Annotated in this window: 59 protein-coding genes (2 of these 59 cut by a window edge); 38 read left to right on the top strand and 21 right to left on the bottom strand. The window is 68.9% G+C overall.

All coding sequences use genetic code 11. The features are described from left to right. Positions 1–1729, bottom strand: partial view of a M3 family oligoendopeptidase gene (locus EJ913_RS00740; protein ID WP_126993878.1) — the 5' portion only. It extends 74 nt beyond the left edge of the window; 1729 of the gene's 1803 nt are visible here — the first part of the coding sequence; it begins with the start codon at positions 1727–1729; its stop codon lies off the left edge, out of view. A gap of 72 nt (positions 1730–1801) precedes the next feature. After that, positions 1802–2158 carry a hypothetical protein gene (locus EJ913_RS00735; protein ID WP_126993876.1) on the bottom strand — a complete coding sequence of 119 codons (357 nt, stop codon included), beginning with the start codon at positions 2156–2158 and terminating at the stop codon, positions 1802–1804. Between the two features lie 134 nt (positions 2159–2292). On the opposite strand from EJ913_RS00735, the gene EJ913_RS00730 reads away from it, so the two are divergent. The 5 genes from EJ913_RS00730 (at position 2293) to EJ913_RS00710 (ending at position 7363) form a co-directional block, all read left to right on the top strand. Further along, positions 2293–2730 (top strand): DUF3574 domain-containing protein, encoded by a 438-nt coding sequence (locus tag EJ913_RS00730; RefSeq protein WP_126993874.1) that lies wholly within the window; start codon positions 2293–2295, stop codon positions 2728–2730. Between the two features lie 159 nt (positions 2731–2889). Next, the gene (locus EJ913_RS00725) at positions 2890–4815 is read left to right on the top strand and encodes a propionyl-CoA synthetase (protein ID WP_126993872.1); all 1926 of its coding nucleotides are present in this window, start codon (positions 2890–2892) and stop codon (positions 4813–4815) included. Positions 4816–5020: 205 nt separating this feature from the next. Further along, a complete protein-coding gene (locus tag EJ913_RS00720) occupies positions 5021–5680 on the top strand; it encodes a metal-dependent hydrolase (RefSeq protein ID WP_244939199.1) in 660 nt (219 codons plus the stop codon). 220 nt (positions 5681–5900) lie between these two features. Further along, entirely contained in the window at positions 5901–6413 is a 513-nt protein-coding gene (locus EJ913_RS00715; RefSeq protein WP_126993868.1) for a sigma-70 family RNA polymerase sigma factor, read from the top strand. Further along, on the top strand, positions 6413–7363 hold the full coding sequence (locus EJ913_RS00710) for an anti-sigma factor family protein (RefSeq protein ID WP_126993866.1): 951 nt from the start codon (positions 6413–6415) through the stop codon (positions 7361–7363). Before EJ913_RS00715 ends, EJ913_RS00710 begins: the two co-directional genes overlap by 1 nt. 51 nt (positions 7364–7414) lie before the next feature. Here EJ913_RS00710 and EJ913_RS00705 read toward each other — a convergent pair whose 3' ends face one another. Beyond that, complete coding sequence (locus tag EJ913_RS00705) at positions 7415–7867, bottom strand: pilus assembly protein TadG-related protein (protein ID WP_126993864.1); 453 nt, start codon at positions 7865–7867, stop codon at positions 7415–7417. A 350-nt stretch (positions 7868–8217) separates the two neighbouring features. Between EJ913_RS00705 and EJ913_RS31450 the strand changes: the two genes are divergently transcribed. From EJ913_RS31450 to EJ913_RS00695, 3 genes are all read left to right on the top strand, one after another. After that, positions 8218–8379: a hypothetical protein gene (locus tag EJ913_RS31450; RefSeq protein ID WP_185909636.1), complete on the top strand. Its 162-nt coding sequence runs from the start codon at positions 8218–8220 to the stop codon at positions 8377–8379. Between the two features lie 101 nt (positions 8380–8480). Continuing rightward, positions 8481–9782: an exonuclease domain-containing protein gene (locus EJ913_RS00700; RefSeq protein WP_126993862.1), complete on the top strand. Its 1302-nt coding sequence runs from the start codon at positions 8481–8483 to the stop codon at positions 9780–9782. 98 nt (positions 9783–9880) lie between these two features. Then, positions 9881–10546, top strand: a complete 666-nt coding sequence (locus EJ913_RS00695; RefSeq protein ID WP_126993860.1) for a DedA family protein — start codon at positions 9881–9883, stop codon at positions 10544–10546. A 6-nt stretch (positions 10547–10552) separates the two neighbouring features. Here EJ913_RS00695 and EJ913_RS00690 read toward each other — a convergent pair whose 3' ends face one another. Continuing rightward, complete coding sequence (locus EJ913_RS00690) at positions 10553–11191, bottom strand: LysE family translocator (protein WP_238519434.1); 639 nt, start codon at positions 11189–11191, stop codon at positions 10553–10555. A gap of 223 nt (positions 11192–11414) precedes the next feature. Here EJ913_RS00690 and EJ913_RS00685 point away from each other — a divergent pair, with 223 nt between their 5' ends. Together EJ913_RS00685 and EJ913_RS00680 are read left to right on the top strand one after the other, a co-directional pair. Then, positions 11415–12413, top strand: a complete 999-nt coding sequence (locus EJ913_RS00685) for a BMP family lipoprotein (RefSeq protein ID WP_126993856.1) — start codon at positions 11415–11417, stop codon at positions 12411–12413. A gap of 13 nt (positions 12414–12426) precedes the next feature. Beyond that, complete coding sequence (locus EJ913_RS00680) at positions 12427–13995, top strand: ABC transporter ATP-binding protein (protein WP_425321101.1); 1569 nt, start codon at positions 12427–12429, stop codon at positions 13993–13995. A 240-nt stretch (positions 13996–14235) separates the two neighbouring features. Here the strand turns inward: EJ913_RS00680 and EJ913_RS00675 are convergent, their stop codons facing one another. Beyond that, positions 14236–14664 carry a VOC family protein gene (locus tag EJ913_RS00675; RefSeq protein ID WP_126993854.1) on the bottom strand — a complete coding sequence of 143 codons (429 nt, stop codon included), beginning with the start codon at positions 14662–14664 and terminating at the stop codon, positions 14236–14238. 124 nt (positions 14665–14788) lie between these two features. Between EJ913_RS00675 and gcvA the strand changes: the two genes are divergently transcribed. Then, on the top strand, positions 14789–15673 hold the full coding sequence (gcvA, locus tag EJ913_RS00670) for a transcriptional regulator GcvA (protein ID WP_126993852.1): 885 nt from the start codon (positions 14789–14791) through the stop codon (positions 15671–15673). A 91-nt stretch (positions 15674–15764) separates the two neighbouring features. On the opposite strand, the gene rpmG is transcribed toward gcvA, so the two are convergent. The 5 genes from rpmG to dprA form a co-directional block, all read right to left on the bottom strand. After that, positions 15765–15932: a 50S ribosomal protein L33 gene (gene rpmG / locus EJ913_RS00665; RefSeq protein WP_085556071.1), complete on the bottom strand. Its 168-nt coding sequence runs from the start codon at positions 15930–15932 to the stop codon at positions 15765–15767. A gap of 147 nt (positions 15933–16079) precedes the next feature. Further along, positions 16080–17693, bottom strand: a complete 1614-nt coding sequence (locus EJ913_RS00660; RefSeq protein ID WP_126993850.1) for a S41 family peptidase — start codon at positions 17691–17693, stop codon at positions 16080–16082. 265 nt (positions 17694–17958) lie between these two features. Continuing rightward, positions 17959–20109 (bottom strand): ribonuclease R, encoded by a 2151-nt coding sequence (rnr, locus tag EJ913_RS00655; RefSeq protein WP_126993848.1) that lies wholly within the window; start codon positions 20107–20109, stop codon positions 17959–17961. 159 nt (positions 20110–20268) lie between these two features. Then, on the bottom strand, positions 20269–23091 hold the full coding sequence (topA, locus tag EJ913_RS00650; protein WP_126993846.1) for a type I DNA topoisomerase: 2823 nt from the start codon (positions 23089–23091) through the stop codon (positions 20269–20271). Between the two features lie 46 nt (positions 23092–23137). After that, a complete protein-coding gene (dprA, locus tag EJ913_RS00645) occupies positions 23138–24259 on the bottom strand; it encodes a DNA-processing protein DprA (RefSeq protein WP_126993844.1) in 1122 nt (373 codons plus the stop codon). 204 nt (positions 24260–24463) lie between these two features. On the opposite strand from dprA, the gene EJ913_RS00640 reads away from it, so the two are divergent. After that, positions 24464–25348, top strand: coding sequence for a dienelactone hydrolase family protein (locus tag EJ913_RS00640; RefSeq protein ID WP_244939198.1), 885 nt, complete (start codon positions 24464–24466; stop codon positions 25346–25348). Positions 25349–25395: 47 nt separating this feature from the next. Here EJ913_RS00640 and EJ913_RS00635 read toward each other — a convergent pair whose 3' ends face one another. Continuing rightward, the gene (locus tag EJ913_RS00635) at positions 25396–26211 is read right to left on the bottom strand and encodes an oxepin-CoA hydrolase, alternative type (RefSeq protein WP_126993842.1); all 816 of its coding nucleotides are present in this window, start codon (positions 26209–26211) and stop codon (positions 25396–25398) included. Positions 26212–26420: 209 nt separating this feature from the next. On the opposite strand from EJ913_RS00635, the gene EJ913_RS00630 reads away from it, so the two are divergent. Together EJ913_RS00630 and EJ913_RS00625 are read left to right on the top strand one after the other, a co-directional pair. Beyond that, positions 26421–27062, top strand: coding sequence for a rhomboid family intramembrane serine protease (locus EJ913_RS00630; RefSeq protein ID WP_126993840.1), 642 nt, complete (start codon positions 26421–26423; stop codon positions 27060–27062). Positions 27063–27141: 79 nt separating this feature from the next. Next, positions 27142–28029, top strand: a complete 888-nt coding sequence (locus tag EJ913_RS00625) for an S-methyl-5'-thioadenosine phosphorylase (protein WP_126993838.1) — start codon at positions 27142–27144, stop codon at positions 28027–28029. Between the two features lie 19 nt (positions 28030–28048). On the opposite strand, the gene EJ913_RS00620 is transcribed toward EJ913_RS00625, so the two are convergent. The 5 genes from EJ913_RS00620 to EJ913_RS00600 form a co-directional block, all read right to left on the bottom strand. Then, positions 28049–28495: a GNAT family N-acetyltransferase gene (locus tag EJ913_RS00620; RefSeq protein ID WP_126993836.1), complete on the bottom strand. Its 447-nt coding sequence runs from the start codon at positions 28493–28495 to the stop codon at positions 28049–28051. Between the two features lie 28 nt (positions 28496–28523). After that, positions 28524–29024, bottom strand: coding sequence for a DUF488 domain-containing protein (locus EJ913_RS00615; RefSeq protein WP_126993834.1), 501 nt, complete (start codon positions 29022–29024; stop codon positions 28524–28526). Next, positions 29024–29434, bottom strand: a complete 411-nt coding sequence (locus tag EJ913_RS00610) for a hypothetical protein (RefSeq protein WP_126993832.1) — start codon at positions 29432–29434, stop codon at positions 29024–29026. The genes EJ913_RS00615 and EJ913_RS00610 overlap by 1 nt, the downstream gene beginning before the upstream one ends. A gap of 45 nt (positions 29435–29479) precedes the next feature. Beyond that, the gene (locus tag EJ913_RS00605; RefSeq protein ID WP_244939197.1) at positions 29480–29797 is read right to left on the bottom strand and encodes a hypothetical protein; all 318 of its coding nucleotides are present in this window, start codon (positions 29795–29797) and stop codon (positions 29480–29482) included. Positions 29798–30015: 218 nt separating this feature from the next. Beyond that, positions 30016–30528 (bottom strand): YciE/YciF ferroxidase family protein, encoded by a 513-nt coding sequence (locus EJ913_RS00600; RefSeq protein WP_126993828.1) that lies wholly within the window; start codon positions 30526–30528, stop codon positions 30016–30018. Between the two features lie 176 nt (positions 30529–30704). Here EJ913_RS00600 and EJ913_RS00595 point away from each other — a divergent pair, with 176 nt between their 5' ends. Together EJ913_RS00595 and EJ913_RS00590 are read left to right on the top strand one after the other, a co-directional pair. After that, on the top strand, positions 30705–30902 hold the full coding sequence (locus EJ913_RS00595; protein ID WP_126993826.1) for a DUF6898 family protein: 198 nt from the start codon (positions 30705–30707) through the stop codon (positions 30900–30902). A gap of 289 nt (positions 30903–31191) precedes the next feature. Further along, positions 31192–31572, top strand: a complete 381-nt coding sequence (locus EJ913_RS00590) for a hypothetical protein (protein WP_126993824.1) — start codon at positions 31192–31194, stop codon at positions 31570–31572. A gap of 167 nt (positions 31573–31739) precedes the next feature. On the opposite strand, the gene EJ913_RS00585 is transcribed toward EJ913_RS00590, so the two are convergent. Next, entirely contained in the window at positions 31740–32183 is a 444-nt protein-coding gene (locus EJ913_RS00585) for a Ros/MucR family transcriptional regulator (protein WP_126993822.1), read from the bottom strand. Between the two features lie 564 nt (positions 32184–32747). On the opposite strand from EJ913_RS00585, the gene rpiB reads away from it, so the two are divergent. From rpiB to EJ913_RS00530, 11 genes are all read left to right on the top strand, one after another. After that, on the top strand, positions 32748–33185 hold the full coding sequence (gene rpiB, locus EJ913_RS00580; RefSeq protein WP_126993820.1) for a ribose 5-phosphate isomerase B: 438 nt from the start codon (positions 32748–32750) through the stop codon (positions 33183–33185). Between the two features lie 102 nt (positions 33186–33287). After that, positions 33288–34589 (top strand): serine hydroxymethyltransferase, encoded by a 1302-nt coding sequence (glyA, locus tag EJ913_RS00575; protein ID WP_126993818.1) that lies wholly within the window; start codon positions 33288–33290, stop codon positions 34587–34589. A 30-nt stretch (positions 34590–34619) separates the two neighbouring features. Continuing rightward, on the top strand, positions 34620–35084 hold the full coding sequence (gene nrdR, locus EJ913_RS00570) for a transcriptional regulator NrdR (protein ID WP_126993815.1): 465 nt from the start codon (positions 34620–34622) through the stop codon (positions 35082–35084). A gap of 160 nt (positions 35085–35244) precedes the next feature. Beyond that, positions 35245–36351, top strand: coding sequence for a bifunctional diaminohydroxyphosphoribosylaminopyrimidine deaminase/5-amino-6-(5-phosphoribosylamino)uracil reductase RibD (gene ribD / locus EJ913_RS00565; protein ID WP_244939196.1), 1107 nt, complete (start codon positions 35245–35247; stop codon positions 36349–36351). A gap of 92 nt (positions 36352–36443) precedes the next feature. Further along, complete coding sequence (locus EJ913_RS00560; RefSeq protein WP_126993812.1) at positions 36444–37031, top strand: riboflavin synthase; 588 nt, start codon at positions 36444–36446, stop codon at positions 37029–37031. Continuing rightward, on the top strand, positions 37028–38167 hold the full coding sequence (gene ribB / locus EJ913_RS00555) for a 3,4-dihydroxy-2-butanone-4-phosphate synthase (RefSeq protein ID WP_126993810.1): 1140 nt from the start codon (positions 37028–37030) through the stop codon (positions 38165–38167). Before EJ913_RS00560 ends, ribB begins: the two co-directional genes overlap by 4 nt. Before the next feature lie 19 nt (positions 38168–38186). After that, positions 38187–38651 carry a 6,7-dimethyl-8-ribityllumazine synthase gene (locus EJ913_RS00550; RefSeq protein WP_126993808.1) on the top strand — a complete coding sequence of 155 codons (465 nt, stop codon included), beginning with the start codon at positions 38187–38189 and terminating at the stop codon, positions 38649–38651. A 39-nt stretch (positions 38652–38690) separates the two neighbouring features. Then, complete coding sequence (gene nusB / locus EJ913_RS00545) at positions 38691–39242, top strand: transcription antitermination factor NusB (RefSeq protein ID WP_126993806.1); 552 nt, start codon at positions 38691–38693, stop codon at positions 39240–39242. Between the two features lie 309 nt (positions 39243–39551). After that, positions 39552–40547, top strand: coding sequence for a thiamine-phosphate kinase (thiL, locus tag EJ913_RS00540; RefSeq protein ID WP_126993804.1), 996 nt, complete (start codon positions 39552–39554; stop codon positions 40545–40547). Positions 40548–40583: 36 nt separating this feature from the next. Continuing rightward, complete coding sequence (locus EJ913_RS00535) at positions 40584–41048, top strand: hypothetical protein (RefSeq protein WP_126993802.1); 465 nt, start codon at positions 40584–40586, stop codon at positions 41046–41048. A gap of 218 nt (positions 41049–41266) precedes the next feature. Beyond that, a complete protein-coding gene (locus EJ913_RS00530) occupies positions 41267–43369 on the top strand; it encodes a sodium-translocating pyrophosphatase (protein ID WP_126993800.1) in 2103 nt (700 codons plus the stop codon). Positions 43370–43450: 81 nt separating this feature from the next. On the opposite strand, the gene EJ913_RS00525 is transcribed toward EJ913_RS00530, so the two are convergent. Further along, entirely contained in the window at positions 43451–43936 is a 486-nt protein-coding gene (locus tag EJ913_RS00525; protein WP_126993798.1) for an outer membrane protein assembly factor BamE, read from the bottom strand. 142 nt (positions 43937–44078) lie between these two features. Here EJ913_RS00525 and EJ913_RS00520 point away from each other — a divergent pair, with 142 nt between their 5' ends. The 7 genes from EJ913_RS00520 to EJ913_RS00490 all read left to right on the top strand — a co-directional run bounded on the left by EJ913_RS00520 (position 44079) and on the right by EJ913_RS00490 (position 48770). Beyond that, entirely contained in the window at positions 44079–44660 is a 582-nt protein-coding gene (locus EJ913_RS00520; RefSeq protein WP_126993796.1) for a ubiquinol-cytochrome C chaperone family protein, read from the top strand. A 107-nt stretch (positions 44661–44767) separates the two neighbouring features. Next, complete coding sequence (locus EJ913_RS00515) at positions 44768–45352, top strand: YceD family protein (protein WP_126993794.1); 585 nt, start codon at positions 44768–44770, stop codon at positions 45350–45352. A 141-nt stretch (positions 45353–45493) separates the two neighbouring features. After that, entirely contained in the window at positions 45494–45682 is a 189-nt protein-coding gene (gene rpmF / locus EJ913_RS00510; protein WP_126993792.1) for a 50S ribosomal protein L32, read from the top strand. A gap of 55 nt (positions 45683–45737) precedes the next feature. Then, positions 45738–46790, top strand: a complete 1053-nt coding sequence (plsX, locus tag EJ913_RS00505) for a phosphate acyltransferase PlsX (RefSeq protein ID WP_126993790.1) — start codon at positions 45738–45740, stop codon at positions 46788–46790. Between the two features lie 3 nt (positions 46791–46793). After that, positions 46794–47765: a beta-ketoacyl-ACP synthase III gene (locus EJ913_RS00500; RefSeq protein ID WP_126993788.1), complete on the top strand. Its 972-nt coding sequence runs from the start codon at positions 46794–46796 to the stop codon at positions 47763–47765. A gap of 152 nt (positions 47766–47917) precedes the next feature. Further along, the gene (locus EJ913_RS00495) at positions 47918–48271 is read left to right on the top strand and encodes an integration host factor subunit alpha (protein ID WP_126993786.1); all 354 of its coding nucleotides are present in this window, start codon (positions 47918–47920) and stop codon (positions 48269–48271) included. A 46-nt stretch (positions 48272–48317) separates the two neighbouring features. After that, a complete protein-coding gene (locus EJ913_RS00490; protein ID WP_126993784.1) occupies positions 48318–48770 on the top strand; it encodes a MerR family transcriptional regulator in 453 nt (150 codons plus the stop codon). A gap of 54 nt (positions 48771–48824) precedes the next feature. On the opposite strand, the gene EJ913_RS00485 is transcribed toward EJ913_RS00490, so the two are convergent. The 3 genes from EJ913_RS00485 to EJ913_RS00475 form a co-directional block, all read right to left on the bottom strand. Continuing rightward, the gene (locus EJ913_RS00485; protein WP_126993781.1) at positions 48825–49040 is read right to left on the bottom strand and encodes a hypothetical protein; all 216 of its coding nucleotides are present in this window, start codon (positions 49038–49040) and stop codon (positions 48825–48827) included. A gap of 162 nt (positions 49041–49202) precedes the next feature. Further along, complete coding sequence (locus EJ913_RS31445; RefSeq protein WP_185909635.1) at positions 49203–50309, bottom strand: hypothetical protein; 1107 nt, start codon at positions 50307–50309, stop codon at positions 49203–49205. A gap of 10 nt (positions 50310–50319) precedes the next feature. Beyond that, positions 50320–50742, bottom strand: a complete 423-nt coding sequence (locus EJ913_RS00475; protein WP_185909634.1) for an ATP-binding protein — start codon at positions 50740–50742, stop codon at positions 50320–50322. A gap of 283 nt (positions 50743–51025) precedes the next feature. On the opposite strand from EJ913_RS00475, the gene EJ913_RS00470 reads away from it, so the two are divergent. The 4 genes from EJ913_RS00470 to EJ913_RS00455 form a co-directional block, all read left to right on the top strand. Next, entirely contained in the window at positions 51026–51817 is a 792-nt protein-coding gene (locus EJ913_RS00470; RefSeq protein ID WP_126993775.1) for a tetratricopeptide repeat protein, read from the top strand. Between the two features lie 94 nt (positions 51818–51911). Continuing rightward, positions 51912–52250, top strand: a complete 339-nt coding sequence (locus tag EJ913_RS00465) for an STAS domain-containing protein (RefSeq protein WP_126993773.1) — start codon at positions 51912–51914, stop codon at positions 52248–52250. Positions 52251–52278: 28 nt separating this feature from the next. Continuing rightward, on the top strand, positions 52279–52674 hold the full coding sequence (locus tag EJ913_RS00460) for a response regulator (protein WP_126993771.1): 396 nt from the start codon (positions 52279–52281) through the stop codon (positions 52672–52674). A gap of 248 nt (positions 52675–52922) precedes the next feature. Then, positions 52923–53929, top strand: the 5' portion of a protein-coding gene (locus tag EJ913_RS00455) for a BON domain-containing protein (RefSeq protein WP_126993769.1). The gene runs 178 nt beyond the window's last position; the window shows 1007 of its 1185 coding nt (coding positions 1–1007); its start codon is at positions 52923–52925; the stop codon falls past the right edge of the window.

Below are 53929 nucleotides of genomic sequence, written 5' to 3'. Positions count from 1 at the left end.
CGTCCAGCCCGAAGGGCGCCAGCAGGTCCTGGTGCTTGAGCGTGCCGCCCGCCGACAGCATCGCCAGATACTTCTCGGCGAAGCCCTGCTCGGCGTCCTGGTAGACCGCGTAGAGCGAGTTCACCAGGCAGTCGCCGAACGCGTAGGCGTAGACGTAGAAGGGCGAGTGGATGAAGTGCGGGATGTAGGACCAGTAGTTCTTGTACCCGTCGTCGAAGCGCAGCGCCGGACCCAGGCTCTCCGTCTGCACGGCCATCCAGATTTCGCCGATGCGCTCGGCGGTCAGCTCGCCCTCGCGGCGCTCGGTGTGGACGCGGCGCTCGAAGTCGAAGAAGGCGATCTGGCGGACCACCGTGTTCAGCATGTCCTCGACCTTGCCGGCGAGCATGATGCGGCGGCGCTTGGGATCGGTCTCGGCGGCGAGCAGGGCGCGGAAGGTCAGCATCTCGCCGAAGACCGACGCCGTCTCGGCCAGCGTCAGCGGCGTGTCGGACAGGAAGTGCCCCTGCTTGCCGGCCAGGATCTGGTGGACGCCGTGCCCGAGCTCATGGGCGAGCGTCATCACGTCGCGCGTCTTGCCCTGGTAGTTGACCAGCAGATAGGGGTGGACGCTGGGCACCGTCGGGTGGGCGAAGGCCCCCGGCGCCTTGCCGGGGCGGACCGGCGCGTCGATCCACGGGTTGTCGAAGAAACGCTTGCCGATGCTTGCCAGCTCCGGCGAGAAGCGGCCGTAGGCGCCGAGAACGATGTCGCGCGCCTCGTCCCAGCGGATGCTGCGGTCGGAATCCTCGGGCAGCGGCGCGTTGCGGTTCCAATAGTCCAGGCGCTCCTCGCCGAACCACTTGGCCTTCATCGCGTAGTAGCGGTGCGACAGGTCCGGGTAGGCGCCCTTGACGGCGGAGACCAGCGCGTCGACCACCTCGTCCTCGACCCGGTTGGACAGGTTGCGGGCCGAGGTCGGCGTCGGGTAGTTGCGCCAGTTGTCCTCAATCTCCTTGTCCTTGGCCAGCGTGTTGGTGATCAGCGCGAACAGGCGGGAGTTCTCGCCCATCACGTGGCCGACCACCTCGCCGGCCTCGCGCCGGGCCGCCGGGTCACGGTCGGACAGGCGGTTCAGCGCCTCGGCGCAGGTCATCTCCTTGCCGGCGATGGGGAAGCGCAGGCTGGCGATGGTCTCGTCGAACAGGCGGTTCCAGGCGGCGCGGCCGACGACGTATTTGTCGTGCAGCAACCGTTCGGCCTCGTCGGAGAGCTGGTGGTCGCGGTAGAGCCGGGTGTCGCGTAGCCAGGGCGCGTAGCGCGCCAGCGCGCCCGACTTCGCCAGCTTGGCCGACAGGTCGGACTCCTCCAGCCGGTTGATCTCCAGCGTGAAGAAGATCAGGTTGGCGGAGATGCCGTTCACCCGCTCCTGCGCCGACTGGTAGAACTTGGCGATGGCGGGATCGACCATGTTGCCGTTGTAGACCAGACCGGCGAAGGACATGGCGCGCGACAGCGTCTCGTCGATGTCCTCGTAGGCGCGGATCGCGGCGGCCAGCGCGTCGCCGTCCAGCGTGCCGAGCTTGCCGGCGTAGCGCTCGCGGAACGCCTTGGACTCCGTCTCCATGCGGTCGAGGTCGGCCTTCAGCTCGGGCGAGTCCATGCCGGGATACAGGTCGCTCAGGTCCCAGGCGGGAAGATTGCCCAGATCGGGGCTGTCGTTTGCGGCCGTGGCGGCGCTGCTGGTCATCAAACCCTCCTGACGATTGGTGCGATGGGATATAGGCGCCCCGGAACAGGGGACAAAGAGGTTGCGTCGAGACTACGGCACCCCGGCGTCCTGCGCGCGGCGGATGGCGGCCTCCACGCATTGCAGGTGCAGCTTCTTGCGGGCCAGCAGCCGGGCACGCCGCTCCTCCAGGTCGGTGGTCGGCATCGCCTCGATGGCGCAGCCGCGCCAGCCGTTGGCGTCGAGCGCGCGGGCGACCTCGGCGTAGCCGAAATAGCCCTTGTCGGGCTGCGTCCAGGGCGCGCGGAAATCGGCCTGACGCAGCACGAAGCGGTTCGACTGGCTGCCGCCGCCCAGATTGGTCAGCCGGGCCACGATCAGCCGCTCGCCGTTGCCGTGGACGACGGTCAGAATGGGGCGGATCCCGGTGATGGGCGGATCGGAGGACATGCCCCATGCATAGCCCGCCGCCGTCCGCCTGACCAGACTCCCCTTCCAACCGGAAGAAAGAGGCCCCGCAACGGCTTCGCCGGCAACGGAAAATCGCCTATCATCCGGGTTCCGTTCCCCCGGAGGCGACCGTCATGATCCGTGCGGCCCTGCTGTCCCTCGCCCTGTGCGTTCCGGCGACCGTCTCGGCGCAACTGGCGCCGGCTTCTCCGCCGGTCGCGACCATGGAATGCGGCGCGCTGGCCGGCAGCCCGATGATCGAGGCGACGCTGTTCTTCGGCCGCAACATCGGCGACGCGGTCGGCGTCAGCGAACGGGACTGGTCGCAGTTCCTGGACCAGGAGGTCACGCCGCGCTTTCCCGACGGGCTGACCGTCCACGACGGCTCCGGCCATTGGCGCGACAGCCGGACCGGGCGGCTGGTCCGCGAGCCGAGCAAGATTCTGATCCTGCTGACTCCGCGCGACGGGGACTCGCTGCTGTCGATCCAGGAGATCGTCGACCGTTACAAGGAGCGCTTCCACCAGCAATCGGTCGGCACGGTGATGCGCCCGGCCTGCGTCGGATTCTGAACCGCTTTTGTACGTCACCAGGACGGCTGGGCACACCCCCGACCTTCCGACATTTGCATCGTCTAATGCTCTTGGCGCAGATTGGAGCGGGGGGCGTGCGACGGATCGTTGCGCGCCCGCGAGGAAATGCAGACAAAATATAATACAAAGGGACGCCCGATGAGCCCGAACACAGCCGAACTCTTCAACCAGATGCACGCCCGCTCCCTGTCGGATCCCGAGGGATTCTGGGGTGACGCCGCCAAGGACATCGCCTGGTCCAAGCCGTGGGACAAGGTGCTCGACGACAGCGCGCCGCCCTTCTACCGCTGGTTCCCCGGCGCCGAGCTGAACACCTGCCACAACGCGGTCGACCGCCACGTCGAGGACGGGCGCGGCGACCAGGCGGCGATCATCTACGACAGCCCGGTGACGCAGACCGTCCAGACCATCACCTACGCCGAGCTTCAGGACCAAGTCGCGCGCTTCGCCGGCGCGCTGCGCGCCCAGGGCGTGGAGAAGGGCGACCGCGTCCTGCTCTACATGCCGATGATCCCGCAATCGGTCGTCGCCATGTTGGCCTGCGCGCGTCTGGGCGCGGTGCATTCGGTGGTGTTCGGCGGCTTCGCCCCCAACGAGCTGGCGACCCGCATCGACGATTCCACGCCCAAGGCGATCGTCGCGGCGTCCTGCGGCATCGAGACCAACCGCATCATCAAATACAAGCCGATGCTCGACGCCGCCATCGAGCTGGCCGCGCACAAGCCCTCCACCGTCATCGTCCACCAGCGCCCGCAGGAGACCGCGACGCTGGTCGAGGGCCGCGACGTGGACTGGGCCGAGGCGGTGGCGAGGGCCGAGCCGGCGGACTGCGTGCCCGTCAAGGCGACCGACCCGCTCTACATCCTCTACACCTCGGGCACGACCGGCCAGCCCAAGGGCGTGGTGCGCGACAACGGCGGCCACGCGGTGGCGCTGCGCTGGACCATGAGGAACATCTACAACGTCCAGCCCGGCGAGGTGTATTGGGCGGCCTCGGACGTGGGCTGGGTGGTCGGCCATTCCTACATCGTCTACGCGCCGCTGCTGACCGGCGCCACGACGGTGGTGTTCGAGGGCAAGCCGGTCGGCACCCCCGATCCCGGCACCTTCTGGCGGGTGATCGAACAGCACAAGGTCGGCACGCTGTTCACCGCCCCCACCGCCTTCCGCGCTATCAAGCGCGAGGATCCGGACGCGACCTACCTCAAGAAATACGACCTGTCGCAGTTCCGCGCCCTGTTCCTGGCCGGCGAGCGGTCGGACCCCGACACGCTGCACTGGGCCGAGGACAACCTGAAGGTTCCGGTCATCGACCATTGGTGGCAGACCGAGACCGGTTGGGCGATCTCCGGCAACCCGCTGGGCGTCCACCTGTTCCCGATCAAGTACGGCTCGGCGACGCGGCCGATGCCGGGCTGGGACGTGCGGGTGCTGAACGCCGAGTTGCAGGAGGTGCCGCGCGGCGACATCGGCGCCATCTGCGTCAAGCTGCCGCTGCCGCCGGGCACGCTGCCGACGCTGTGGAACGCCGACGAGCGCTTCAAGAAATCCTACCTCGCCGACTACCCCGGCTATTACCAGACCGGCGACGCCGGCTTCATCGACGACGACGGCTACGTCTACGTGATGGCGCGGACCGACGACATCATCAACGTCGCCGGCCACCGCCTGTCCACCGGCGCGATGGAGGAGGTGCTGGCGAGCCATAAGGACGTGGCGGAGTGTGCTGTGATCGGCGTCGCCGACGCGCTCAAGGGGCAGGTGCCGCTGGGCTTCGTCTGCCTGAAGGCCGGGGTCGACCGTCCGCACGCCGATATCGTCAAGGAGGTGGTCCAACTGGTGCGCGACCGCATCGGCCCGGTCGCCGACTTCAAGCGCGCCCTGGTGGTGGAACGCCTGCCCAAGACCCGCTCGGGCAAGATCCTGCGCGGCACCATGCAGAAGATCGCCGACAGCCAGGACTACAAGATGCCGGCGACCATCGACGATCCGGGCATTCTGCCGGAGATCGCCGAGGCGTTGCAGACGCTCGGCTACGCCTCGGCCGGCGGCGAGGCGGCGTAGGGCCACGATTCGTTCCCGGACCCCTCTCGCCCATTGCGGGAGAGCGGGGTCCGGACGATTCTTTTCGGTCCGCCACACGCACCGCATGGTTGTTCCGACTCCGTTCCGATGCTAGGATTCCCCTCCGTTTTCCGTGCCACGGCAGACGCGGAGACCGTGGAGAGGGACCGAAGGTGCGGGCAGCGGAGGAGGGCGGCGCGTCGTGATGGCGTCCTCGCACATCATCGTCGGCACCGCGACCTGGACATGGCTGTCGGCCCGGTTCGGATTGCCGGCGCTCGACCCGCTGGCGCTGGGCATGGCGGTGCTGGGATCCCTGGCGCCCGACATCGACCATCCGAAATCGGCGCTGGGCAGCCGGTTGAAGCCGATCTCCGTCCCGATCTCCATCGTCTTCGGCCATCGGGGCATCACCCATTCCCTGCTGGCGGTCGGCGCCTGCGCCTGGGTGCTGCTGGAAAGCGGCGTATACACGCGGTTCACCGCCCCCTTCCTGGTCGGTTACATCATGCATCTGGCGGGCGATCTGCTGTCGCCGGCCGGGCTGCCGCTGCTCTACCCGTTGAAGCGGCGGCGCACCTTCGCGCTGCCGATCATCAAGACCGGCGGCTTTTCCGAACAGCTCGTCGTCGTGCTGCTCTGCGGCTGGCTGATCTCCGGCCTGTTCGGCTGCGACTGGCGCGGCATCGCCGACACCGGGCCGTGGCGTAGCCTCGTCGCCTTCCTGGACGAGACCGAGCGGACGCTCTCGGGCCTGCGCCCGACCCCGGCTGCCGTCTTCCCGCCGGTCAAGCCGGTCCCCAAGCCGCCGCTGAAGCCCGCCTCGCACCGGGTCGCGTCGGTCGCCTGCGGGGGCTGCGGCTGACATCTTTCCGGGCCATCGCCACGGTTTCGCCGGAATTTTGATGCACGCCGACAAAAGTCTGGAATAAAGGAAGCGACACGCGCGTTCGCACCCATATGCATCGGGTCCTTCACCGGCCCGGCCCTGGATTGCGGCGCCGCGTCGTCCCTCCCGACCTCTTCGTCGGCGAGGGTTGCCATGGCGCCAAGCCATGGCGTGACCGAAACGATCGGGTGCGCGGTTGAGCAAATTCGGGGTCGATCTGGAAGTCCACATTGCGTCCTTGCGGCGCTACGCGCGGGCTTTGCTGCGCAACAACCGTGCGGACGCGGAGGATCTGGTGCAGGAGGCGTTGACGCGCGCGGTGGCGCGCTCCGACAGCTTCCAGGCGGGGACAAACCTGCGGGCGTGGCTTTTCACCATCCTGCACAACGTCCACGTCAATCAGGTCCGTTCCAAGGCCGCCCGTCCGGTCGAGGTCGACGTCGACGACGTCGAATCGAAGCTGGTCACGCCGGCCCGGCAGGAGGAGCGCGTCGAACTGCGCGAGATGATGCGCGCGGTGGACGAGTTGCCCGAGGAGCAGCGCAAGGTGCTGCTTCTGGTGGCGCTGGAGGGCCTGAAATACGACGAGGTCGCCGAGATGCTCGGCGTGCCCATCGGGACCGTCATGTCGCGCCTGTCACGGGCGCGCGAGGCGATCAGGACGAAACTGGCGAACGAGGGTGGCGTTGCCCTCCGGCGGGTGAAGTGATGAGCGTGCAACGGGTGAGCGAGGACGAACTCCACGCTTATGTGGACGGGCAGCTGGACGGCAACCGCCGTCTGGCGGTGGAGCGCTGGCTGGCCGACGACGCGGAGGCGGCGCGGCGGGCCGATGACTACCGGGTTCAGACGGCGCTGCTGCACGATCTGTTCGACACCGTGCTGCGCGAGCCGCCGACCGACGCGGAACAGGATCTGACCGACCGGTTGAAGGGCCGGCTGGCCTTCAACGACAACCGCCCGGCGTGGCATGCCCGTCCGGTGGTGCGCTGGGCCGCCGCGGTGATGCTGGTGGTCGCCGGGGCCGGCGGCGGCTGGTTCGGCCGGGGCACCCAGGCGCCCTCGCCGGTCGCCCAGCAGCAACAGCAGCAGCGCCAGACTCTCGCCACCTTCGCGCAGGAGGCGACGCAGGCCCATCGATTCTACACGTCCGACGAACGCTTCCAGGTGGAACTGGGCGCCGACAATCAGGACGAGCTGAACGGCTGGCTGTCCAAGCGCATGGGGCGCGACGTGTTCGGTCCCGACCTGGGGCGGATCGGTTTCCGGCTGATCGGCGGGCGGTCGCTGCCAACCGATCTGGGCGCCGGCGCGCAGTACATGTACATCAACGACGCGGACAAGCGGATCACGCTGTTCGTCGGCGCGCCGCAGTCGGGCAACACGGCCAATTTCAGCTTCACGCAGAACGGCGACGTCTCCACCTTCTACTGGGTGGAAGGGCCGCTGGCCTACGCGCTGGCCGGCCGCCTGTCGAAGGAGGAGTTGCTGGAGATCGCCAAGGCCGTCTACAGCGACGTCAAGGCCGGCCCGCCGCGCCGCGACCCGCCGCAGGACCAGCAGCGCCCGCAGGAGCAGCAACAGCAGCCCCAGCAGCAACAGGATCAACCGGCCGGCGTCCAACCGATCAGCGACACCCAGAAGCCCAAGGACAGTTGAGGCCGAGAGACGGTCGACGGAATAGGAAGGCGGCGGAAACGCCGCCTTTTCTCATTGCGCCTTGCGGGCGTGCTGGACGGCGCGGCGCACGATCGACCGCGCCTCAACCGTCATGTCGGCGTTGCCGAACAGGCGCAGGAACATGGCGTTCAACGAGGCGCGGCCGCTGACCGTCAAGGTCCCGGCCGTCGCGTCCTCGGCGATGGTCAGCGGGGCGGCGTGGGCGCCGAGGAAGCCGTTGGGAAAGGCCTTGTCGAAGAAGCTGCGGATGTGCCCGTCGCGCTGGGTATCGAACATCACGCGCCCGCCGGCCAGCGCCGCCGAATCCACCGCCTGCGACAGCCTTGCCCGCACCGCGTAGCTGCGCAGGGCGTCGAAGGTGCAACCGGCGCCCAGAATCGCCGGTGCGGCCAAGGCCAGCGTCAGAACGAGCGCGAAACGTCGACCCGTCGTCCGCCGGCCCTCCTGCCCCCCATAGGGCAAGGGACGATAGACCAAGGTCATGCCGGCCTCCCAAGCAATCGTCGGTGTGGATGTGATGTCTGAAGATAAGAGGCCTTCTCTTAACATGGGTTTAAGGGCGCGAGAACCTGGATTTTCAACAAAATTTGCACGAAGGTTTGGTTTGTATTTTAAACGTTAACCAGCCTTGCCCAAACGACGCCGCTGTATGCCGCCGTGCCGCTCCGGGTTGGAAAGAGCTTGAAAGATTTGTCTTCGCTCCGCTCCGCTCCGTGTTTGGGATATGAAACAAGTTTGTGGCAAATATTAACGATCCGGGTTGCGTTCAGATGTTGTTCGTCTGGACGGAGGACAGTCGCGCGATGCTCCCCATCCGGCACGCGAGGCTGTCCATGCTCCGTTTCCCTCATCCCTTCCGCAACCGGCTCGATCTGCCGGTCCTCGATCACGCGCTGCTGGTGGCGGCGGTTGCTGTCCTGCTGCTTGGCCTGTCGGGGGATGTGCGCGACGCGTTGGCCGGGCTCGTCATCCGGATGACCGGCCTTTATCTCTGAGCCGGTTTCTCTTTGAGGGTGGACCGTCGGGGCCGCTTCTTTGTTTCAAGCGGGGCGGGTAATCTCAAGGACAGGGTGAAGATGCAGCGGGAGAGGCCCCGATGATGGGCGGCGCGTGGCGGGTGGCGATGGTCGGGCTGGCGGTGGCGGCGGCGGCGCTGGCCTTCCTGGGCGCGGAGATCGCCTGGATGACCGGCAGCAACCAAGCCGCCTACATCCAGGACATGGCGGTGGCCGGGGTTGGGCTGCTGGCGCTGTGGGCCGCCTTCGCGTCGCTCAGCCGGCATTTTCGCGATCTGGGCCGCCTGCGCGACACGCTGTCCGGCCTGCCCGGACGCGCCGCCGCGTTTCCGTCGCGCGGCCGGAACGACGAGGTCGGCCAGTTGGCCCAGGCCGCGACCCGCTCCTCCCGCCCGGACCGGGCGATGCCCGGCCGGTTGGAGAAGAGCGTCTCCGCCATGCTGTCCTTGACCGAGGCGCCGACGATCCTGCTCAACGACCATGGCCGGATCGAGCGGCTGAACCCCGCCGCCGCCCGGCTGCTCGACACCGAGGAGGGGGCCGACATCGGCCAGTCGCTGGTCCGCGCCGACCTGCTGCGCGCCATCGAACGCGCGCGCGGCGGCGACGCCGTGTCGGCGGTGCTGCGCCGCACCGACAACACGGAGGTTTCGGTGCGGATCGCCGATCTCGGCCTGAACGCCGGGGTGGTCCTGGCCTTTTCCGGACGCAACGCGGCCGGTGCGGCGGGGGTGGGCAAGTTCACGCTGTCCCTGCGTCCGGCGCCGCCGGCGGAACCGCTGGGCGACGACGACCCGCTGGCGGTCCTGCCCTTCGTCGCCCTGTGGGTGGCGACCGCCGGGGCGGAGCCGGGGGAGGGGCCGGTCGTCGCGGTCGGCACCATGCGTTTGGCCGGGGCGCGGGTGTTCCGCACCGTGTCGCTGTCGATCCTGATCGACCCCGCCACCCCGGTCGCGCCGGAGGCCGCCGCCCGCCACGGGATCACCACGGAGACCGTCGCTGGCGCGCGTCCCTTCGCCGAGGTCTGGCCGGCAATCCAAGAGGCGCTGCACCATTGCGTCGTGGTCGGCGTCGGGGTGGACCCGGCGCTGGCGGCGCTGGCGCGGGCTTGCGAAAACGCCGATCTGCCACCCCCGGCACTACCCCCCTCGCTCGATCTCGGTGCGCTGGCGGGGGCGCTGGACCCGGCGCTGGCCGGGGCGTCGCTCGAACGGCTGGTGCAGGCGTTCCAATTGTCGCCGGGGAACGGCCCTTTCGCGGCGGCGTTGCATCAGGCGGAGTTGGCGGCGCGGCTGCTGGTGCAGCTCGACCAGCGCGGGATCGCCACCCATGGGCAGGCGCGGGCGCTGTTGGCGGGCGGCACGACGGCCCCGGCGGCCTGAGAAGTCCGTTCCCCATCGGAACAGCCCCCTGGAACCGCCCCGTATCCGGAACGTTCCACCCTCATGGCGACCTTCTTGCCAATGGCGGGCGGTGAACGATGAGCGGTGGTCTGACGGACTGGCTGGTGCAGGTGATGCACCAACTCAATTATGTGGGCATCTTCCTGCTTCTGGTGCTGGCGCGCGTCGTGCCGCCGGTGCCCGCCGAATCGGTGATCCCGCTGGCCGGCATCGGCGCGGCGACTGGCGAGTACAGCCTGCTCGGCATCGCGCTCGCGGGCGGGCTCGGTTCCCTGGTCGGGCAGCTCGTCTGGTTCCTGCCGAGCCGGCTGATGGGCCGCGACCGGCTGGAGGCCTTTTTGAAGACCTACGGACCCTGGCTGACCATCCACCCGAAGAAGGTCCGGCGGAGCACCGACTGGTTCGAGAAACGCGGCGGCCTCGCCGTTCTGTTCTCGCAGCCGGTGCCGGGGGTGCGCACCCTGATCTCGATCCCGGCCGGAGCCTGCCGGATGCCGATCCTGAACTATTGCCTCGCCGCCGGGATCGGGTCGGTGGTGTGGACGCTGGTGCTCGCCTGGACCGGCTACACCCTGTCCTCCTGGCCCTTCGCCCACACCTTGGTTGGCTACTTCACGGTCGGTCTGCTGGTGCTGCTGGTCGGTCTGTATCTGGTCCGGCTGGTCGGCCATCTGCGCCTGCTGCGCAAGGGGCGCAACGGCGCCGCCGCGCCTCAGCCGCTGACCCCGTCGCCGGGCTGCTGAAACGGATCAGCCGCCGGCCGTCGCGACGACGCTTGTCGCCGCCATGCCCAGCGCCCACAGCCCGAAGCCGGCCAGCGCGACGCCGGTGCAATGGTTCAGCATCACCAAACCCCGGTCGGAAATGCGGTGACGCACCGCCGCCACGCCCATGGACAGGGTAAACCACCACAGCGACGCCCCCAGGAACACGCCCAGCACCAGGGTGGAGGCCTCCACCCGGTCCAGCGTGCCGCCCAGCCCGAAGCCGGCGAAGATGGCGATGAAGGCCATGATGGTCGCCGGGTTGGTCAGGGTCAGCGACAGGCCGGTCATGAAGCCGCCGATCCAGCTCTTGCTGTCGGGGGCGGATGCCGCCTCGCGCTCCTCCGCCTCGGGCTGCTGGCGGAAGGTGCGGACGGCGACGACCAGCAGGAAGATGCCGCCGACCAACTGGAAGGCCGTCTCATGCCCGCGCAGGAAGGCGAGCGCCGTGGACACGCCGAAGGCGGCGATGGCGCCGTAGATGGTGTCGGCGATGGCGGCGCCGAACCCGGTGAAGAAGCCCATCAGCGGCCCGTACCGCAGCGTGCGGCGGATGCACAGCAGGCCGATCGGCCCGACGGGCGCGGCGATGGCGAACCCGAGCACGATCCCCTGAACCAGCACCCACAAGCCTTCCACCGAGCGTCGCCCCCATCCCTTGGAATCGGCGCGGCGCCGATTGGCCGCAGCACGCATTGTCGGCCGGGTCTTAAACGCCCCGGCCCCATCCGTCAACCGGGCGGGCGGCGATTCGCTCCGGACCCTGGGGCTCGTTTCCTTGTTGTGTGAAATGATGGGGCGGCTATCCTTTGGATCAAGTCGGAACGAGACCGGGAGTGGATGGCACATGAAGACGCGTTTCCTTGCCGCGTTGCTGGCGGGTTCGGCCCTGGGTCTGTCGCTGGCCGGTGCCGCGCGCCCGGCCCAGGCGCAGGAGTTCGCGCCGGCCGTCGTGTTCGACCAGGGCGGCAAGTTCGACAAGTCCTTCAACGAGGCCGCCTACAACGGCGCCGAGCGCTTCAAGAAGGAGACCGGCACCGCCTACCGCGAGTTCGAGATCACCAACGAGGGCCAGCGCGAGCAGGCGATGCGGACGCTGGTGCGGCGCGGGGCCTCGGTGATCGTCGCGGTCGGCTTCTCGCAGACGGCGGCGGTGGAGAAGGTCGCCAAGGACTCGCCCAACACCAAATTCTGCCTGATCGACGACAAGCTCGACGCGCCCAACGTCCAGTCGGTGACCTTCAAGGAGCATGAAGGCTCCTTCCTGGTCGGCATGGCGGCGGCGCTGGTGTCGAAGACCGGCAAGGTCGGCTTCGTCGGCGGCATGGACATCCCGCTGATCCGCAACTTCCTGACCGGCTACGAGCAGGGGGTGAAGCACGTCGCGGCCTCCAACGAGGTGTTCGCCAACATGACCGGCACCACGCCCGCCGCCTGGAACGACCCGACGCGCGGCGCGGAACTGGCCAAGAGCCAGTTCGGGCGCGGCGCTGACGTCGTCTTCGCGGCGGCGGGGGCGACGGGCCTGGGGGTGCTCCAGGCGGCGGCGGATTCCGGCAAGCTCGGCATCGGCGTCGACAGCAACCAGAACCACGTCCATCCGGGCAAGGTCCTGACCTCGATGGTCAAGCGCGTGGACGTGGTCGTCTACGACTGCATGAAGAGCGCCAAGGACGGAAGCTGGAAGGCCGGACACCGGGTGGTCGGGCTGAAGGAGGAGGGCGTCGGCTACGCGCTCGACGCCAGCAACCGCGCGCTCATCGCGCCGGAGGTTGAGCGGAAGCTGGAGGCCGCGAAGGCGGAGATTATCGCCGGGACCCTGACGGTGAAGCCGTACCAGCCTTAAGGGCGCGGCCGCGATGCCCGACATGGCCCCCATCGGTGCCACCGAACCGTTGCCGCCCGCCCCGGAACCGGCCTTGGAGACGGTGGCGATCGACAAGTGGTTCGGCGCCAACCACGCCAACCGCGCGGTGTCGCTGACGGTCCCCGCCGGCACCATCCATGGCGTGATCGGCGAGAACGGCGCCGGCAAGTCGACGATCATGAGCATCGTCTACGGCTATCTGCGCGCCGACGGCGGCGACATCCGGGTGAACGGCCGGTCGGTCGCCATCCGCAGCCCGCGCGACGCGCTGGCCGCCGGCATCGGCATGGTCCACCAGCACTTCATGCTGGTCGATCCGTTCAGCGTGCTGGAGAACGTGCTGCTCGGGGCGGAGGGCGGCGTCACCCTGTCCGCCGGGCTGGCGAAGGCCCGCGCGGAACTGACCCGGCTGGCGCGCGACTACGGGCTGGAGGTCGATCTCGACGGCCCGGTCGGCGACCTGCCGGTCGGAGCCCAGCAGCGGGTCGAGATCCTGAAGGCGCTCTACCGAGGCGCCGACATCCTGATCCTCGACGAGCCGACCGGGGTGCTGACCCCGCAGGAGGCCGACCACCTGTTCCGCATTCTCCGCGCGCTGCGGGCGCAGGGCAAGACGGTCATCATCATCACCCACAAGCTGCGCGAGATCATGGAGTTGACCGACCATGTGACGGTCATGCGGCGCGGTCAGGTGGTCGCCGAGGTCGCCACCCGCGACACCAGCCGCGAGCAGCTTGCCGAGCTGATGGTCGGCCGCAAGGTGCTGCTGCGGGTGGACAAGACCCCGGCGAGTCCGGGCCCCGAGGTTCTGCGGGTGGAGGGTCTGCGCGTCCGCGATCCGTCCGGGGTCGAGAGGGTCAAGGGCGTCGGCTTTTCGGTGCGGGCGGGCGAGATCGTCGGTATCGCCGGGGTATCGGGCAACGGCCAGTCCGAACTGCTGGAGGCGCTGGCCGGTATGCGCGCCGTGGCCGGTGGCTCGGTGCGCCTGCGCGGGGAGGAACTGGTCGGGCATCCCGACCGCTTCAACGCGCGGGCCTTGCGCCAGCTCGGCGTCGGGCATGTGCCGGAGGACCGGCAGAGGGTCGGGCTGGTCACCGGCTTCTCGGCGGAGGAATGCGCGATCCTGGGCTTTCAGGACGACCCGGCCTGGAACGGGCGCCTGCTGCTCGACCGCGCCGCCGTCGCCGAGCGATGCGCCAAGCAGATGGAGGCTTACGACACCCGGCCGCGCGACGGGCGGCTGAACGCCGCGAACTTCTCCGGCGGCAACCAGCAGAAGATCGTGCTGGCCCGCGAGATCGAGCGCAACCCCGACCTGCTGCTGGTCGGCCAGCCGACGCGCGGCGTCGACATCGGCGCCATCGAGTTCATCCATCGTCGTCTGGTGGCCCTGCGCGACCAGGGCAAGGCGATCCTGCTGGTCTCGGTCGAACTGGACGAGATCCGCGCCCTGTCCGACCGCATCCTCGTGATGTTCGACGGCCATCTGGTCGGCGAGGCCGCCCCCGACGAGGCCGACGAGCAGCGCCTCGGCCTGATGATGGCGGGGGTGGCGGGATAAACTCCCTCTCCCGCCCCGGGAGAGGGCATGGAGCCGAAGGCCGCAGGCCGGATGAGCGCCGAAGGCGATCATTAGGTGGAATGCGGTCGTGAGACTTGCGAACGACCTCGGGGCTCAAGGCGCATGCCGTGGGAAGGGTGAGGGGCTATTGGAACATGGATTATGTACCACGCCCGCTCGCCCCTCACCCTCCCCACTTCGTGGGTCCCCTCCCTCTCCCGGGACGGGAGAGGACTTTCCTCACTTCGCGAACAGCTGCGACAGGTCGGCGAAGGCCTTGAACTCCAGCGCGTTGCCGGCGGGGTCGAGGAAGAACATCGTCGATTGCTCGCCGACCTGACCCTTGAAGCGGGTGTAGGGCTCGATCACGAACTTGACGCCCGCCGCCTTCAGACGCTCGGCCAGGGCATCCCAGTCGGCCGGTTGCAGGACGACGCCGAAATGCGGCACCGGCACGTCGTGGCCGTCCACCGGGTTGTGGTGGGCGCCCGGCGCGCTGTCGTCGCGCGGCTTCAGATGGGCGACGATCTGGTGGCCGAACAGGTCGAAGTCGATCCACTGGTCGCTGCTGCGCCCCTCCGGGCAGCCCAGCACGCTGCCGTAGAAATGGCGGGCGACGGCGAGGTCGTCGACCGGAAAGGCGATGTGGAAGGGCGTCAGAGTGCTCATGCGGGGTCTCTTTCCGGCTGGCGGGTGGCTGTTGCGGGGCCCAGCAGACCGCATCGGCGTAGGCTTGACAAACGAGTTCTTGGACGGCTGTCTATGAGTTGAACTCATAGATCGGCCCAGCCCCATGCCAGACCGCTCCCTGCCGTCGCTCAACGCCGTCCGCAGCTTCGTCGCAGTCGCCCGCCATCTCAGCTTCACCAAGGCGGCGGCCGACCTGTCGGTGACGCAGGGCGCGGTCAGCCGCATGATGCAGACCCTGCACGCCGATCTGGGCGTCGAGCTGTTCCGCCGGGTCGGGCGCGGGATCGAACTGACCCCGACCGGCGAGGCCTTTTACGCCGAGGCGTCGCAGGCGCTCGACCGCATCGCCTCGGCGGCGCGGGCGGCGCGCCAGCAGGACGGCGGCGTGCTGCGGGTCAGTGCCCTGCCGACGCTGGCGCAACGCTGGCTGGTGCCGCGCCTGAAGGGGTTCCAGGCTGAGAACCCGGACATCCTGGTCGACGTCAGCGTCAGCGAGCACAACGTCGATTTCAGCAAGGAGCCGCTGGACGTCGCCATCCGCTTCGGGGTGGCGGGCTGGCCGGGCTCGGTCACCACGCCGCTGATGGCCGAGACCATCGGCGTCTTCTGCGCGCCGGGGCTGCTGGAGCAGGGGCCGCCGCTGCGCCACCCCGCCGACCTGCCGCGCCATCGCCTGCTGCAGCACACGACGCGGCCGGATTCCTGGCGCGGCTATCTCGGCGCCTTCGGCCTGACCCTGCCCGAATCGGCGCTGTCGTTGGGCTTCGAGCATTTCTTCATGATCATCGAGGCGGCGTCGGCCGGGATGGGGGTGGCGCTGCTGCCGATCTTCCTGGTGCAGGACGATCTGGCCTCGGGCCGGCTGGTCCAGCCCTTCGCCGAGACTCTGCGCCAGCGCGGCAGCTACTACATCGCCCACGCGCCGGGCGCGGAGCGGGCGCGGCGCATCCGCCAGTTCAAGGCATGGTTGCTGGCCGAGATCGGCTGAGGCGCTACGGAAACCCGTACCAAGTAGACAGCGCCAAAAACGAAAAGGCCGCCCAAAGGGCGGCCTTTCGTAAAGCGGTCGGTCGGGAGCCTTACTTGATCTTGGCTTCCTTGAACTCGACATGCTTGCGAGCCACCGGGTCGTACTTGCGGAACGACAGCTTCTCGGTGGTCTTCTTCGGGTTCTTCTTCTTCACGTAGAAGAAACCGGTGTCAGCCGTGCTCAGCAGCTTGATGAGGACGGTGTTCTGCTTGGCCATGATCTCGATCCCGACAAAAAATCCGTGCCCGCCATCCCGGCGGGGGCGGCGTGTTAGCGGCGGAAGATACCGTCTGACGCCGCGATGTCAAGAATTAAGGACCGCAACAATCAAGAACAGATCCGCCGCGCTTCCAAGTTCCCGAGTCTAACGTTCCGCCACGGTGTTGACGACGGCAAGAGCCACCGCGCGCTGGTAAAGCCCCGGTTCGGCCAGCAGCCGCGTCGCGACTTTCAGGTCCAGTTCCGGCTCGTGTTCCTTCCACGGGCAGGACTCGCGCAGGGACGCCAGAGCCTGCTCGTCGTCGGCGGCCTTGGCGCGCCAACTGGCGATCTGGGTCGGGCGCAGGCGCCCGTCGCGCAGGTCGCCCAGCAGGGCGTCGGGGTCGGTCTGCCCGGCGCGGCTGGTGCAGACCATCGGTTGGACGCCCTGGCGGTGCAGGGTGTAGCCGGCCGGGGTGTAGATGCGGCTCCAGGTCAGGAACAGCTCGCCGTCGTTGGGCAGGCGGGTCACCGTCTGGACGCTGCCCTTGCCGTAGGACGAGGCGCCGACCACCACCGCGCGGCCCGAATCCTGGAGCGCCGCCGCCACCACCTCGGCCGAGGAGGCGGAGCGTCCGTCGACCAGCACGACCAGCGGCAGGCCGTCGGCGATGTCGTCGGGCGCCGCCTCGAAACGCTGGCGGCTGTCGGGGTGGCGGCCCTCGGTGGCGATGATACGGCCGCGCTTGATGAACAGGTCGGCGACCGACACCGCCTGGTCGAGCAGCCCGCCGGGGTTGCCGCGCAGGTCGAGCACGAGGCCGTGCAGGTTCCGCCCGACGTTCTGGCGGATGCCGGCGACCGCGTCGCGGAGGTTCGACGCGGTGGTCGCGTTGAAGCGCTCCAGCTTGATCACGCCGACCTGATCGACGACCGAGGAACTGACCGTGTTCGGCACCACCCGCTCGCGGCGCAGCGGCACCCGGCGCGGCGTGCCGCCGTCGCGGGCCAGCGTCACCATCACGATGGTGCCGGTCGGGCCGCGCAGCCGGTCGCGCATGTCGGCTTCGTTCAGCCGGGTCGTCAACTCGCCGTCGATGGCGAGGAGCTGGTCGCCGTCGCGCACGCTGGCGCGGTCGGCCGGGCTGCGCGGCAGCACGTCGCGCACCGTCACGCGGTTGTTGGCGATGTCGAGCGAGACGCCGATGCCGCCGTAGCCCTCGCGCTGCGCCCGTTCGTTGGTTGCGCGCTGGACGCCGGTGTAGCGGGAATAGCCGTCGAGGTCGGCGGTGACGCCGTCGAACACGACCTGATAGATGCGCTCGGGCGTGGCCAGCGCCAGCGGCGGCGAGAACAGGCGGGCGCGGTCGATGACCCGCGTGGTCAGCGTCGCCCAGCCGGCGGCGTCGGCCGCCCCGGCGGCGCCGTACTCGGCGGCCAGCCCGCCCGACACGTACAGGCGCACGGTGCTGTTGGCGCGCTCGACCTTCACGGTCGGGTCGATGACGGTCAGCCCCTTCAGCCCGTCGACACCCAACTGGTCGAAGCTGACCGGCTTCAGGTAGACTTCGGCGATCTTGCCGAAGCCTACGGCGAAGACTTGCTCGCTGACCGACGCCGGATCGGCGCTCGGCACGGCCTGGACCGGGTTGCCATGGGCGTTGAGGGCGAGAAAGGCGGCGGTGGCGGGGGCGGCGAAGCGCCCGCAACCGCGAAGGCGCCGGGAGAGAGCCTGAAACGGCGAAACGCGCGACTGGGCGTTGCGATCGCGAATGGCCATGGGACGAACCGCGGCCTCCCTTCCCTGAACCCCGAGGAGCCTCGCCGGACCGGATGGGGATGTTCCCGATCCCGGATGGGTGAGAGATAGCACCATCGTTCAGGGCCGGAGCGGGACAAATTTGAGGGGCTCTATACAAAGTCGCGATTCACCGAATTCTGTGGCGCGAAGGTCACGCTTGAATGCGGGGAACCCCGAATTGTCAGGCTTTTGCTTGATGGAACGGCTGTGTCCTTCCGGCCACGCTTCCGCTCCCGCGTCCCGTTCAGCCCTGCGGATCGTCCAGCCGGAACAGGGTGCTTCCGGTCAGCGGATCGGCCTCCACCAGGATGACGGAGACGGGTGCGCTCAGCCGGTAGGTGCGGCCGTGGCGCTGGCCCACCAGGGCGTGTTTCGCCTCGTCGTGCTCGTAGCGGTCGTCGGGCAGCGTGCTGGCCGGGATCAGCCCGTCGGCCCCGTTCTCGTCGAGTCGCACGAACAGCCCGAAGCGTGTCACCCCGGACACCCGCCCGGCGAATCGCGCGCCGATCCGGTCCGACAGGAAGGAGGCGGTGAAACGGTCGAGCGCGTCGCGCTCCGCCGCCGCCGCCCGCCGCTCGGTGGCGGAGATGTGGTCGCCGATCTCGGCCAGCCGCTCCATCGCCCCGTCGTCCAGCCCGCCGACGCCGAGGTTCAGCGTGCGGATCAGGGCGCGGTGGACGATCAGGTCGGCGTAACGGCGGATCGGCGAGGTGAAATGCGCGTAGCGGCGCAGCGCCAGCCCGAAATGCCCGATGTTTTCGGGGCTGTAGGCCGCCTGGGCCTGGGCGCGCAGGATGACCTCGCTGACCAGCGGGGCTTCCGGGGTGCCCGCCGCCTTGCGCAGGATGCGGGTGAAATGGTCCGGGGTCAGCTCCTGCCGCTTGGGCAGGGTCTGGCCGATGCCGGCCAGAAAGCCGCGCAGGGCCTCCATCTTGTCCATCGAGGGCTGGTCATGGACGCGGAACAGGCCGGGCATGGTCCGGGCTTCCAGCGTCTCGGCCGCCGCGACGTTGGCGGCGATCATGAACTCCTCGACCAGCCGGTGGCTGTCGAGGCGCTCGCGCGTCGCGATCTCGCCGACCCGGCCGCGCTCGTCCACCCGCACGCGGCGTTCGGGCAGGTCGAGCTCCAGCGTGCCGCGTCGGCCGCGCGCCGCCCACAGCCGGGCGAAGGCGCCGTAGAGCGGGGCGATCACCGGCTCGGCGAGCGGGCCGGTGTCGTCGTCGGGGGTGCCGTCGCGGCAGGCCTGGACCTGCTCGTAGGTCAGCCGGGCGGCGGAGCGCATCAGCCCGCGCACCAGCCGGTGGCGGACCAGCGCACCGTCGCGGTCGATCCACAGATGGAAGGCCAGGCAGGCGCGGTCCTCGCCCGGACGCAGGGAACACAGGCCGTTCGACAGCGCCTCCGGCAGCATCGGCACGACGCGGTCGGGGAAATAGACCGAGTTGCCGCGCTCGTAGGCCGCGCGATCCAGCGCCGAGCCGGGGCGCACGTAATAGGACACGTCGGCGATGGCGACCAGCAGGTGCCAGCCGCCGGGGTTCGACGGGTCGGGATCGGTCTCTGCCCACACCGCGTCATCGAAATCGCGCGCGTCGGACCCGTCGATGGTGACCAGCGGGATCGCGCGGAGGTCCTCGCGGGTGGACAGCGGCGGCACGGCGGCCAGTTCGGCCTCGCGCAGGGCGGCGTGCGGGAAGACGGTCGGCAGGCCGGCGCCGTGGATGGCGATCAGGCTGATGGCGCGCGGCTCGGCGGTGGAGCCGAAACACTCGGTGACGCGGACCTGGGGCAGGCCGAGCCGCCCGGCCGGCAGGATGTCGGCCATCACCAGATCGCCGGCCTCGGCGTCGCCCCGGTTGGGCGGCAGGACGACGAACTCGGTCTTGTTGCGGCGGTCGGTCGGGATCAGGCGCCCGCCGTCCGCAGCCGGGTGGTAGACGCCGAGAACGCGGCCCTCCGCGCCCTCGATCCGGCGGATGATCCGGCCCTCGTAGAGCCGGTCGTTGATGCGCGACAGCTTGGCGAGCAGCTTGTCGCCGACCGCCGGGGCAGGGGCGCCCTTGCCGCGTTCGGGCAGCAGGAAGATGCGGGGCGGCGTCCCCTCGCCGGTCCAGGTCAGCGGGCGGGCCTGGAGTTCGCCGTCCGGGTCGACGGCGGAGACCTCCAGCACGGCGACCTCCGGCAGCGACTGCGGCGGGGCCATCCGCTTGTTGCGGCCGCGCTCGACGTTGCCGTCCGCCTCCAGGTCGCGCAGCAGCTCCTTCAGCGCCTCGCGGTGGGCGGAGCCGGACAGCTTGAAGGCTCGGGCGATCTCCCGCTTGCCGACCGGCACCGTGCTGGAGCGGATGAAGGCGAGGACGGCGTCCTTGGTCGGAAAGCGGGACTCGGTCACGGGCGGGGCGTTCCGGGAGGTGGTTGCCGGGCTTGCGTTTGCCCCCTCCCTAGCCCTCCCCCGCTTGCAGCGGGAGAGGGGACCTTGTGGGAAGACGGCGGCAGTCCCCTCTCCCGCGCAGCGGGGGAGGGTTAGGGAGGGGGCACCGCTGCCGGCGCCTTACGACGCCTTCTTGGCCGGCACCTTCTCGGCCTTGGCGTCGGCCGGGGCCTTCGCCTTGGTCGCGGCCTTCTTCGCCGCCGGAGCCTTTTCCGGCTTGGCCTCGACCGGTGCCTTCGCCTTGGCGGCCTTCTTGGCCGGCGCCTTCTTTTCCTTCACCGGAGCCTCGCCCTCGGCAGCCGGCTCGGCCGCTTCCTTCGGGGCCTTGCCCTTCTTGGCGGCGTCCTTGGCGACCTTGGCTTCGATCAGCTCCAGCGCCTGTTCCAGCGTCACGCTGTCCGGCTCCGTCGCCTTGGGGATCGAGGCGTAGACGCTGCCGTGCTTCACATATGGTCCGAAGCGGCCCGAGCCCATGGTGATCGGCTTGCCGGTCTTGGGGTGGTCGCCCAGCGCCTTGGCCGGGGCGGACGCCTTCTTGGCGGCGCCCGCCAGCAGATCGACCGCGCGGTTGATGCCGATGCTCAGGATGTCGTCGTCCGGCGTCAGCGACTTGTAGACGCTGCCGTGCTTCAGGTAGGGGCCGAAGCGGCCGATGCCGGCGCTGATCTCCTCGTTGGTCTCCGGGTGGTTGCCGATGGCGCGGGGCAGCGCTAGCAGCTTCAACGCGGTGTCGAGATCGACGTCGGCCGCCGCCATGCCCTTGGGCAGCGACACCCGCTTGGGCTTTGGCGTGTCGTCCTTGGGCTTCTTCTTGGCCTTGGCCTTTTTCCCATCGGCGGGCTTCTCCTCCGCGACCGGCGGGGGAGGTGGAGCGGCGTCGGCCGCGACCGGGGCCGGGCCGAGCTGGATGTAGGCGCCGTAGGGGCCGCGCCGCACGGTCACCGGCAGGCCGGTTTCAGGGTCGTTGCCCAGCTCGCGCGGGCCTTCCTGGATCTCGCCGTTCTCGTCGTTGGCGACCGACAGCGGGCGGGTGTAGCGGCACTCCGGGTAGCGCGAGCAGCCGATGAAGGCGCCCATCTTGCCCAGCTTCAGCCCCAGCCGGCCCTCGCGGCAGACCGGGCAGACGCGCGGGTCGTGCCCGCCCTCCACCGGGGCCGGGAAGAAGTGCGAGCCCAACTCCTGGTCCAGCGTGGTCAGCACCTGGGTGATCGTCAGGTCCTTGGTGCCGTTCACCGCGACGTCGAAGGCGGTCCAGAAGTCGCGCAGCACCGTCTTCCACTCGATCTTGCCGTCGGAGATCTCGTCGAGCTGGTTCTCCAGCTCGGCGGTGAAGTTGTACTCGACGTAGCGGTGGAAGAAGTTCTCAAGGAAGGCGGTGACCAGACGGCCGCGGTCCTCCGGGAAGAAGCGCCGCTTGTCGATCCGCACGTAATTGCGGTCCTGCAACACCTGGAGGATCGAGGCGTAGGTCGACGGGCGCCCGATGCCCAATTCCTCCAGCCGCTTGACGAGGCTGGCTTCGGAGTAGCGCGGCGGCGGCTGGGTGAAGTGCTGCTCGGGGCTGATCTCGCCCTGGGCCAGCGCGTCGCCCTCGTCCATGGCGGGCAGGCGGCGGTCCTGCTGGTCGTCCTCGGCGGCGTCGTCGCGGCCCTCCTGGTAGACCTTGAGGAAGCCGTCGAACACCACGACCGAGCCGGTGGCGCGCAGCACCACGTCCTTGGACGGGCTGGCGATGTCCACCGCGACCTGATCGAGCACCGCGCTTTCCATCTGGCTGGCCAGCGTGCGCTTCCACACCAGCTCGTAGAGGCGCAGTTCGTCCGGCTCCAGGGCCGAGGCGACGCTTTCCGGGCGGCGGTGCAGGTCGGTCGGCCGGATGGCCTCGTGGGCCTCCTGCGCGTTCTTGGCGGCGGTCTTGTAAACGCGCGGCTGGCCCGGCACGTAGCGCTCGCCGTAATGCGAGCCGATCAGGCTGCGCGCCGACTCGATGGCCTCCTGGGAGAGGCTGACGCCGTCGGTTCGCATGTAGGTGATGAGGCCGACCGTCTCGCCGCCGATGTCGACGCCCTCGTAGAGCCGCTGCGCGGTGCGCATGGTGCGGGTGGCGCCGAAGCCCAGCTTGCGTGAGGCCTCCTGCTGGAGGGTCGAGGTGGTGAAGGGCGGCGACGGGTTGCGGCGGCTCTGCTTGCGCTCCACCGACGACACGGCGAAGCTCTGCGGCCGGATGCGCGCCACGGCGGCCTCGGCCGCGTCGCGGTTGGGCAGCCCGAACTTGTCGAGCTTCTTGCCGTCGAGCTGGGTCAGCGACGCCGTGAAGGGAACCCCGCCCGGCGTGGTGAAGCCGACGCCGATCGACCAGTATTCCTGCGGCTTGAAGACCTCGATCTCCGATTCGCGCTCGCAGATCAGGCGCAGCGCCACCGACTGCACGCGGCCGGCGGACTTGGAGCCCGGCAGCTTGCGCCACAGCACCGGCGACAGGGTGAAGCCCACCAGATAATCCAGCGCGCGGCGCGCCAGATAGGCGTCGACCAGCTCCTGCGACACGGCGCGCGGGTTGGCCATGGCGGTCTGGACGGCGGATTTGGTGATTTCGTTGAAGGTGACGCGCTGGACGTCGCGGTTGTCGGAGAGATGCTTTTCGCGAAGGAGTTCGGACAGGTGCCAGGCGATGGCCTCCCCCTCGCGATCCGGATCGGTGGCGAGGTAGATGCGGTCGGCCGTCTTCACCGCCTTGGCGATCTCGTCGATGTGGCGCTTGGAGCGGTCGCCCAGCTCCCACTCCATCGCGAAATCCTCGTCGGGGCGCACCGACCCGTCGCGCGCCGGAAGGTCGCGGACATGGCCGAAGCTGGCGATGACGGTGTAGTCGTCGCCCAGATATTTGTTGATCGTCTTGGCCTTGGCCGGCGATTCGACGATGACGACGTTGCTGCCCGGCAAGAGATTGCCCTTCGCGTGTGCCTACCCAGAACCCGGCGGGTGCCGATCAGGCGAGAGACACCTGATGACCGGGCTGACGCTGGACTCGGCCGGCAAGCTCAAGTTCCAGAACCACGGTCAGCACCACCGGAGCGGACAATTGGCACCCGCGAACGAGTTCGTCAATGGTGACGGGGGAGGGGCCGAGGTTTTCCAGGACCACGGCGCGCGCACGGGCAAGCTCGGATTCGTCGGGCTCGACGGGCTTGGGTGCCGAGAACAGGTCGCGCTGCCGCTCCGCCAAGCTGGGCGGGCGCAGGGTCTCCAGCGCGCGCAGCACGTCCTCGGCGCTCTCGATCAGGGCGGCCCCCTGGCGGATCAGGTTGTTGGTCCCCTGGCAGCGCGGGTCGAGCGGCGAGCCCGGCACCGCCATCACCTCGCGCCCCTGCTCCAGCGCCATGCGGGCGGTGATCAGCGAGCCCGAGCGCAGCGCCGCCTCCACCACGACGATGCCCAGCGACAGGCCGGAGATCAGCCGGTTGCGGCGCGGGAAATGGCGGGCCTGCGGCTGGGTCCCGACCGGGCTTTCCGCCACGACCACGCCCTGCGCCACGATGTCGCGGTAGAGCCGCTCGTTCTCCGGCGGGTAGACCACGTCGATGCCGCCGGCCACCACGGCGGCGGTGCCGGTGGCGAGCGCGCCGGTGTGGGCGGCGGTGTCGATGCCGCGCGCGAGGCCCGAGGCGACCAGCAGCCCGGCGGCGCTCAGGTCGCGGGCCAGCGATTCGGCGAATTTCTTGCCGTTCAACGAGGCGTTCCGCGCCCCCACCAGGGCGACGGTGCGCTTTCGCAGCAGATGCGCGTGGCCCAGCACCGAAACGACCGGCGGCGCGTCGTCCACGGCGGCCAGCGCTTCGGGGTAGTCGGGTTCACAGGCGCACAGCAGCCGGGCGCCGAGCTTGCGGTTGGCGTCGGATTCGCGCTCCGCCTCGGCCTTGGAGGCGACGCGGAGCGGCTTGACCCGTCCGCCGCGCTTGGCGAGGTCCGGCAGCCGGTCGAGCGCGGCCTTGGCGCTGCCGTACTGCTCGAGCAGGCGATGGAAGGTGATCGGTCCGACATTCTCCGTCCGGATCAGACGAAGCCAGTCGAGCCGTTCGGCGTCGGAGAGGGTGCGGCGCGGTTGTGTCATGGCGCATGGTTTTACAACCCATATCGCGCCGCTTTCAACACACAATCGCAGGAAGAGGACGACACCCTTTCCACGCAGAAAACGGCCGACTTTGCCGGCAGAGCCGGCAAAAAAGATAGTACGATTTGGTCGCAATCCGTTGGGTGCATCGTCACGTATGGACCGTGCCCACCGCACATGAGCCACCAGGGACAGGGAACGCGAATGGACCGCATCGAATTCGACGCACGCCCGGCGATGATCGCCGGCACCGAAGAGGAAGCCTCCGACCTCAACCGCCGGAATTTTCTGGTGACCAGTCTGGCCGTCGGCTTCGCCGTCGCCGCCAGCCCGGTGATGGCGCAGGCCATCCACACCAGCGACGAGGGGCTGGTGGCCGGCGAGGTGCAGATGCCGGTGCCGGGCGGCACGATCCCGGCCTACCGGGCTTACCCGGCGGCCGGCGGGCCGTTCCCGACGATCCTCGTGGTGCAGGAGATCTTCGGCGTCCACGAACACATCAAGGATGTCTGCCGCCGCATCGCCAAGCTCGGCTATTACGCCATCGCGCCGGAGCTTTACGCGCGCCAGGGCGATGTGTCGAAGCTGCAGAGCGTCAACGAGATCTTCGCCCAAGTGGTGTCGAAGGTCTCCGACGAGCAGGTCAACGGCGACCTCGACGCCGCCGTCGCCTACGCGCGCGGCACCGGCAAGGCGGACGTGTCGCGGCTCGGCATCAATGGCTTCTGCTGGGGCGGGCGCATTGTGTGGCTGTACGCGGCGCACAACCCGGCAGTGAAGGCCGGCGTATCGTGGTACGGGCTGCTCAACACGCCGCCCTGGAACCCCAAGGGGACGTCGGCGATTTCCGTCGCCAAGCGGGTCAAGCCCCCGGTGCTCGGGCTCTACGCCGCCAAGGACGGTTTCATCCCCGCAAGCGACATCGACGCGATGCGCCGGGAGATCCGGGGCTCGAAGTCCGAGATCGTCGTCTACAACGACGTCGAGCATGGCTTCAACGCCGACTACCGCCCCTCCTACAACCCCTCCGCCGCGCAGGACGGCTGGCGCCGCATGCAGGAGTGGTTCAGGATGAACGGCGTCGCCTGAAAGCGGGCGGAGCCAGTCCCTGTCCTGGCTCCACCGCTTGGCCGCGGTTACCGTTTGTGGAACACCGGCGGGCGCTTGTCGAAGAAGGCGGTGATGCCCTCCTTGGCCTCGCCGTGGTGCAGTGCCTCGACGAACAGGTCGCTTTCGCGGGCGAGTTGGGTGGCGAAGCTGCCATAGGCCAGTTCCATCAGCTTCTTCGCACGCCCCATCGCACCGGCCGGCCCCTCGGCAATGGTCTCGGCCCAGGCGACGGCCTCGGCCAGCGCGCGGCCGGGGGCGGTGACGCGGTTGACCACGCCGGCCGCGTGCAGGCGCGCGGCCTCGACCGGCCCGCCGGTCAGCATCAGCTCGGCGTAGAGCTGCGGCGGCAGCGCGCGGGCCAGCGAGGCCGAGGCGCCACCGTCGGAGGTCAGGCCGACCTTCACGTAGGCGGTCAGGAAACGGGCGTCCTCCGCCGCGACGATCAGGTCGCAGGCCAGCGCCAGCGAGAATCCCGCCCCGGCCGCCGGACCCTCGACGGCGGCGACGATCGGTTTGGGGCATTCGCGCATCGCCCGCACCCAGCCGTGGAAGCGCTCGATGCCGTCGCGGTTCTCCGAGCGCGACTTGCTGCCGTGGTGGTACAGGTTGGTCAGGTGCCCGCCCGAGCTGAAGGCCCCGCCGGCCCCGGTCAGCACGATGGCGCCGATTCCGTGGTCGTGCGCCGCCTCGTCCAACGCGTCGCGGGCGCGCGCCATCATCGGCACGCTCAGCGCGTTGCGGGTCGCGGGGTCGGTCATGGTCAGCACCATTACGCGGCCCTGGCGCTCCACCGTCGTCACGGCGGTCGTTGCGGCGTCGGCGCCGTTCGTCTGTTCGGTCATGATCGTTTCTCCCCCAGTCCGGTTGCGGCCCCTCGTTGCGTGTCGGGCCGGTGTTTCGCCGATTGGTAGGACCAGTGTGCCAGCCGTTGCCCGACGCTCCAATCCGTACGAGCGGCATAGGGAGCCGCATCGGGATCGTCCCGAAGGCTGATTTCCGCGCCGGGATCCCCCACATTGGGGTGAGACGGATCGACGCGGGAGGGCGGGGCATGGCGCTCGCGCTGGGTGAGGGCGGGAAACGGACGGCGGCGTCCGGCGCTCCGGCCTATGTGAATCGCGCGGTGGTGTTGGCCTGCGTCTTCGCCTTCGTCCTGCAACTGCCGCCGGAATCCTTCGCCTTCGTGCCGGCCTATTTCTTCGGGACCGTCGATCTGGCCGGGCCGCTGCCGACCGCCGCCCTGTGGCGGGGGTTGTTCGGGCATGTGCTGATCCACGGCGACGTGGTGCATCTGGTCACCAACATGGCGGTTCTCTGGCCGCTGGGCGACGCGATGGAGCGGATGCTCGGCCACGGACGTTATGCGCTGCTGTTCGTCGCCGGAACCGTCGCGGGGGCGCTGACCGAGGGGGCGCTGGCCGTCGACCGCATGGCGCCGCTGATCGGGGCGAGCGGGGCGATCTGCGCGCTGATGGGGGCGGCGCTGTGGCTGCGTCCGCCCGCGCGCTGGCCGCTGTTCCGCTGGTTGCGCCTGCCGCTGCTGACGGCGGCGGCGCTGTTCGCCGCGCTCAACATCGCTATGGTGGCGTTGCCGCCCGCCGCCGATTCGCCGCTGGCCGAGGTCGGCTGGGGCGCCCATGTCGGCGGCTTGCTGGCCGGGGTGGCGTTGGCCGCGCTGCTGCGCCGCCGGTGAGGCCTGTTGCCTTTGCCGGGGCCTTGCCGGAATACTGCGGCCGGTTTTCAACGGGGCTTTCAACGGAGGCGTGGCGGGCATGACGGGCAGCGGAACGGCGGCGGTGCTGGGGGTGATCGGGGGCAGCGGCGTCTACGACATCGACGGGCTGGAGAACAAGCGCTGGGTCAAGGTGGAAACGCCTTTCGGCGACCCGTCCGACGAGCTGCTGACCGGCGACCTCGACGGCCAGACACTGGTCTTCCTGCCGCGCCACGGCCGGGGCCACCGCATCCCGCCCTCGGAGCTGAACTTCCGCGCCAACATCCACGCGCTCAAGCAGTTGGGCGTCACCGAGATTCTGTCGGTGTCGGCGGTCGGCTCCCTCAAGGAGCATCTGCCGCCCGGCACCTTCGTGGTGATCGACCAGTTCATCGACCGCACCTTCGCCCGCGAGAAGAGCTTCTTCGGGACCGGGCTGGTGGCGCATGTGGCGCTCGGCCATCCCGTGTGCAACCGGCTGGGCGATTTGATCGAGGAGGCGCTGCGGGAGCTTCACGTCCCCCACCAGCGGCGCGGCACCTACATGGTGATGGAGGGGCCGCAATTTTCCACCATCGCCGAGTCCGAATTGTACCGCAGCTGGGGCTGCGACGTGATCGGCATGACCAACATGCCCGAGGCCAAGCTCGCCCGCGAGGCGGAGATCTGCTACGCGACCGTCGCCATGGTGACCGATTACGACTGCTGGCACACCGACCACGCCCATGTGACGGTGGACGCGGTCATCAAGGTGGTGGTCGCCAACGCCGGCAAGGCGCGCTCGCTGGTGTCGCGGCTGGCGCCCAAGATCGGCGTGCGCGATGGGACCTGCGTCCAGGGCTGCCACACCGCGCTCGACAACGCGATCATGACGGCGCCAGACCGGCGCGACCCGGCGATGCTGGGCAAGCTGGACGTGATCGTGAAGCGGGCGCTGGCTGGTTGAGGCGAGGGGCGGCCGGGCCTCAGCGGTTCAGCCGCATCTCGATGTGCGGGATGCCGCCGTCGTCGTAGACCTCGCTGGTCCGGCGGAAGCCGAAGCTTCCGTAAAAGCGCTCCAGGTAGAGCTGCGCGCCGATGACCACGTCGTGGCCGGGCCAGCGCTCGGCCAGATGGGCCAGCGACGCGGCGACCAGTTCGCGGCCGAGCCCGGTCTTGCGTTCGGAGGGATGCACCACCAGCCGGCCGAACGCGGTCGTTCCATCCGCGCCGGGGCCAAAACAGCGGGCGCAGCCGACCGGCGCCGGATCGCCGGAGCGCGTGGCGATCAGGTGCAGCGCGTCCGGATCGCGGCCGTCGAGGTCGGGGTAGGGCGACGCCTGCTCGACCACCAGCACGCTCTGCCGCATCCAGAGCAGATCATACAACTCGCGGGTGGTCAGCTCATCGAAACGGACGGTGCGGATCGGCATGGGACAGGCTCGTTCGGGATGGAAAAAATCAGAAGGACGCGGCGCCGGGCGGAAGCGCGCGCAGATGCCGCACGGTGAAGCCGAAGCGCCCACTCAGGGCCTCGGCCACGCGCAGGCGGTGGCAGACATGCGGCTCGGCCTCGAAGCAGAGCAGGCAGGCGGGGGCCGGGGCGGCGAGGGCGGCGGCGCGGACCAGGTCGTGCTCGGCCTCGGGTGTCGCCATTTTTTCGTCCACGATCTCCCAGAAGCGGTCCATCCGGCCGAGCCGGGCGGCGACGCGGCCTTCCTTGGGCGTGCCCAGCCCCTTCAAATGGACGTAGCCGATTCCGGCCTCGGCCAGCCCGGCCGACAGCGGGCTCTTGGAAAAGCCGGCGCGGCGCGACAGCGGAAGCTCGCGAACGTCCAGCACGGTCGCCACGTTCTGCGCCTTCAGGGCCGCGATCACCGAATCGAGCGAGGCGCGCTCGTAACCGATGGTGAACAGGGGGGCCGTGGAGGCCGGGGTGGGGTCGGGTGCCGGACCGGGCATCACGCCACCGCGTTGCGGATCATGTACTCGGCGATGTCCTTGGGCTTGACCTTGACCTCGACCAGCGGTTCGTCGGCGGTCATCGCCTTGGCGACCAGCAGGCTGTTCTGCACGTTGGTCAGGCCGATGCGGAAGATGCCGACGGCGCCCTTCAGGCGCGGATAATAGAGCGGGTCGATGGTCTTCTCGCGCCGGCCGAGCTTGGCCAGGGCATCCTCCTCGGACAGATCGGCGACCTCCTGGGAATGCAGCAGCTTCCAGTCGGTCTCACCGCCCCAGCCGTCCTCGACGGCGGCCTTCACGGCCGCGTCGTCGTCCAGCACGCCCAGTTTGTAGGTGTGCTTGCCCTGTCCGACGTCGGACGCCCATTTCGTCAGGGCGGCGCTGCGCGCCACGTAGATCACGGCCATGGCCTTGCCTTTCCTCGGCAGCGAGAAGCGGGTTCGGCCGCGACTTTACTGGAAGGACGACTGGCGCGCGATGGGCGTGATGAGGATCCGGGTGATGACGTCCTTGCCGAACAGCGCGATGGCGGCGTCGTTGATCTTGCGGCGCAGCGCCGGGATGTTGGCGATGTTGCCGCGCACGACCCAGCCCTCGTCGATGCCCTTGTAGACGGCGGTCAGGATCGCGTCGTGCAGGCGCGGGATGCCGACCTGCACCTCGCCCAGCCGCAGGGCGTCGCCCACCTCCAGGTTGACCTCGATCTGGGTGTATTTCTCGATGCGGCCCTGCGGGCTGACCACCGGGACCATCAGCGGCTTGATGCGCACCGAGGGGGGCGGGCCGCCGGGACCGCCTTCCGCGGCGGCTGCGGGCGGAACGAAGGCTGGCGCCAAACTCACGGACGCGGCGAAAAACAAGGCAAAGGCGAACGAAAGGCCGCGCATGAAAAAACACCGCGAGAGGACCGGTTTCCGCAAGCAGAGTACCGGTCCGTCGCGGCGCTTTCAAGGAATTCACCGGTTGGGGAAAACCCGGAGAAAAAAGGTCACGCGGCCTTGCGGCTGCCGGCGGCGATGGCTTTCTTGTTCAAGTCGCCGATTGCGAGCTTGTTGAGTTTCTGGTCGGTGTCCTTTTCCTCGTTCAGGGTTTCCTCCAGAAGCTGGGCGACCTTGGTCAGGCCGCAGGCGGTGGCGTAGGCGTGGAGCGTGCCGTAGCTGGCGATCTCGTAATGCTCGACCTTCTGGGCGGCGGCGATCAGGGCGGCGTCCTGGACCTCGGGCAGCAGGCCCATCTCCAGGATCTCGCGGGCTTCGCTGATCAGGCCTTCCATCGCATCGCAATGCTTGCCGCGCGTCCGGGTGTCCAACTCGTCGAAGACCTGCTCCAGCCGGTCGATCTGGCCCCTGGTCTGTTCCAGATGAAGTTCGAAGGCTTGGCGGAGTTGTTCGGAATGGGCAGCCTTGGCCAGCTTGGGCAGCGCCTTCGCGATCTGCTTTTCGGCGTGGTAGATGTCGCGGAGATCCTCGATCAGAAGATCCTGCATCGTCTTGGCGGCCATGATGACGCTTCCTTCTGGGTGATGTTTTGGCGGTTGGATGTCGGCGACGTTCCGGTGCAGAGTGGAACGGCGTCCGTCAAACAGGCGCGCGTCGTCCGCGTTCCACGCCGCCGCCGGTCTCGTACGGGTAGGGGATGGAGCGGCGGCGGTTTCGATGATCATCGGGAGAGGGGCGTATGTCTGGCGCAGACGGCGAGGTGCTGTTCGAGTTTCATCGCGTCGGGACCTACATGAAGGTGGTCGCCATCGACGGAAAGACCGGCGTGGAGGTGTCGGTGGTCGGCCCGGCCACCGGCAGCGTCGAACTGCTCAAGCGCACGGCGGTCAACAAGCTGCGCTACGTGCAGACCCGCGACGCCAAGCCCGGCCGCTGATTCCGGCTGGGGCCCGAAACCAAGAAAGCGCGCCGCCGGGCGTGGTGCCGGCGGCGCGGTTGGAAGTCTGGCTTCTGCTGATGGTGAGCGCTGGCATACCCCGGCCCGAACGACCACGCGCTACGCCTGGCCGCCGGTCCTAGAGCGAACCGCTCACCCAAGACAGTAGACCTATGCGTGCCCGTTGGCACTGGTGCAGGGGGTGTAACGCTTGTAGAAACGCGCTCGACGATCGAACGACGCGATGATGGCCGCGGATCGAAGACGCGGCCCAAGTGGGGATACCGAGATGCTTCGTGTGACGTCTTTTCTGCGTTCGGGCGCCGTTGCCGCGATTCTCGCGGCCTGTGTCTCGGCCGGTGCCGGACAGGCGGTGGCGGCGGGACCGCAACAACCGCCCGCGAGCCATCCGCAAACGGCGCCACTGCCTTCCGCCGTGCCTTTGCCCAACTGCACCAAGCCCGGCGTGCCGCTGTGCATGGACGACGGCACCACTTTCGTCAGCGCGGACAAGATGTCCGGATGCCAGTTCGAAGTGAAGGAGTATGTCGACAAGACCATGGCGTATCTGAAATGCCTGAACGACGAGAACATCGCGACCGGGCAGGATCTGACGCGCAACGTGGAGCGTTTCAATTGCCGCCTGTCGGGGCGGAAAGGCTGCAACTGACGGCAGCGCCTGGAACGGCTGGCGGAGAGGGGTGTCCGGACCGGGCCCCCCCGTTGTCAGCCAGGAAACGACGACTCAACCAAAACAGGGTATTGCCCGATCAAAAAACACGCACACGGACCGGCACCAGCGTGGGCGGTCCGTGTTGCGCACGGACAATCTCTGGATCAACCGACCTTGCGGCGGGTCTGGCGGCCTGAACTGCGGCCGAGACCGATGCGCTTGGCAAATTCCGAACGTTGCGCGGCGTAGTTCGGCGCAACCATCGGGTAATCGGGCGGAAGGCCCCAACGCGACCGGTATTCGTCCGGCGACATGTTGTAGGTGGAGCGAAGGTGCCGTTTCAGCATCTTCAACTTCTTCCCGTCTTCCAGGCAGACGATGTATTCGGGCGTGACCGATTTGCGGATCGGCACGGCAGGCTTCAGCGGCTCCGCCGGGGTCTCGCGCGGCTGACCGTTAAGTCCGGTCAGCGACGAGTATACCGTATTGATCACCTCGGGGATTTGCTGTGCGGGCAAAACATTCTTGCTGACATACGCCGATACGATGTCGGCCGTCATCCGCAGCAGCGCGTTGTCGGGTACATCGGCGCGAAGCTGGTCGCTCATTGCACAGTGTCCTGGCTTTTCATTTGTCCGTAGCAATCAAGTTGCATACCGTGATTTGGGTGTCAATATAATTTCCGCGATGAGCAAATTAGTTGCTTTTAACCGGCAGAACTGATGACGGATGCGCAAATCAGGCAACGCTGAAAACGCCGTTTGGCCCGCCGCTGTCACGCCGCTTTAAGGATCGTCTAGTAAGCTCCAGCTTTGATTCGATGACAGAGTTGGTTGCGGCAATTGGACTATGTCCAGCCCCTATAACCAAGCGGCTGTCTCACATGCTTGATGAAAAGGACAACGAAGAGGCGAAAACCGACTCCGCTCCTTCAAGCGTCTGGGCGGCTGCCGGCCGCGCGCCGCGACGTGCGGGTGCAGGGACACGTCCCATCGGTAGTGGCGGGCCGAGGGGCGGCCCCGGTGCTCCGGCCGTGCCCATTTTGCGGTTCCGGCCGGACGGGGGCGTCCGCCCACGTCCCATGCGCCCACGTCATGGTGTGGTGGTGGCGGCTGGCGTCGATATCTGGTAGGATGCGCGGCACTTTTGCCGCACTGGAGTTATCCGCCGCCATGACCGCCCGCACCGTAGCGCTCGCCTCCGACCACGCCGGCTACGAGCTGAAGGCTCAGATCGCCGCGTCGCTGACGGGCGCCGGCTACACCGTCCTCGATTTCGGCACCAACGGTCCGGAGTCGGTGGACTACCCGGACTTCGCCGCCGCCGTCGCCGCCGCCATCACCGACGGCCGGGCCGAGCGCGGCGTTCTGGTCTGCGGCAGCGGCATCGGCATCAGCATCGCGGCCAACCGCCACCCCGGCATCCGCGCGGCGCTGGTCCACGACGTGACCACCGCGCGCCTCAGCCGCGAGCACAACGACGCCAACGTGATCGCGCTCGGCGCGCGCATCATCGGGGCGGAGATCGCCAAGGACTGCGTGAACACCTTCCTGGCGACGGAGTTCGAGGGCGGGGAACGCCACAGCCGGCGCATCGCCAAGATGGGCTGAGGCCCGGCTGGACGAAATGATTTGGCCGAAAGGCCGCCGGCCGGGGGCCGCACCGCCCCCGGCCCACACGCGCAAGCATTCGAGATTGAGGAATCCCCCGCCATGACCAACGCCAACGCCGCCGAGATCGGCCGTTTCTTCGCCGCCTCGCTCGCCGAGACCGATCCCGAGCTGGCCCGCGCCGTGCGCGACGAGCTGGTCCGCCAGCAGGAGCAGATCGAGCTGATCGCTTCGGAAAACATCGTCTCCCAGGCGGTGCTGGAGGCCCAGGGCTCGGTCCTGACCAACAAATACGCCGAGGGCTATCCCGGCAAGCGTTACTACGGCGGCTGCGAGTTCGTGGACGTGGCGGAAAACCTCGCCATCGAGCGCGCCTGCAAGCTGTTCGGCTGCGAGTTCGCCAACGTGCAGCCGAACTCCGGCTCCCAGGCCAACCAGGCGGTGCTGCTGGCGCTGCTGCAGCCGGGCGACTGCGTGCTCGGCATGTCGCTGGCGGCCGGCGGACATTTGACCCACGGCGCCGCACCCAACATGTCCGGCAAGTGGTTCAAGGCCGTGCAGTACGGCGTGCGCAAGGACGACCACCTGATCGACTTCGAGCAGGTCGAGGCGCTGGCCCGCGAGCACAAGCCCAAGCTGATCATCGCCGGCGGCTCCGCCTACCCGCGCGTCCTGGACTATGAGCGCTTCCGCGCCATCGCGGACGAGGTCGGCGCCTATTTCATGGTCGACATCGCCCATTACGCCGGGCTGATCGCCGGCGGCGTCTACCCGAACCCGTTCCCCTACGCCGACATCGCCACGACGACGACGCACAAGACCCTGCGCGGCCCGCGCGGCGGCATGGTGATGACCAACCGCGAGGACATCGCCAAGAAGATCAACTCGGCGATCTTCCCCGGCCTCCAGGGCGGCCCGCTGATGCACGTCATCGCCGCCAAGGCGGTCGCCTTCCAGGAGGCGCTGCGTCCGGAGTTCAAGGTTTACGCCCAGGCGGTGCTGGACAACGCCCGCGTGCTGTCCAAGACGCTGATCGACGGCGGCCTGGACATCGTGTCGGGCGGTACCGACAGCCACATCGTGCTGGTCGACCTGCGTCCGAAGAACCTGACCGGCAAGGCGGCGGAAGCCAGCCTGGAGCACGCCGGCATGACCTGCAACAAGAACGGCGTGCCGTTCGACCCGCAGAAGCCGATGATCACGTCCGGCGTCCGTCTCGGCAGCCCGGCGGCGACCACGCGCGGCTTCGGCGTCGCGGAATTCAAACAGGTCGGCGAGATGATCGTCGAGACGTTGGACGGTCTGGCCGCCAGCAACTCCGGCGACAACACGGCCGTCGAGGCGGTGATGCGGGAACGGGTGCGCGGCCTGTGCCGCCAGTTCCCGATCTACCCGACGCTCTGACGCGCCCTAAAAGAGGGGAGGGGACAAGGAATGCGCTGCCCGTTCTGTGGAAACGAGGACACCCAGGTCAAGGATTCGCGACCGACGGAGGACAACTCGGCCATCCGGCGGCGGCGCTTCTGTCCCAGCTGCAGCGCGCGCTTCACCACATTCGAGCGCGTGCAGTTGCGCGAGCTGACGGTGGTGAAGAGCGCCGGCCAGCGCGAGGCCTTCGACCGCGACAAATTGCTGCGGTCGATGAAGATCGCGCTGCGCAAGCGGCCGATCGACGCCGACCGCATCGACCGGGTGGTGAACAGCCTGGTGCGCCAGCTCGAATCGTCGGGCGAGAGCGAGATCCCGTCCAAGCAGATCGGCGAGCGGATCATGGAGGCGTTGCAGACGCTGGATCAGGTCGCCTACATCCGCTACGCGTCGGTCTACAAGGACTTCCGCGAGGCGTCGGATTTCAACGAGTTCGTCGAGCAACTGGCGCCCGAAGCCCAGCCGGGCTGAGGGGGCCTCGGTCCCGCGTGCCCCCTCCCCATCCCTCCCCCGCTTCGCGGGAGAGGGGGCCGGACCCTCGCCGGCGTTCGGCGGCGGTTCCCTCTCCCGCCGAAGGCGGGGGAGGGTTAGGGAGGGGGCAGGATTTTCCCAACGCAACGGCCTTCCAGGTATGACCACCACCGACCTCCGCCACATGGACGCGGCCCTGTCCCTCGCCGCGCGGGGACTCGGACGCACTTGGCCCAACCCGGCGGTCGGCTGCGTGCTGGTCCGCGACGGCGCGGTCGTCGGCCGGGGCTGGACCCAGCCCGGCGGCCGTCCCCACGCGGAAACCGAGGCGCTGGCCCGCGCCGGAGCCCTGGCGGCGGGCGCCACCGCCTACGTCACGCTCGAACCCTGCAATCATTACGGCAAGACCGGACCGTGCAGCCTCGCATTGATTGAAGCGAAGGTCGCCCGCGTCGTCGTCGCCTGCCAGGATCCCGACCCCCGCGTCGCCGGCGGCGGTTTGAGGCGCCTGCGCGACGCCGGAATCGCCGTCGTCACCGGGGTTCGCGAGGCCGAGGCGCTGGCCCTCAACGAGGGTTTCTTCAACCGCATCCAGCACGCCCGTCCGCTGCTTACGCTGAAGCTGGCGACGACTCTGGATGGCCGCATCGCGACCCGCACCGGCGCGTCGCAATGGATCACCGGCCCCACGGCGCGGGCCTGGGGCCACCGGCTGCGGGCGACCCACGACGCCATCATGGTCGGCATCGGCACCGCGCTGGCCGACGATCCGGACCTGACCTGCCGCCTTCCGGGGCTGGAGGACCGCAGCCCGATCCGTGTCGTCGTGGACAGCGCCCTGCGCCTGCCCGTCGTGTCCAGGCTGGCGGCGACCGCCCGCGCGGTTCCGACCTGGGTCGTCACCCGCCCCGATCCCGATCCGGAAAAGGCCGCCGCGCTGGTCGCCGCCGGGGTGGAGATTGTCCCGGTGGCCGCCGACTCCACCGGCCGCCCCGCGCCCGTGGCACTGGCCGCCGCGCTCGCCGCGCGCGGCCTGACCCGCGTGCTGGTGGAGGGCGGCGCCACGCTGGCCGGCGCGCTGCTGGAGGCCGGTCTGGTGGACCGGCTGGAATGGTTCCGCGCCGCCTCGCTGATCGGCGGCGACGGGCTGCCCGCCGTGGCCGGCTTCGGCGTTGCGACACTCGACCGCATGGCGCGCTTCGACCGCACCGCCCTGCGCGTCGCCGGGGACGACGTGGCGGAAAGCTACCGGCGCCGCGCGCGCTGACGGTCCCGCTTTGCCCGGCGCAACAGTCCGTTGCGCGGGCGTTGCCGTCCTCCGCGCTTCCCCTCGGCGCGAAACCTGCTAAATTCGCGGCCATGTTCACCGGAATCATCACCGATGTCGGGCGCGTCCAGGCTGTTGAACGGCACGGCGACACCCGGTTCACCATCGCGACCGCCTTCGACACAGAGACGATCGCGATCGGGGCGTCCATCGCCCACAACGGCGTCTGCCTGACGGTCATCGAGACCGGCCCCGGCTGGTACGTCATCCAGGCCTCGGGCGAGACGCTGTCCAAGACGACGCTCGGCGGTTGGGAGGCCGGCACCCGGATCAACCTGGAGCGCGCCCTCAAGGTCGGCGACGAACTGGGCGGCCACATCGTGTCCGGCCACGTCGATGGCGTCGGCACGCTGGTGTCGCTGCGGCCCGAGGGCGAATCGGTGCGGCTGACCTTCGAGGCCCCGGAGAACCTCGCCAAATACATCGCCTCCAAGGGCTCGGTCGCCATCGACGGCGTGTCGCTGACCGTCAACGAGGTCGCCGGCAACCGCTTCGGCGTGAACATCATCCCGCACACCCAGACCGCGACCACCTTCGGGGGCTTGCGCGAGGGTGATTCGGTCAATCTGGAAATCGACATGCTGGCGCGCTACGTCGCCCGGCTCGCGGGGCAGGAATGACGTCCGAATTCCACAAATACCTGTCCACCGCCGAGGAAATCCTCGACGAGGCGCGCCAGGGCCGCATGTTCATCCTGGTCGACGACGAGGACCGCGAGAACGAGGGCGACCTTGTCATCCCGGCGTCCTGCGCGACTCCGGAGGCCGTCAACTTCATGGCCAAGCACGGGCGCGGCCTGATCTGCCTGACCATGGACCAGCCGAACATCGAGCGGCTGCGCCTGCCGCTGATGGCCCAGCAGAACGCGTCCCGTCACCAGACCGCCTTCACCGTCTCCATCGAGGCGCGCGAGGGGGTGACCACCGGCATCTCCGCCGCCGACCGCGCCCGGACCATCGAGGTCGCCATCGACCCGAACTCCGGCCCGCACGACATCGCGACGCCCGGCCACATCTTCCCGCTGCTGGCGCGCGACGGCGGCGTGCTGGTCCGCGCCGGCCACACCGAGGCGTCGGTCGACATCGCCCGGCTGTCCGGCCATTCCTCGGCCGCCGTGATCTGCGAGATCATGAACGACGACGGCACCATGGCCCGCCTGCCGGACCTCGTGCAGTTCGCCCAGTTCCACGGCTTGAAGGTCGGCACCATCGCCGACCTGATCGCCTACCGCCGCCGCACCGAGACCATCGTCGAGCAGCGCTTGGCCGGCACGCTGGACAGCCGCTTCGGCGGGCGTTTCCAGACCTATGTCTACACCAACAAGATCCACTACGCCGAACACATCGCGCTGGTGCGCGGCGACATCTCCGGCGACGAGCCGGTGCTGGTCCGCATGCACGCCCTGTCGGTGCTGGACGACGTGCTGGGCGACAAGAACTCCGGCCGCGCCGACGAGTTGCAGGCGTCGATGGAGCTGATCGCCAAGGAGAACCGCGGCGTCATCGTGCTGCTGCGCGAACCGCAGCCGAACGGCCTGTCCAGCGTGCTGAAGGCCCGGCTGGAAGGGCAGGCGAACAGCGCGCCGACCTTGCGCGACTACGGCGTCGGCGCGCAGATCCTCTTGGATCTGGGCGTGCGCTCAATGATCCTGCTGTCGAACCGCAAGAAGTCGATCGTCGGGCTGGAGGGCTACGGCCTGACCGTGGTCGGCCACCGCGCCATCGACGCGGCGCGCGGCGAGCAGGGCGACGACTGATGCACCGCCGCGCCGCCGGATGACCGACACGCCCCACATCATGGTCGTGGACGCCCGCGTCCACGAGGACATCGCCGAGGAGTTGGCGCGCGGCGCCGTGGCCGAACTGGACCGCGCCGGCGCCACCCACATCCGCTACGGCGTGCCCGGCTGTCTGGAGCTTCCGGCGGCGATTCTCTACGCCATCCGTTCGATGGACTTCTTCACGGCGCGCAAGCGGTTCGACGGCTACGTCGCGCTCGGCTGCGTGATCCGGGGGGAGACGACGCGCTATGACACCATCTGCGCGGAGAGCGCGCGGGGCCTCCAGGATCTGGCGCTGCGCTACGCGCTGGCCATCGGAAACGGCGTCCTCAACGTCGAGAGCCGCGAGCAGGCCTGGGTCCGCGCCACCGTCGGATCGAAGAACATGGGGGGGCAGGCGGCGCGGGCCTGCCTTGACATGATTGACCTGAAGCGCAAATTCCGCCTCTATCCGCGCTGATCCCAAGATTTCCTCTTTTTAGCGACTGCAAGACCGATCATGAGCAACGACGACGCGGCCCGCCGCGCGAAACCCAAGCGCGCCAACCGCAAGACCGGTGGCGGGTCCGCCAAGGCCCGGCGCAAGGCCGCCCGTCTGGGCGCCGTCCAGGCGCTGTACCAGATCGACCTGACCGGCACCCCCGTCGAGACCGTGGTCGGCGAGTTCGTCGCCCATCGTCTGGGCGAGGAGATCGATGGCGACAAGTTCGTGGCCGGCGACCCGCAGCTGTTCTCCGACATCGTGCGCGGCGCGGTCCACCGCCGGGCCGAGGTCGACAGCGTGCTGGGCGCGGCGCTCGACCCGCGCTTCCCCATCGAGCGGCTGGAACTGCTGCTGCGCGCCATCCTGCGCGCCGGGGCCTACGAGATCGCGGTCCATCTCGACACCCACCCGCGCATCCTGATCAGTGAGTATGTGGACATCGGCCACGCCTTCTTCGCGGGCCGAGAGCCGGCGATGGTGAACGGCGTGCTCGACCACGTCGCCCGTGCGCTGCGCGCCGACGATCTGGCCAAGCCCGACCCCTCCCGTGCCCAGCCCGAGGGGTGAATCCATGCCTCTCCCGCGCTCTCGCCTCTCCCCTCCGGGGAGAGGTCGGACGGCGCCAGCCGGCCGGGTGAGGGGGCGGACCCTCGCCTTCAAAGGCGATAAGAAGCCCTTCTCCCCTTGCGGGAGAAGGGTTGGGATGAGGGGTATTCCGCCTGAAAAGGCGGAAAGAACACGAATGTTTCCGGCCGGCTGGCGCCGGCTCCCCCTCACCCCAACCCCTCTCCCGCAAGGGGAGAGGGGCTTCTTAGCGCCTTTGGCCCTCTCCCCTGGGGGGAGAGGGAATGACGGCGTCCGGGGCGGAACCGCTCCATGACCAATCCCCCCCTGCTCGGCGAGTTCGGCCGCATCGCCCGCTTCTTCAAGCCGCTGGCCGCCGGTTTCGCCGGGGCGCGCGGTTTGCGGGACGACGCGGCCGTGTTCGCGGTGCCGGAGGGGCGCGAACTGGTCGTCACCACCGACGCCACGGTCGCGGGCGTGCATTTCTTCCCCGACGACGATCCCGGCGACATCGCCGCCAAGCTTCTGCGCACCAACCTGTCCGACCTTGCCGCCATGGGGGCGGAGCCGCTGGCCTACACGCTGGTCACCGCCCTGCCGCGCGGCGTCGGCGAGGAGTGGCTCGCCGGCTTCGCCGCCGGGCTGGGCGCGGACCAGGCGCGCTTCGGCATCGGGCTGGCCGGCGGCGACTCGGTGTCCACCGGCGGCCCGATCACCCTGTCGGTGACCGCCTTCGGTCTGGTGCCGGCCGGTCAAGCGCTGCCTCGCTGGGGCGGTCGTGTCGGCGACCGGCTGTTCGTGACCGGCAGCATCGGCGACGCCGCACTGGGCCTTCAAGTCGCCCTTGGCAAGCTCGACATTCCCGACGAGACCACCCGCGCGCATCTGCTGCGCCGTCTGCGCCGGCCCGACCCGCGCAGCGGCATCGGCCCGCGCTTGATCGGCGTGGCGAGCGGCGCGCTCGACGTGTCGGACGGTCTGGTCGCCGACCTCGGCCATCTCTGCGAGGAATCCGGCTGCGCCGCCGTGATCGAGGCGGAGCGGGTGCCGCTCTCCGAGGCGGCGCGGGGCGCCATCGACGGCGACGCCGCCCGGTTGGCCCTGGCGCTGACCGGCGGCGACGATTACGAACTGCTGTTCTCCGCCCCGGAGACGGCGCGCGCCGCCCTGGCGGATTTGGCGCGGGAGAGCGGCGTGCCGATCACCGAGATCGGCGTGTTGACGGAGGGTCCGCCCGGCGCCGTCACCGTTCTGGACGGGCAGGGGGTTCCGCTGGATCTTCCCCGCCGGGGCTGGGACCATTTCTGACGCCGCCGGCCCGGCGTTGCCGCTCGCCGCAGAAGGATGCCGCCCGTGGTCAAGGCCCTGATCGTCCTGGTGCTGGGCATCGTGCTGCTGGGGGGGGCCGGCTTCGGCGGCTGGACCCTCTACAACAAATACTACGTCCAGCATGACGAGACGCCGAAGAAGGTGGAGCCGCCGCCCAAGCCGCCCACCGGCTTCGTGCGCCTGGCCCCGCTGGTCGTTCCCGCGATCGGCGCCAACCGGGTTGAGCAGTTCGTCACCGTCGTCGTGACGGTCGAGGTGCTGCTGGAGAAGCAGCCGATGGCCCAGGCCAACATGACCCGCCTGACCGACGCCTTCCTGACCGCGATGTATGGCGGGGTCGCCGACAAGACGGTCCTCAACGGCGGGCTGATCAACATCCCCGCCGTCAAGGACAAGCTGGTCGAGGCCGGCAACAAGGTGCTGGGCGCCGGGGTGGTTCAGAACGTCCTGGTCCAGGCGGTGACCCAGCGCAATCTTTAGGGTGGTCCTTCACGTTATTGTGCGGCGCACTCGTGATGGCCCTATCCGAAAGTAAGCTATGACCTCGGCCAATTCGTCGCGCCCATAACGACATGGTGGTGGTTGCCAAGCCCGTAATCCTTGGGCATGCTTTTCCCTAGGAATACTTGCGCCCGACTTCTTCCCCATTTTCCGGAAGCAGGATTTCGCGGGCGAACCCATAAAAATCGGGGGATGCGATGGCTTTAGCGTTCATCGTCATCATTGCCAGCGGTCTGCTCGCGCTCGCCTATGGCTGGCGGGCCGGGAAGGAAGTCATGGCCGCGTCGCCGGGATCCGAGCGCATGCAGGCCATCGCCGCCGCGGTGCAGGAGGGCGCGCGCGCCTATCTGAACCGCCAATACTCCACCATCGCCGTGGCCGGCGTGGTTCTGCTGCTGATCCTGGGCTTCACGCTGGGGCTGCCGGTGGCCATCGGCTTCCTGATCGGGGCCGTGCTGTCGGGGGCGGCCGGCTACATCGGCATGAACGTGTCGGTGCGCGCCAACGTCCGCACCGCGCAGGCCGCGACCCAGGGGCTCGCCCCCGCGCTCGGCATCGCCTTCAAGTCCGGCGCGATCACCGGCATGCTGGTGGTGGGGTTGGGGATCCTGGGGGTCGGCGGCTATTTCGGCGTGCTCTCGCTCATCTACCGCGTCACCGACCCGGTGCAGGTCCGCACGGTGCTGGAGGCGCTGTTGGCGCTCAGCTTCGGGGCCTCGCTGATCTCGATCTTCGCGCGGCTCGGCGGTGGCATCTTCACCAAGGGGGCCGACGTCGGCGCCGATCTGGTCGGCAAGGTCGAGGCCGGCATCCCGGAGGACGACCCCCGCAACCCGGCGGTCATCGCCGACAATGTGGGGGACAACGTCGGCGACTGCGCCGGCATGGCCGCCGACCTGTTCGAGACCTACGCCGTCACCATCGTCGCCACCATGCTGCTGGCGGCGATTTTCTTTTCCGGGGAAACGGTGCGTCTGCTGCTGGTCTACCCGCTGCTGATCGGCGCGGTGTGCATCGCGGCCTCGGTCGCCGGCACCTTCGCGGTCAAGCTGGGCGCCGACAACAACATCATGAACGCGCTCTACAAGGGGCTGGCCGTGGCGGCGGGGTTGTCGCTGCTGCTGATCCTGATCGTCACCGCCGTGATGTTCGGCTTCAACCGCGCCATCGTGATGACCAGCGGGGCCTCGGTCACCGGGCTGAACCTGTTCGTCTCCTCGCTGGTCGGGCTCGGCGTCACCGGGCTGCTGGTGTGGATCACCGAGTTCTACACCTCCACCGCCTTCCGGCCGGTGCGCAGCATCGCCAAGGCGTCGGAGACCGGGCACGGCACCAACGTCATACAGGGGCTGGCGGTGTCGATGGAATCGACGGCGCTGCCGGTGCTGGTGATCTGCGCCGGCATCCTGATCGCCCATGGGCAGGCGGGCGTCTTCGGCATCGGCATCGCCGCGACGACGATGCTGGCGCTGGCCGGCATGGTGGTGGCGCTCGACGCCTACGGGCCGGTGACCGACAACGCCGGCGGCATCGCCGAGATGGCCGACATGCCCAAGGACGTCCGCGTCACCACCGACGCGCTGGACGCCGTCGGCAACACCACCAAGGCGGTGACCAAGGGCTACGCCATCGGCTCGGCCGGGCTGGCGGCGCTGGTGCTGTTCGCGGCCTACGTCCAGGACCTCGGCCACTACTTCCCGAACGTGGCCGTGACGTTCACGCTGGATGATCCCTATGTGGTCGTCGGGCTGCTGGTCGGCGGGCTGCTGCCCTATCTGTTCGGCTCGATGGGGATGACCGCCGTGGGCCGGGCCGCCGGCTCGGTGGTGGTCGAGGTGCGGCGCCAGTTCCGCGAGATCCCCGGCATCATGGAGGGCACCGCCAAGCCCGATTACGGCCGGGCGGTCGACATGCTGACCAAGGCGGCGATCCGCGAGATGGTGATCCCGTCGCTGCTGCCGGTGCTGGCTCCGGTGGTGCTGTATCTGGTGATCGCCGCCATCGGCGGTCGGGCGGCGGGATTCGCGGCGCTGGGGGCGATGCTGCTCGGCACCATCGTCACCGGCATCTTCGTGGCGATCTCGATGACGTCGGGCGGCGGCGCCTGGGACAACGCCAAGAAGTACATCGAGGAGGGCAACCATGGCGGCAAGGGATCCGACGCGCACAAGGCGGCGGTCACCGGCGACACGGTCGGCGACCCTTACAAGGACACCGCCGGCCCGGCGGTGAACCCGATGATCAAGATCACCAACATCGTGGCGATCCTGCTGCTGGCGATCCTGGCGCAGTTCGCGTAGGCGGGCCGGGAGCGGGCAAAGAAAAAGGGCGGGACCGATCCGGTTCCCGCCCTTTTCGCGTTCGGCCGAAGACGACGGCCCTTACGAGCCCGGCCCCTTGCCCTTGGTGTCCTTGGCGGAGAAGCGGCCGACGTTGCCCATCATCTGCTCCAGGAAGCTCATCTCGCGCCCGGCGGTGGGGGTGCTGCGGTCGACCATCTCAATGTCCTGGCCGTTGCTCTTGTCGAGCTTCTTGATCTCGCGGACCGTGCCGGCGTCGTCGAAGCGGACGATCACGACGCGGCGCTCGACGACCTCCGGCTGGAAGAAGGCGGTCTTCTCCGTCTTCTGTCCGATGTAGTACCAGACGTTCGGGTCGAAGGTACCAACCGAGGTCGGCGTGCCGAGAACGGCGGCGACGTCGTCGCGCCGGCTCTGGCCCGGCTGAAGCTCGGCGACGAGTTCGGGGTCCGTCAGGTTGCCGCGCGTGGCGACGGTCGGCGCGCAGCCGGACGCCGCGAGGCCGGGAAGAACGACGGCGCCGAACAGGGCGGCGGTGCGGAGCGCGGAAGGAATCGATCTCGTCATGGTGCTCAGGCTATGATGGAGCCGGAGAAGAGGGACGAGAGCGCTTCGGCTGTGCTTCGTACCGCTTCAACAGTGCGGAACAATCGCATCGGGGCCTTCGTCCTGTCAACGGGACTCCGAGTCTGAAGAGAGTGACCTTTCCGTGTCAGAGAGTCTTCTGGGCCGCCTGTTCGGCCGGTTTTCCGGCGACCGTCGCGGCGCCCGCGTCGCTGGACTGTTCACCGCCATCGTGGAGCGGGGCCGCGCGCCGGTCTTCTACCGCGACCTTGGCGTGCCCGACACGCTGGACGGGCGGTTCGAGATGGTGGCGCTGCACGCCTTCCTGGTCATGCGCCGGCTGAAGGGGCAGGGCGCGGAGGCCGGATCGCTATCGCGCCGGCTCTACGAGACGATGATCGACAATTTCGAGAAGTCGCTGATGGAGATGGGCGTCGGCGACACCGGCATCGGCCGCCGGGTGAAGACGATGGCGCGCGGCATGGCCGGCCGCATCCGCGCCTACGACGAGGCGCTGGCCGATTCCGACGAACGCCGCCTGGAGGTCGCGCTCGACAACAACGTCTACGGCACGGTGGTCGCGGGTGTCGATCCGGCGGCGCTGGTGGCGTTGGCCGCCTATGTGCGGGCTTGCGTCGCGACGCTCGACGGGCAGGCGCTGGAGGCGCTGATGGAGGGACAGCCGGACTTCGCGGCGCTTCCGAACGGCGAAACGCGGAACGGGTGAACGCGGACTCTTGCCTTTTGGCCCGTTCGGTTGCATCTGACTCGATGCACGGACGATGACCGCCTCGGCGGCCGCGACTCCGTGGATTTTCTTGAGGACGACTTGTCATGACCGACCACAGCGGCTCTATGCCCGCGCCGGAATTCTCGCGCTTCGTCAGCGCCGAGGCGGTGCGCCGCGCCGACCTGACCGAGACCATCGAGGCGACCGAATCGGAGCGCCAAAAGCTCGCCGAACGGCTGGAACTGGAGTCGATCGCCAGCCTGACCGCCACGGTCCGCCTGCGCGCCGTGCGCGGCGGCCAGATGATCCGTGTTTCGGGCAAGCTGGTGGCCGAGGTGGTGCAGACCTGCGTCGTCTCGCTCGATCCCGTCCCCGCCCATGTCGAGGAGAGCTTCGAGGCGCTGTTCGCCCCGGAGGCCTTGATCGAGGATCCCGGCGAGGAGATCGAGATCGACCCCTACGAATCCGACGAGGATTCGCCGGAGCCGATGCTGAACAACCGCATCGACATCGGTGAACTGACGGCCCAGCACCTGTCGCTGGGGCTGGACCCGTACCCGCGCGCTGAAACCGCCGCCTTCGAAGGCTACGACGAGGCCGACGAGGAAGTCGGCGCGGCCGCCGAACCGGAGGAGCCGCAGAAACCGAACCCTTTCGCGGTGCTGGAGCGTCTGAAGTCCCGTCAATGATTCCCTCCCGCAGGGTGGAATTCATGGTGGACGGACGGTTTGTTCGGGCTTGCCCTTCGGGGACAATTGCCTTATTGAATGCCGCTCGCGTCGGGCGGCCCCTGTTCGGGCCGCCTTTTACAATCAAGAGAGTTCACGGTCATGGCTGTTCCGAAGAAGAAGACCTCCAAGTCGCGGCGCAACATGCGTCGTTCGCACCACGCTCTGCCGACCTCGGCCTACAACGAGTGCCCGAGCTGCGGCGAGCTGAAGCGTCCGCACAACATCTGCGGGTCTTGCGGCCAGTACGACAAGCGCGAAGTGATCCAGAGCGGCACCGCGACCGCTTGATCCGCGCCGCTTTGTTCCGGGACGCACGCCGTCCTAGCCGGGGAGCCTGTTCGCGGTGAGCCAGCGCCTGACCATTGCCTTGGACGCCATGGGTGGGGACCTCGGTCCCGACATGGTGATCGCGGGGGCGGACATCGCGCGGGAACGTCATCCCGATGTGCGTTTCCTGCTGTACGGCGACTCCCAGCGCATCGAGCCGTTGCTGAACCAGCGGCCGGCGCTGAAGGCCGTGGCGGAGATCCGCCACACGCCCGACGCCGTGGCCGGCGACGCCAAGCCGGCGATCGCCCTGCGTGCCGGACGCCAGTCCAGCATGCGGCTCGCCATCGACGCGGTGGCGGCGGGGGAGGCGGCCTGCGTCGTCTCGGCCGGCAACACCGGCGCCCTGATGGCGATGGCGAAGTTCGTGCTGAAGACGCTGCCGGGCATCGACCGGCCGGCGATCGCGTCGTTCTTCCCGACCCAGCGCGGCGAGTGCATCATGCTGGATCTCGGCGCCAACGCCGAGTGCCAGGCGGAGAATCTCGTCCAATTCGCGGTGATGGGCGCCGTCTTCGCCCGCGCCGTCCTGGGCCTGCCCGAACCGACCATCGGTGTGCTGAACATCGGGTCGGAGGACATGAAGGGCAACGAGGTTGTGCGCGCCGCGGCGGCCAGCCTGCGCGTGATGCCGCTGCCCGGCCGATTCCACGGCTTCGTCGAGGGCAACGACATCGGTCTCGGCACCGTGGACGTCATCGTCACCGACGGCTTCACCGGCAACATCGCCCTGAAGACCGCCGAGGGCACGGCCAAGCTGTTCGCCGAGTTCCTGCGCCGGACCTTCGAGTCGTCGTTGCTGGCGCGGATCGGCTATCTGCTGGCGCGCGGGGCGTTCAAGCGCTTCAAGCAGCGGATCGACCCGCGCCGTTACAACGGCGCGATGTTCCTGGGCCTGCGCGGCATCTGCGTGAAGAGCCATGGCGGCACCGACGCCGTCGGCTTCGCCAACGCCGTCGCCGTCGCGATCAATCTGGCGGCCCAGGGTTTCAATGAGCGGATCAAGGAAGAGATGAGCCGCGTCGCCGACGTGCCCCCTCTTCCCGACAGCAAGGCGGCGGCGGGCTGAATGATGGTCAAGCGTTCCCGGGTTCTGGGCTGCGGCACCTATTTGCCGGCCAACGTCGTCACCAACCGTGACCTGGAACAGCGGGTGGACACCACCGACGAGTGGATCGTCCAGCGCACCGGCATCCTGTCGCGCCACATCGCGGCCGAGGGCGAGAAGACCTCCGACCTCGCCATCGCCGCCGCGACCCGCGCGCTGGAGCACGCCGGGGTCCCGGCGTCGAGCATCGACTGCATCATCCTGGCGACCACCTCGCCCGACAACACCTTCCCGGCCACGGCGACCAAGGTGCAGGCGGCGCTGGGGACCACCGGTTTCGCGATGGACATCCAGGCGGTCTGCGCCGGCTTCGTCTACGCCCTGTCCGTCGCCGACAACTTCATCCGCTGCGGCCAAGCGAAGCGCGCCCTGGTGATCGGGGCCGAGACCTTCTCCCGCCTGCTCGACTGGAACGACCGCACCACCTGCGTGCTGTTCGGCGACGGTGCCGGGGCGGTGGTGCTGGAAGGCTACGACGCCAAGGGCGACTCGGGCGACCGGGGCGTGCTGTCCACCCACCTGCATTCTGATGGCAACCAGTACGACCTGCTCTACGTCGACGGCGGCGCGTCCTCCACCGGCACCATCGGCCATGTCCGCATGCAGGGGCAGGAGATCTTCCGCCACGCCGTCAGCAAGCTGTCGGCGGTGGTGGAGGAGGCGCTGGCCGCCAACGGGCTGGAGCCGTCCGACATCGACTGGATGGTGCCGCACCAGGCGAACCGCCGCATCATCGACGGGCTGGCCCGCAAGATGAAGCTGGCCCCGGAAAAGGTCGTGCTGACCGTCGACCATCACGGCAACACCTCGGCCGCCTCGATCCCACTGGCGCTGGGCGAGGCCGTCGCCGACGGCCGGGTCAAGCGCGGCGACCTGATCCTGATGGAGGCCATCGGCGGCGGGCTGACCTGGGGCTCGGCGCTGATTCGCTGGTGACGGCGGCACCGGGAACATACGCTCCCGGATTGACGCAGTGCGGCAGGCTTAAGGCCGCCGTCAGCCGATAAGGCTACGCCAAGCTTTTGAATTGACGGACCTTCTTCGACCGGATTACCGTCTTCCCAACGGGTGCGGGGGGAAGACGAATCATGACTCAGAACACGGTCACGCGCGCGCAGCTCAGCGAAGCCGTCTATCAGGAGGTCGGTCTGTCGCGCAACGAATCCGCCGATCTGGTGGAAACCGTTCTCGATGAGATCTCCGACGCCCTGGCGCGCGGGGAGATGGTGAAGATCTCCTCCTTCGGCAGTTTCCAGGTCCGCAAGAAGGGCGAGCGCATCGGCCGCAACCCCAAGACCGGGGAGGAAGTGCCGATCCTGCCGCGCCGCGTTCTGGTCTTCCGCGCCAGCCATGTGCTGAAGAACCGCATCAACGAAATCCAGGACGCCGTGGACGCGGCCCAGCAGCAGCCCCCGGCCCAGCAAGCCCGCGCGGCGTCCTGACCGGAATGCGGCGCCGCGTTCGTGACGTGCCCATGACGTCCGCGCCATGAAATCCGCCACGGCGTTCCGCACGATCAGCGAGGTGTCCGCCGAGCTGAACGTGCCGCAGCACGTCCTCCGCTTCTGGGAAACCAAGTTCCCGCAAATCCGTCCGTTGAAACGGGGCGGCGGGCGCCGTTACTACCGGCCGGAAGACGTCGAGCTTCTGCGCCGCATCCAGGCGCTGCTCTACGAGGAGCGCTACACCATCAAGGGTGTCCAGCGCCTGTTGAAGGAAGGCCGCACGGCCGACCCGACTCCGCCTTTGCCCGAGGACGCCGACGACGAGGACACCCCGCCCGCCGACGATCTGATGGCGGCCCACACGATGGCGGATGGCGGTGAACCGACGGCGCTTCCCGGCGATCTGCGCCACGAGATCGCGATGGTGCTGGACGAGTTGAAAGCCCTGCGCGGCGTGTTGTCGCGCCTGTCTGGACAGAACGGCAGGAAAGGCTGACAGTCCGCTATGCGGAAAACAGGCGGAGGGACGGAAACGCGGGGGGCTTGAGCCTCAGCGCAGCTCGATCCCGGCCTGTCTGAAGGTGCGGGTGAGGGCGGCGATCACGCCGGGATCGACGTCGCCCGTGCCATAGTCGAAGTTGATCACCGCGTACCAGGGTACGCCGGCCTTGCTCGCCAGCATCCGCGTCGACCAGCCAAGGCGCAAGCGTGCCGCTTGGCACTGCGTCCCGGTCATGCGCATCGACTCCACAGCCCTGTTCACCATTGGGCATCGTCCTCGCCCGTCATTGGGCATCGTCATAGACAAGAATGCAGAAAGACGCATCCTTTGTCATGCAACGGATTGCTGCAACTTTGCGTCCCAGCCACGAACAATCGGAATGGTTTCGGGGATGCATCGAAAACGGGCAAAAAACGCGGGATCCGCTCAATCGGCCGCCAGGGCGCTGGGCCCGATCGCCGTCAGCAGACGCGCCAAGGCGCGGGCCTGGGTCTCCAGCGGGTGGGGGCCGGCCCCGGCGGGGAAGGGCGGCGCCTTTTCCATTTCCGTCTTGAAACGTTCGGCGATGGCGGGGACGCAGCGGCGCAGGGCGCGGTCCAGGGTGTCGAACGGCGCCGGGCGGGCGGTGCCGAGCCGATCGGCCAACTGGTGCAGGAAACGCATCTGCTCCAGCGCGGACGCCGCCAACTCCGGCGTCACGTCGGGCCTCCCGACCGATTTGAGCGCGATCCGGGCCAGCATCTCCGCCAGATCGACCAAGGCGCCGCCGAAGCCATGGAGCGCCGTCTCGTCATCGGGCGTCACGAAATGGGTGCGCTCCTCCTCGCGGTCCTTCAGCGCGTCGAGCAGGCGGGCGGCGACGGTCAGCAGATTGTCCACCTGCGAGATCACGGCGAGGTTGTCGTAGAGCGCCAGCAGGTCCGGCTTGCCGACGAAGGCGCGGATCGTCGTGGCCGACCGGCTCAGCGTCAGGCGGCTCAGGCGGCGGCCGTGGTTGGACAGCGCCGTCAGGGCGGATCGCTGGCCGAGAATTTCCAGAACCCAGCGCACCCCCTCGATTCGCAGCACATCCAGTGAGATGGTGCGCAGGTCGGGAAAATCCGGGGCCTCCAGCAGCCCTTGCAGGTGGTCGGTGGAACGGCGGGCCCGGTCGGCCAGGACCAGGGCGGTCCGCTCCAACCGGTCGCGCAGGACGGTCCGATTGGCGCCATGGCGCCGGGCCAGCGCGGCCAGCGCCTCCGCCGTGGTCACCGCGTCCGGCGCTCCGGCGGCGCCTGGGTCGGCGACCACGGCCAGAAGATGGCCGCACAGGGTCGGGAAGCCGAGCTCCAGCCCATCGCCGAACTGCGTCCACAAATGGTCGCGCACGTCGGCGGGGGCGTAGAGGGCCAGCACCTCCAGGGGCAGGGCGGGTTCCCGGCCGCGCGGCAGGCCCACCGCCATGGCCTGGGCGCGCAGGATAGCGGCGTCTCCGGCGGTGGCGGCGCGGTCGATGCCGCGCGCGAGGCCGGCGAGCGCGCTCAGGTCGGTCATGCTGTGGCGATCATGGGGTCAGGGCCTTGGCCAGTTGGATGCGGTTGCGGCCGCCCTCGCGGCGGTAGGCGACCCGGTCCATGCTCTCCTTGACCAGGAACACGCCGAGGCCGCCGGGCCGCCGCTGTTCGATGTCGTCGCTGAGGATGGGCGGGGGGGCGTCGGCGAAGGGGTTGAAGGGGATGCCGTCGTCTTCCAACTCGGCCCGGACCTCGGTCTCGTCCGATTCCAGACGGATGTGGACCAAATGGCGGCTGGCGTCGGCGTAGCCGTGGCGAATCGAGTTGGTGAACAGCTCGTCGAGGCAGAGGGTCAGCGTGAAGGTCAGCTCCGGCGGCAGGGCGTTGCGTTCGACGAAGTCGTCGATGGCGGTGGCCAACCGCTCCAACTCGCTCAGGTCGTTGATCAGGACCAGTTCGAGCCGATCACCCATCCTTCGGCATCCTCCGTTTTGCCCCAATCGGCTGTGCCAATCGGCCGTGTATGATCGAGGGCAGGAATGAGTGGGGCACGCACCGATGGTCATCATCGCGCAAACGGAGCACAGTGACAAACACTGGACCGTGGCCGGGGGCGATTGAACGGCAATCGGAAGCGCGACAGACTCGAAACCTCTCCCCGTACAGGGCCGGGATGGCCGCAATGGGGAATGAGCGGGCGGATGAGGTGTTCACGTCGGTAAGCGACGAGGCGGAACAACAGGAAAGGCACGGGCCATGCCGACTCTCTGGACACGGATGAGGGCCGAACTGGGGGACACCGACGCGCAATACGCGCTGGCCGAGACCCTCCGCGTCGCCGATGTCGTCGCGGCGGTGCCGTGGTACCGGCGCGCGGCGCGCGGCGGCCATGTCGCGGCGGGGACGATGCTGGCCTTCCTGCTCGCCAACGGAATCGGGGTGGCCGCCAACCCACGCGCCGCCATCGTCTGGTACCGCCGCGCCGCGTCGCAGGGCGACGTCGGCGCCCTGAACAACCTCGGCTACATGTACGAACAGGGCGCCGGGGTGCCGCGCGACTCCGCCAAGGCGGCGCAATGGTACCGGCTGGCGGCGTTGCAGGGATCGGCCACCGCCCAGGTGAACCTCGCCCTGCTTCTGCTCGACGGCCGGGGCGTGGAGCGCGACGAGGCGGAGGCGGTGCGCTGGCTGGGCGAGGCCGCGATGCGCGACCACCCCGCCGCCCAGTTCCGCCTGGGCCTCTGCCTGCGCGAAGGGGTGGGCACGGACCGCGACCCGGTTCTGGCGGAGCGCTGGCTCCGCGTCGCCGCCGAGCATGGCGACCGCGACGCCCAGGCCGCGCTGAGCGACCCGCGCCGGCCGGCGGGCGGCGCGTCGCCGGGGCGGCCCGTGCCGACGGCTCCGGAAGCGCCGTCCCCGGATGGTCCGGAGGCGGACGGGACCGGTCCGGAGGATTGGGACTCGGGCTGGCCGCTCTCCGCCGATGCCCCGCCTTTCCCGCTGGATCCGCCCCCGGTGCGGGACCGGACGCCGCCATCCCTGCGATGAGGGAGAACGGGGTTTCCGTTCCGCCGCGTCTAGGGCTTCGCCGCTGCCCGTGATATAGATGAGGGAACAAAGCGTTCCGTTGCGAGGGCAGGGCATGAACATCACTGAAGAAGCGGTCAACGGCGTCACCGTTCTGCGGACCGAGGGCCGGATCGACAGCGGCAACGCGTCGGAATTCGAGGGCCATCTGGTCAAGGCGGTCGGCGGCGGCGCCAACCGGCTGGTCGTGGACATGGCACAGCTCGCCTACATCAGCTCGGCCGGTTTGCGTTCGCTGCTGATCGCGGCGAAGAAGGCGCGGCCGGCGGGCGGGCGCATCGCCCTGTCGGCGATGGCCCCGCACATCCGCGAGGTCTTCGACCTCAGCGGCTTCTCGTCGCTCTTCGAAATCCATGGCGACGCCGGGGCGGCGGTCGCGGCGCTCGGCGGGTAAACGGCACATCCACCGGCGGAGGGCGCGCATGCCGACACCTCAGCGGACCATCCTGCTGGTCGAGGACACTCCTGTCATCCGCATGGCGCTGAGCGGCTATCTGGAGAGCCAGGGCTTCGCGGTGATCGAGGCGGAAAACGGTCGCGCGGCCGTCCGCGTGCTCGACCGGCGCAGCGTCGATCTGATCGTCACCGACGTGCTGATGCCGGAAATGGACGGCATCGAACTGATCAAGGCGGTGCGCACCGACCACCCCGAGGTGAAAATCCTGGCGATGTCCGGGGGCGCGCCGGGGCTTCCCGCCGGCTTCCTCCTGAAGATGACCCAGATGTTCCAAGCCGACGCCGTGCTCTACAAACCGTTCCGCAACGAGGAACTGGTGACGACGGTGTCGGCGTTGTTGAGCGAAACGCCGATTGATTGAGCAACGGCGGTATTCTGCATAAGAAAAAGGCTGCTGAAAAGAAAGGCTCCGGCGCGCAAACGCCGGAGCCTCAAGTCATGCGTGGAACCAACCGCCATAATCCAAGCAATCCTTGTGCCATGATGAGGTGGCCTTTTCGCTGCCGGAAAATTTGGGAACGCGTTCGGACCTCTTCTGTTGATCGATACCATCGGCGGCGCGCACGGAACGGCACCGTCGGATCGAAAAATCGAAGGGAGCCAACCACCATGGCGCAGAACGAATACCGCGGGCGCAACGAGACCCGCGATTGGGGCCACGACTGGCGCAACGAGGATTGGCGCAACGACGACCATCGCTGGCGCGGCGAAGGCCGCCGCTTCGGCGGGGACGACCGCGACGATTACCGTGCGGGCGACTACCATTCGGGCGATCGCGGCGGCGTCGAGCGCGGCGGGCCGGAATGGCAGGGCGGCCGCGAGGTCTATCGCGGCCAGCCGGGCAGCGAATCGGGCCGCTACGGCCGCGACGCCTACGGCCACGACACCGCCCGCGAATCGGAGCGGTCTTATGGCCGCACCTTCGGCGGGGGGCGTGACGAAAGCCGCTCCGACTTCGGCGGGTATGGCGGCGGCTATGGCGGACGCTCCGGGTCGAGCGGTTATGGGGGCTACAGCGGTGGCGGTTCCGGCGGTACCGGGCGTGACGAGCGCGGTTACCGCGATGCCGGCGCCGATTACAGCCGCGGCTACGGAGCCGGCTATGGCGAGCGCGACCTCGGCCGGAACCCGCAGCCGTACAGCCGCGATTACAGCGGGGATGTGGCGGGCCGCAGCTACGGTCCCTACACCTCTCCCGAGCGCAATTACGGCGTTCAGGAAGGGCGCGACCGTTACGACCCGCGCCGTGGCCGGGTCGAGGAACGCGGTTTCTGGGAGCAGGCCGGCGACGAGGTCGCGTCCTGGTTCGGCGATGACGACGCTCAGCGCCGCCGCCACCAGGATGAACAGCGCGCCTCGCAGAATCGTGGACGCGGCCCGCGCGGCTACAGCCGCTCCGACGACCGGGTGCGCGAGGACATCAACGACCGTCTGACCGACGACGCCTACATCGACGCGTCGGAGATCGACGTGGCGGTCAGCAAGGGCGAGGTCACGCTGTCGGGCACCGTCACCCACCGCTCGGCCAAGCGCCGGGCGGAGGACATCGCCGAGGCGATCTCGGGCGTGACCCATGTGCAGAACAACCTGCGGGTCCGTCAGGACGCCGGCGGCTT

The organism is Azospirillum doebereinerae (assembly GCF_003989665.1).
Lineage (GTDB): Bacteria > Pseudomonadota > Alphaproteobacteria > Azospirillales > Azospirillaceae > Azospirillum > Azospirillum doebereinerae.
This window is presented reverse-complemented; position numbering and strand designations above follow the sequence as displayed.

Coding starts and splice junctions, on each gene's coding strand:
- rpmG (WP_085556071.1), bottom strand. CDS start 15,932: ATGGCCAAGCAGAACACCGTCCTCATCAAGCTGCTGAGCACGGCTGAC.
- EJ913_RS00610 (WP_126993832.1), bottom strand. CDS start 29,434: ATGGCCGTGATCTACGTGGCGCGCAGCGCCGCCCTGACGAAATGGGCG.
- EJ913_RS00550 (WP_126993808.1), top strand. CDS start 38,187: ATGACCGACACGCCCCACATCATGGTCGTGGACGCCCGCGTCCACGAG.
- EJ913_RS00705 (WP_126993864.1), bottom strand. CDS start 7,867: ATGACCTTGGTCTATCGTCCCTTGCCCTATGGGGGGCAGGAGGGCCGG.
- rpmF (WP_126993792.1), top strand. CDS start 45,494: ATGGCTGTTCCGAAGAAGAAGACCTCCAAGTCGCGGCGCAACATGCGT.
- nusB (WP_126993806.1), top strand. CDS start 38,691: ATGAGCAACGACGACGCGGCCCGCCGCGCGAAACCCAAGCGCGCCAAC.
- EJ913_RS00660 (WP_126993850.1), bottom strand. CDS start 17,693: ATGGCCATTCGCGATCGCAACGCCCAGTCGCGCGTTTCGCCGTTTCAG.
- EJ913_RS00500 (WP_126993788.1), top strand. CDS start 46,794: ATGGTCAAGCGTTCCCGGGTTCTGGGCTGCGGCACCTATTTGCCGGCC.
- ribB (WP_126993810.1), top strand. CDS start 37,028: ATGACGTCCGAATTCCACAAATACCTGTCCACCGCCGAGGAAATCCTC.
- EJ913_RS00530 (WP_126993800.1), top strand. CDS start 41,267: ATGGCTTTAGCGTTCATCGTCATCATTGCCAGCGGTCTGCTCGCGCTC.
- EJ913_RS00560 (WP_126993812.1), top strand. CDS start 36,444: ATGTTCACCGGAATCATCACCGATGTCGGGCGCGTCCAGGCTGTTGAA.
- EJ913_RS31450 (WP_185909636.1), top strand. CDS start 8,218: ATGCTCCGTTTCCCTCATCCCTTCCGCAACCGGCTCGATCTGCCGGTC.
- EJ913_RS00515 (WP_126993794.1), top strand. CDS start 44,768: ATGACCGACCACAGCGGCTCTATGCCCGCGCCGGAATTCTCGCGCTTC.
- EJ913_RS00700 (WP_126993862.1), top strand. CDS start 8,481: ATGATGGGCGGCGCGTGGCGGGTGGCGATGGTCGGGCTGGCGGTGGCG.
- EJ913_RS00720 (WP_244939199.1), top strand. CDS start 5,021: ATGGCGTCCTCGCACATCATCGTCGGCACCGCGACCTGGACATGGCTG.
- EJ913_RS31445 (WP_185909635.1), bottom strand. CDS start 50,309: ATGACCGACCTGAGCGCGCTCGCCGGCCTCGCGCGCGGCATCGACCGC.
- EJ913_RS00475 (WP_185909634.1), bottom strand. CDS start 50,742: ATGGGTGATCGGCTCGAACTGGTCCTGATCAACGACCTGAGCGAGTTG.
- EJ913_RS00680 (WP_425321101.1), top strand. CDS start 12,427: ATGCCCGACATGGCCCCCATCGGTGCCACCGAACCGTTGCCGCCCGCC.
- ribD (WP_244939196.1), top strand. CDS start 35,245: ATGACCACCACCGACCTCCGCCACATGGACGCGGCCCTGTCCCTCGCC.
- glyA (WP_126993818.1), top strand. CDS start 33,288: ATGACCAACGCCAACGCCGCCGAGATCGGCCGTTTCTTCGCCGCCTCG.
- EJ913_RS00495 (WP_126993786.1), top strand. CDS start 47,918: ATGACTCAGAACACGGTCACGCGCGCGCAGCTCAGCGAAGCCGTCTAT.
- EJ913_RS00600 (WP_126993828.1), bottom strand. CDS start 30,528: ATGGCCGCCAAGACGATGCAGGATCTTCTGATCGAGGATCTCCGCGAC.
- EJ913_RS00535 (WP_126993802.1), top strand. CDS start 40,584: ATGCCGCCCGTGGTCAAGGCCCTGATCGTCCTGGTGCTGGGCATCGTG.
- EJ913_RS00685 (WP_126993856.1), top strand. CDS start 11,415: ATGAAGACGCGTTTCCTTGCCGCGTTGCTGGCGGGTTCGGCCCTGGGT.
- gcvA (WP_126993852.1), top strand. CDS start 14,789: ATGCCAGACCGCTCCCTGCCGTCGCTCAACGCCGTCCGCAGCTTCGTC.
- EJ913_RS00635 (WP_126993842.1), bottom strand. CDS start 26,211: ATGACCGAACAGACGAACGGCGCCGACGCCGCAACGACCGCCGTGACG.
- EJ913_RS00590 (WP_126993824.1), top strand. CDS start 31,192: ATGCTTCGTGTGACGTCTTTTCTGCGTTCGGGCGCCGTTGCCGCGATT.
- EJ913_RS00465 (WP_126993773.1), top strand. CDS start 51,912: ATGAACATCACTGAAGAAGCGGTCAACGGCGTCACCGTTCTGCGGACC.
- EJ913_RS00625 (WP_126993838.1), top strand. CDS start 27,142: ATGACGGGCAGCGGAACGGCGGCGGTGCTGGGGGTGATCGGGGGCAGC.
- EJ913_RS00615 (WP_126993834.1), bottom strand. CDS start 29,024: ATGCCCGGTCCGGCACCCGACCCCACCCCGGCCTCCACGGCCCCCCTG.
- EJ913_RS00585 (WP_126993822.1), bottom strand. CDS start 32,183: ATGAGCGACCAGCTTCGCGCCGATGTACCCGACAACGCGCTGCTGCGG.
- EJ913_RS00710 (WP_126993866.1), top strand. CDS start 6,413: ATGAGCGTGCAACGGGTGAGCGAGGACGAACTCCACGCTTATGTGGAC.
- EJ913_RS00675 (WP_126993854.1), bottom strand. CDS start 14,664: ATGAGCACTCTGACGCCCTTCCACATCGCCTTTCCGGTCGACGACCTC.
- dprA (WP_126993844.1), bottom strand. CDS start 24,259: ATGACACAACCGCGCCGCACCCTCTCCGACGCCGAACGGCTCGACTGG.
- EJ913_RS00485 (WP_126993781.1), bottom strand. CDS start 49,040: ATGGTGAACAGGGCTGTGGAGTCGATGCGCATGACCGGGACGCAGTGC.
- EJ913_RS00735 (WP_126993876.1), bottom strand. CDS start 2,158: ATGTCCTCCGATCCGCCCATCACCGGGATCCGCCCCATTCTGACCGTC.
- EJ913_RS00470 (WP_126993775.1), top strand. CDS start 51,026: ATGCCGACTCTCTGGACACGGATGAGGGCCGAACTGGGGGACACCGAC.
- rpiB (WP_126993820.1), top strand. CDS start 32,748: ATGACCGCCCGCACCGTAGCGCTCGCCTCCGACCACGCCGGCTACGAG.
- EJ913_RS00640 (WP_244939198.1), top strand. CDS start 24,464: ATGGACCGCATCGAATTCGACGCACGCCCGGCGATGATCGCCGGCACC.
- thiL (WP_126993804.1), top strand. CDS start 39,552: ATGACCAATCCCCCCCTGCTCGGCGAGTTCGGCCGCATCGCCCGCTTC.
- EJ913_RS00620 (WP_126993836.1), bottom strand. CDS start 28,495: ATGCCGATCCGCACCGTCCGTTTCGATGAGCTGACCACCCGCGAGTTG.
- nrdR (WP_126993815.1), top strand. CDS start 34,620: ATGCGCTGCCCGTTCTGTGGAAACGAGGACACCCAGGTCAAGGATTCG.
- EJ913_RS00725 (WP_126993872.1), top strand. CDS start 2,890: ATGAGCCCGAACACAGCCGAACTCTTCAACCAGATGCACGCCCGCTCC.
- EJ913_RS00730 (WP_126993874.1), top strand. CDS start 2,293: ATGATCCGTGCGGCCCTGCTGTCCCTCGCCCTGTGCGTTCCGGCGACC.
- EJ913_RS00460 (WP_126993771.1), top strand. CDS start 52,279: ATGCCGACACCTCAGCGGACCATCCTGCTGGTCGAGGACACTCCTGTC.
- EJ913_RS00490 (WP_126993784.1), top strand. CDS start 48,318: ATGAAATCCGCCACGGCGTTCCGCACGATCAGCGAGGTGTCCGCCGAG.
- EJ913_RS00695 (WP_126993860.1), top strand. CDS start 9,881: ATGAGCGGTGGTCTGACGGACTGGCTGGTGCAGGTGATGCACCAACTC.
- EJ913_RS00630 (WP_126993840.1), top strand. CDS start 26,421: ATGGCGCTCGCGCTGGGTGAGGGCGGGAAACGGACGGCGGCGTCCGGC.
- EJ913_RS00525 (WP_126993798.1), bottom strand. CDS start 43,936: ATGACGAGATCGATTCCTTCCGCGCTCCGCACCGCCGCCCTGTTCGGC.
- EJ913_RS00595 (WP_126993826.1), top strand. CDS start 30,705: ATGTCTGGCGCAGACGGCGAGGTGCTGTTCGAGTTTCATCGCGTCGGG.